Origin of the sequence: Pseudonocardia sp. DSM 110487, from assembly GCF_019468565.1 — a bacterium.
GTDB lineage: Bacteria > Actinomycetota > Actinomycetes > Mycobacteriales > Pseudonocardiaceae > Pseudonocardia.
Window position 1 is genome coordinate 5045770 of the sequence record NZ_CP080521.1, and the last position, 54869, is coordinate 5100638.

At 72.1% G+C, this 54869-nt stretch carries 60 protein-coding genes (2 of these 60 only partly in view); 32 read left to right on the plus strand and 28 right to left on the minus strand.

Features of this window, described 5'->3' with window-relative positions; translation table 11 throughout:
• The 4 genes from K1T35_RS23545 to K1T35_RS23560 form a co-directional block, all read left to right on the plus strand.
• Nucleotides 1-552, plus strand: the 3' portion of a protein-coding gene (locus K1T35_RS23545) for a dienelactone hydrolase family protein (protein WP_220262257.1). It extends 180 nt beyond the left edge of the window; 552 of the gene's 732 nt are visible here — the last part of the coding sequence; its start codon lies off the left edge, out of view; its stop codon occupies nt 550-552.
• A gap of 124 nt (nt 553-676) precedes the next feature.
• Nucleotides 677-910, plus strand: a complete 234-nt coding sequence (locus K1T35_RS23550; RefSeq protein WP_220262258.1) for a hypothetical protein — start codon at nt 677-679, stop codon at nt 908-910.
• A complete protein-coding gene (locus tag K1T35_RS23555; protein ID WP_220262260.1) occupies nt 907-1287 on the plus strand; it encodes a hypothetical protein in 381 nt (126 codons plus the stop codon). The genes K1T35_RS23550 and K1T35_RS23555 overlap by 4 nt, the downstream gene beginning before the upstream one ends.
• A 78-nt stretch (nt 1288-1365) precedes the next feature.
• Entirely contained in the window at nt 1366-1932 is a 567-nt protein-coding gene (locus K1T35_RS23560; protein ID WP_220262261.1) for a dihydrofolate reductase family protein, read from the plus strand.
• A gap of 15 nt (nt 1933-1947) precedes the next feature.
• Here K1T35_RS23560 and K1T35_RS23565 read toward each other — a convergent pair whose 3' ends face one another.
• From K1T35_RS23565 to K1T35_RS23575, 3 genes are all read right to left on the minus strand, one after another.
• Nucleotides 1948-2955 (minus strand): RNA polymerase subunit sigma-70, encoded by a 1008-nt coding sequence (locus K1T35_RS23565; protein WP_220262262.1) that lies wholly within the window; start codon nt 2953-2955, stop codon nt 1948-1950.
• A gap of 88 nt (nt 2956-3043) precedes the next feature.
• The gene (locus K1T35_RS23570) at nt 3044-5191 is read right to left on the minus strand and encodes a 2Fe-2S iron-sulfur cluster-binding protein (RefSeq protein WP_255622507.1); all 2148 of its coding nucleotides are present in this window, start codon (nt 5189-5191) and stop codon (nt 3044-3046) included.
• Between the two features lie 35 nt (nt 5192-5226).
• On the minus strand, nt 5227-6030 hold the full coding sequence (locus K1T35_RS23575) for a siderophore-interacting protein (RefSeq protein WP_220262265.1): 804 nt from the start codon (nt 6028-6030) through the stop codon (nt 5227-5229).
• 101 nt (nt 6031-6131) lie between these two features.
• Here K1T35_RS23575 and K1T35_RS23580 point away from each other — a divergent pair, with 101 nt between their 5' ends.
• Nucleotides 6132-6752, plus strand: coding sequence for a TetR/AcrR family transcriptional regulator (locus tag K1T35_RS23580; RefSeq protein WP_220262266.1), 621 nt, complete (start codon nt 6132-6134; stop codon nt 6750-6752).
• Between the two features lie 39 nt (nt 6753-6791).
• Here K1T35_RS23580 and K1T35_RS23585 read toward each other — a convergent pair whose 3' ends face one another.
• Nucleotides 6792-7964, minus strand: coding sequence for an epoxide hydrolase family protein (locus tag K1T35_RS23585; protein WP_220262267.1), 1173 nt, complete (start codon nt 7962-7964; stop codon nt 6792-6794).
• A 176-nt stretch (nt 7965-8140) separates the two neighbouring features.
• Here K1T35_RS23585 and K1T35_RS23590 point away from each other — a divergent pair, with 176 nt between their 5' ends.
• Nucleotides 8141-8737, plus strand: coding sequence for an ABATE domain-containing protein (locus K1T35_RS23590; protein ID WP_220262268.1), 597 nt, complete (start codon nt 8141-8143; stop codon nt 8735-8737).
• A 66-nt stretch (nt 8738-8803) separates the two neighbouring features.
• Here K1T35_RS23590 and K1T35_RS23595 read toward each other — a convergent pair whose 3' ends face one another.
• Nucleotides 8804-9430, minus strand: a complete 627-nt coding sequence (locus K1T35_RS23595) for a TetR/AcrR family transcriptional regulator (protein ID WP_220262269.1) — start codon at nt 9428-9430, stop codon at nt 8804-8806.
• Nucleotides 9431-9643: 213 nt separating this feature from the next.
• On the opposite strand from K1T35_RS23595, the gene K1T35_RS23600 reads away from it, so the two are divergent.
• Nucleotides 9644-10504 (plus strand): zinc-binding dehydrogenase, encoded by an 861-nt coding sequence (locus K1T35_RS23600; protein WP_255622652.1) that lies wholly within the window; start codon nt 9644-9646, stop codon nt 10502-10504.
• 106 nt (nt 10505-10610) lie between these two features.
• Here the strand turns inward: K1T35_RS23600 and K1T35_RS23605 are convergent, their stop codons facing one another.
• From K1T35_RS23605 to K1T35_RS23625, 5 genes are all read right to left on the minus strand, one after another.
• Nucleotides 10611-10823, minus strand: coding sequence for a helix-turn-helix domain-containing protein (locus K1T35_RS23605; RefSeq protein WP_220262270.1), 213 nt, complete (start codon nt 10821-10823; stop codon nt 10611-10613).
• Nucleotides 10820-11980: a serine hydrolase domain-containing protein gene (locus K1T35_RS23610; protein ID WP_220262271.1), complete on the minus strand. Its 1161-nt coding sequence runs from the start codon at nt 11978-11980 to the stop codon at nt 10820-10822. The genes K1T35_RS23605 and K1T35_RS23610 overlap by 4 nt, the downstream gene beginning before the upstream one ends.
• Nucleotides 11973-12602: a TetR/AcrR family transcriptional regulator gene (locus tag K1T35_RS23615; RefSeq protein ID WP_220262272.1), complete on the minus strand. Its 630-nt coding sequence runs from the start codon at nt 12600-12602 to the stop codon at nt 11973-11975. The genes K1T35_RS23610 and K1T35_RS23615 overlap by 8 nt, the downstream gene beginning before the upstream one ends.
• Before the next feature lie 111 nt (nt 12603-12713).
• Nucleotides 12714-13127 carry a nuclear transport factor 2 family protein gene (locus tag K1T35_RS23620; RefSeq protein WP_220262273.1) on the minus strand — a complete coding sequence of 138 codons (414 nt, stop codon included), beginning with the start codon at nt 13125-13127 and terminating at the stop codon, nt 12714-12716.
• Between the two features lie 125 nt (nt 13128-13252).
• Nucleotides 13253-13447, minus strand: coding sequence for a hypothetical protein (locus tag K1T35_RS23625; RefSeq protein ID WP_220262274.1), 195 nt, complete (start codon nt 13445-13447; stop codon nt 13253-13255).
• 339 nt (nt 13448-13786) lie between these two features.
• On the opposite strand from K1T35_RS23625, the gene K1T35_RS23630 reads away from it, so the two are divergent.
• Nucleotides 13787-14839, plus strand: coding sequence for a response regulator receiver protein (locus tag K1T35_RS23630; RefSeq protein WP_220262275.1), 1053 nt, complete (start codon nt 13787-13789; stop codon nt 14837-14839).
• A gap of 5 nt (nt 14840-14844) precedes the next feature.
• Here K1T35_RS23630 and K1T35_RS23635 read toward each other — a convergent pair whose 3' ends face one another.
• Genes K1T35_RS23635 through K1T35_RS23645 form a run of 3 tightly spaced genes read right to left on the minus strand, consistent with a single transcriptional unit; the run spans nt 14845 to nt 16742 of the window.
• On the minus strand, nt 14845-15081 hold the full coding sequence (locus K1T35_RS23635) for a hypothetical protein (RefSeq protein WP_220262276.1): 237 nt from the start codon (nt 15079-15081) through the stop codon (nt 14845-14847).
• Nucleotides 15082-15085: 4 nt separating this feature from the next.
• Nucleotides 15086-15778 carry an SDR family NAD(P)-dependent oxidoreductase gene (locus K1T35_RS23640; RefSeq protein WP_220262277.1) on the minus strand — a complete coding sequence of 231 codons (693 nt, stop codon included), beginning with the start codon at nt 15776-15778 and terminating at the stop codon, nt 15086-15088.
• On the minus strand, nt 15768-16742 hold the full coding sequence (locus K1T35_RS23645) for a LysR family transcriptional regulator (RefSeq protein WP_255622509.1): 975 nt from the start codon (nt 16740-16742) through the stop codon (nt 15768-15770). The genes K1T35_RS23640 and K1T35_RS23645 overlap by 11 nt, the downstream gene beginning before the upstream one ends.
• Nucleotides 16743-16782: 40 nt before the next feature.
• On the opposite strand from K1T35_RS23645, the gene K1T35_RS23650 reads away from it, so the two are divergent.
• From K1T35_RS23650 to K1T35_RS23665, 4 genes are all read left to right on the plus strand, one after another.
• A complete protein-coding gene (locus K1T35_RS23650; RefSeq protein WP_220262278.1) occupies nt 16783-17592 on the plus strand; it encodes an SDR family oxidoreductase in 810 nt (269 codons plus the stop codon).
• 36 nt (nt 17593-17628) lie between these two features.
• Nucleotides 17629-18117, plus strand: a complete 489-nt coding sequence (locus K1T35_RS23655) for a GyrI-like domain-containing protein (protein WP_220262279.1) — start codon at nt 17629-17631, stop codon at nt 18115-18117.
• Between the two features lie 79 nt (nt 18118-18196).
• Complete coding sequence (locus K1T35_RS23660; protein WP_255622510.1) at nt 18197-19498, plus strand: MFS transporter; 1302 nt, start codon at nt 18197-18199, stop codon at nt 19496-19498.
• Entirely contained in the window at nt 19495-20622 is a 1128-nt protein-coding gene (locus K1T35_RS23665) for a M20 family metallopeptidase (RefSeq protein WP_220262280.1), read from the plus strand. Before K1T35_RS23660 ends, K1T35_RS23665 begins: the two co-directional genes overlap by 4 nt.
• A 683-nt stretch (nt 20623-21305) precedes the next feature.
• Here the strand turns inward: K1T35_RS23665 and K1T35_RS23670 are convergent.
• The gene (locus K1T35_RS23670; protein ID WP_220253899.1) at nt 21306-22127 is read right to left on the minus strand and encodes a hypothetical protein; all 822 of its coding nucleotides are present in this window, start codon (nt 22125-22127) and stop codon (nt 21306-21308) included.
• Between the two features lie 140 nt (nt 22128-22267).
• On the opposite strand from K1T35_RS23670, the gene K1T35_RS23675 reads away from it, so the two are divergent.
• From K1T35_RS23675 to K1T35_RS23685, 3 genes are read left to right on the plus strand one after another with little or no spacing between them, the layout of a single operon-like run.
• Nucleotides 22268-23080, plus strand: a complete 813-nt coding sequence (locus tag K1T35_RS23675) for a DUF3097 domain-containing protein (protein WP_220253900.1) — start codon at nt 22268-22270, stop codon at nt 23078-23080.
• 46 nt (nt 23081-23126) lie between these two features.
• Complete coding sequence (locus K1T35_RS23680; RefSeq protein ID WP_220253901.1) at nt 23127-23561, plus strand: NfeD family protein; 435 nt, start codon at nt 23127-23129, stop codon at nt 23559-23561.
• A gap of 46 nt (nt 23562-23607) precedes the next feature.
• Nucleotides 23608-24954, plus strand: coding sequence for an SPFH domain-containing protein (locus K1T35_RS23685; RefSeq protein WP_220262796.1), 1347 nt, complete (start codon nt 23608-23610; stop codon nt 24952-24954).
• Between the two features lie 127 nt (nt 24955-25081).
• On the opposite strand, the gene K1T35_RS23690 is transcribed toward K1T35_RS23685, so the two are convergent.
• The 3 genes from K1T35_RS23690 to K1T35_RS23700 all read right to left on the minus strand — a co-directional run bounded on the left by K1T35_RS23690 (nt 25082) and on the right by K1T35_RS23700 (nt 27740).
• Nucleotides 25082-25897, minus strand: coding sequence for a transporter substrate-binding domain-containing protein (locus tag K1T35_RS23690; RefSeq protein WP_220253902.1), 816 nt, complete (start codon nt 25895-25897; stop codon nt 25082-25084).
• Nucleotides 25898-25937: 40 nt separating this feature from the next.
• Nucleotides 25938-26615, minus strand: a complete 678-nt coding sequence (locus K1T35_RS23695; RefSeq protein WP_220253903.1) for a hypothetical protein — start codon at nt 26613-26615, stop codon at nt 25938-25940.
• 159 nt (nt 26616-26774) lie between these two features.
• Nucleotides 26775-27740 carry a sigma-70 family RNA polymerase sigma factor gene (locus K1T35_RS23700; protein WP_220262797.1) on the minus strand — a complete coding sequence of 322 codons (966 nt, stop codon included), beginning with the start codon at nt 27738-27740 and terminating at the stop codon, nt 26775-26777.
• A 136-nt stretch (nt 27741-27876) separates the two neighbouring features.
• On the opposite strand from K1T35_RS23700, the gene K1T35_RS23705 reads away from it, so the two are divergent.
• Together K1T35_RS23705 and K1T35_RS23710 are read left to right on the plus strand one after the other, a co-directional pair.
• Complete coding sequence (locus tag K1T35_RS23705) at nt 27877-28458, plus strand: dihydrofolate reductase family protein (RefSeq protein WP_220253904.1); 582 nt, start codon at nt 27877-27879, stop codon at nt 28456-28458.
• A 10-nt stretch (nt 28459-28468) separates the two neighbouring features.
• Entirely contained in the window at nt 28469-28963 is a 495-nt protein-coding gene (locus K1T35_RS23710; protein ID WP_220253905.1) for a GNAT family N-acetyltransferase, read from the plus strand.
• Here the strand turns inward: K1T35_RS23710 and K1T35_RS23715 are convergent.
• The 5 genes from K1T35_RS23715 to K1T35_RS23735 all read right to left on the minus strand — a co-directional run bounded on the left by K1T35_RS23715 (nt 28953) and on the right by K1T35_RS23735 (nt 32539).
• On the minus strand, nt 28953-29726 hold the full coding sequence (locus K1T35_RS23715; protein ID WP_220253906.1) for an energy-coupling factor ABC transporter ATP-binding protein: 774 nt from the start codon (nt 29724-29726) through the stop codon (nt 28953-28955). The genes K1T35_RS23710 and K1T35_RS23715 overlap by 11 nt on opposite strands.
• Nucleotides 29723-30487 (minus strand): cobalt ECF transporter T component CbiQ, encoded by a 765-nt coding sequence (cbiQ, locus tag K1T35_RS23720; protein ID WP_220253907.1) that lies wholly within the window; start codon nt 30485-30487, stop codon nt 29723-29725. Before cbiQ ends, K1T35_RS23715 begins: the two co-directional genes overlap by 4 nt.
• Complete coding sequence (locus K1T35_RS23725) at nt 30487-30846, minus strand: PDGLE domain-containing protein (protein ID WP_220253908.1); 360 nt, start codon at nt 30844-30846, stop codon at nt 30487-30489. The genes cbiQ and K1T35_RS23725 overlap by 1 nt, the downstream gene beginning before the upstream one ends.
• Nucleotides 30843-31523 (minus strand): energy-coupling factor ABC transporter permease, encoded by a 681-nt coding sequence (locus tag K1T35_RS23730; protein WP_255620626.1) that lies wholly within the window; start codon nt 31521-31523, stop codon nt 30843-30845. The genes K1T35_RS23725 and K1T35_RS23730 overlap by 4 nt, the downstream gene beginning before the upstream one ends.
• A gap of 170 nt (nt 31524-31693) precedes the next feature.
• Nucleotides 31694-32539 (minus strand): glycosyltransferase, encoded by an 846-nt coding sequence (locus K1T35_RS23735; protein WP_255620627.1) that lies wholly within the window; start codon nt 32537-32539, stop codon nt 31694-31696.
• 293 nt (nt 32540-32832) lie between these two features.
• Between K1T35_RS23735 and K1T35_RS23740 the strand changes: the two genes are divergently transcribed.
• From K1T35_RS23740 to K1T35_RS23760, 5 genes are all read left to right on the plus strand, one after another.
• Nucleotides 32833-33906: a glycosyltransferase family 2 protein gene (locus tag K1T35_RS23740; protein WP_255620628.1), complete on the plus strand. Its 1074-nt coding sequence runs from the start codon at nt 32833-32835 to the stop codon at nt 33904-33906.
• A gap of 176 nt (nt 33907-34082) precedes the next feature.
• On the plus strand, nt 34083-34439 hold the full coding sequence (locus tag K1T35_RS23745) for a hypothetical protein (protein WP_220253910.1): 357 nt from the start codon (nt 34083-34085) through the stop codon (nt 34437-34439).
• A 79-nt stretch (nt 34440-34518) separates the two neighbouring features.
• Nucleotides 34519-35997: a lipopolysaccharide biosynthesis protein gene (locus tag K1T35_RS23750; RefSeq protein WP_220253911.1), complete on the plus strand. Its 1479-nt coding sequence runs from the start codon at nt 34519-34521 to the stop codon at nt 35995-35997.
• The gene (locus K1T35_RS23755) at nt 35994-38183 is read left to right on the plus strand and encodes a hypothetical protein (protein WP_220253912.1); all 2190 of its coding nucleotides are present in this window, start codon (nt 35994-35996) and stop codon (nt 38181-38183) included. The genes K1T35_RS23750 and K1T35_RS23755 overlap by 4 nt, the downstream gene beginning before the upstream one ends.
• A complete protein-coding gene (locus K1T35_RS23760) occupies nt 38180-38623 on the plus strand; it encodes a hypothetical protein (protein WP_220253913.1) in 444 nt (147 codons plus the stop codon). Before K1T35_RS23755 ends, K1T35_RS23760 begins: the two co-directional genes overlap by 4 nt.
• Nucleotides 38624-38630: 7 nt before the next feature.
• Here the strand turns inward: K1T35_RS23760 and K1T35_RS23765 are convergent, their stop codons facing one another.
• Complete coding sequence (locus K1T35_RS23765; protein ID WP_220262799.1) at nt 38631-40127, minus strand: NAD-dependent succinate-semialdehyde dehydrogenase; 1497 nt, start codon at nt 40125-40127, stop codon at nt 38631-38633.
• 90 nt (nt 40128-40217) lie between these two features.
• Between K1T35_RS23765 and K1T35_RS23770 the strand changes: the two genes are divergently transcribed.
• Nucleotides 40218-41387 (plus strand): acyl-CoA dehydrogenase family protein, encoded by a 1170-nt coding sequence (locus K1T35_RS23770; protein ID WP_255620629.1) that lies wholly within the window; start codon nt 40218-40220, stop codon nt 41385-41387.
• A complete protein-coding gene (locus K1T35_RS23775; protein WP_220253915.1) occupies nt 41384-42427 on the plus strand; it encodes an acyl-CoA dehydrogenase family protein in 1044 nt (347 codons plus the stop codon). The genes K1T35_RS23770 and K1T35_RS23775 overlap by 4 nt, the downstream gene beginning before the upstream one ends.
• A 131-nt stretch (nt 42428-42558) precedes the next feature.
• On the opposite strand, the gene K1T35_RS23780 is transcribed toward K1T35_RS23775, so the two are convergent.
• Nucleotides 42559-45288, minus strand: coding sequence for a nitrate- and nitrite sensing domain-containing protein (locus K1T35_RS23780; RefSeq protein WP_220253916.1), 2730 nt, complete (start codon nt 45286-45288; stop codon nt 42559-42561).
• A 410-nt stretch (nt 45289-45698) separates the two neighbouring features.
• On the opposite strand from K1T35_RS23780, the gene K1T35_RS23785 reads away from it, so the two are divergent.
• Nucleotides 45699-46964, plus strand: a complete 1266-nt coding sequence (locus K1T35_RS23785; RefSeq protein WP_220253917.1) for an ABC transporter substrate-binding protein — start codon at nt 45699-45701, stop codon at nt 46962-46964.
• 23 nt (nt 46965-46987) lie between these two features.
• Here the strand turns inward: K1T35_RS23785 and K1T35_RS23790 are convergent, their stop codons facing one another.
• A complete protein-coding gene (locus K1T35_RS23790; protein WP_220253918.1) occupies nt 46988-47443 on the minus strand; it encodes a pyridoxamine 5'-phosphate oxidase family protein in 456 nt (151 codons plus the stop codon).
• A 62-nt stretch (nt 47444-47505) separates the two neighbouring features.
• Between K1T35_RS23790 and K1T35_RS23795 the strand changes: the two genes are divergently transcribed.
• The 3 genes from K1T35_RS23795 to K1T35_RS23805 are packed head-to-tail and all read left to right on the plus strand — an operon-like array spanning nt 47506 to nt 50828.
• Nucleotides 47506-48633 (plus strand): NAD(P)/FAD-dependent oxidoreductase, encoded by a 1128-nt coding sequence (locus tag K1T35_RS23795; RefSeq protein ID WP_220253919.1) that lies wholly within the window; start codon nt 47506-47508, stop codon nt 48631-48633.
• 22 nt (nt 48634-48655) lie between these two features.
• A complete protein-coding gene (locus K1T35_RS23800; RefSeq protein WP_220253920.1) occupies nt 48656-49870 on the plus strand; it encodes an RNA polymerase sigma factor in 1215 nt (404 codons plus the stop codon).
• A 52-nt stretch (nt 49871-49922) separates the two neighbouring features.
• Nucleotides 49923-50828 carry an SGNH/GDSL hydrolase family protein gene (locus K1T35_RS23805; protein ID WP_220253921.1) on the plus strand — a complete coding sequence of 302 codons (906 nt, stop codon included), beginning with the start codon at nt 49923-49925 and terminating at the stop codon, nt 50826-50828.
• A 56-nt stretch (nt 50829-50884) separates the two neighbouring features.
• Here K1T35_RS23805 and K1T35_RS23810 read toward each other — a convergent pair whose 3' ends face one another.
• The gene (locus K1T35_RS23810) at nt 50885-51331 is read right to left on the minus strand and encodes an SRPBCC domain-containing protein (RefSeq protein ID WP_220253922.1); all 447 of its coding nucleotides are present in this window, start codon (nt 51329-51331) and stop codon (nt 50885-50887) included.
• Nucleotides 51328-51657 carry a helix-turn-helix transcriptional regulator gene (locus K1T35_RS23815; RefSeq protein ID WP_255620630.1) on the minus strand — a complete coding sequence of 110 codons (330 nt, stop codon included), beginning with the start codon at nt 51655-51657 and terminating at the stop codon, nt 51328-51330. Before K1T35_RS23815 ends, K1T35_RS23810 begins: the two co-directional genes overlap by 4 nt.
• 105 nt (nt 51658-51762) lie before the next feature.
• On the opposite strand from K1T35_RS23815, the gene K1T35_RS23820 reads away from it, so the two are divergent.
• From K1T35_RS23820 to K1T35_RS23835, 4 genes are read left to right on the plus strand one after another with little or no spacing between them, the layout of a single operon-like run.
• The gene (locus K1T35_RS23820; RefSeq protein WP_220253923.1) at nt 51763-52098 is read left to right on the plus strand and encodes a helix-turn-helix transcriptional regulator; all 336 of its coding nucleotides are present in this window, start codon (nt 51763-51765) and stop codon (nt 52096-52098) included.
• Complete coding sequence (locus tag K1T35_RS23825; protein WP_220253924.1) at nt 52095-52556, plus strand: SRPBCC domain-containing protein; 462 nt, start codon at nt 52095-52097, stop codon at nt 52554-52556. Before K1T35_RS23820 ends, K1T35_RS23825 begins: the two co-directional genes overlap by 4 nt.
• Nucleotides 52553-53224 (plus strand): DUF899 family protein, encoded by a 672-nt coding sequence (locus K1T35_RS23830; RefSeq protein ID WP_220253925.1) that lies wholly within the window; start codon nt 52553-52555, stop codon nt 53222-53224. The genes K1T35_RS23825 and K1T35_RS23830 overlap by 4 nt, the downstream gene beginning before the upstream one ends.
• Nucleotides 53224-53634: a hypothetical protein gene (locus tag K1T35_RS23835; protein WP_220253926.1), complete on the plus strand. Its 411-nt coding sequence runs from the start codon at nt 53224-53226 to the stop codon at nt 53632-53634. The genes K1T35_RS23830 and K1T35_RS23835 overlap by 1 nt, the downstream gene beginning before the upstream one ends.
• A gap of 39 nt (nt 53635-53673) precedes the next feature.
• Here the strand turns inward: K1T35_RS23835 and K1T35_RS23840 are convergent, their stop codons facing one another.
• On the minus strand, nt 53674-54869 hold the 3' portion of the coding sequence (locus K1T35_RS23840; RefSeq protein WP_220253927.1) for a bifunctional 3'-5' exonuclease/DNA polymerase. Its footprint extends 394 nt past the window's final position; only the last 1196 of its 1590 coding nucleotides appear in the window; the start codon falls outside the window, past its right edge — the gene reads right to left on this strand; the stop codon is at nt 53674-53676.

Sequence of the window (54869 nt, forward strand, 5' to 3'; positions counted from 1 at the left end):
CACTCCGCGGCGGAGGGCTACGCCGCGGCCACCATCGAGCTCCCCGGCAGCGGTGACCGGCCCCGTTCCGCCGCCGCCGAGGAGGCCCGCGCCGACCTGCGCCGCGCGCTGGAGGCCGGCGAGCCGGTCGACGACGAGATCATCGACCGGCTCGTCCTCCCGCTGGTCGACAAGGCGGTCCCGGAATGGCGGGCCGCCCTGGACGCCCTCCTTTCGCTGCCCGAGATCGGCGGGCCGGTCGGGTACGCGGGAGGGGTGATCTCCATCGGCGTCCGGCTGGCGGTGGTCGAGCCGCGCATCTCGGCCGCCGTTCTGTTCGCCGGGAGTTTCGTGCCGCGCACGATGTTCGAGGAGGCCCGGCAGGTCACCATTCCGCTGCAGGTCCTGCTGCAGTGGGACGACGAATGGAACGACCGGCAGATGTCCCTGGACCTGTTCGACGCCTTCGGCACCAAGGAGAAGACGCTGCACGCCAATATGGGCGGGCACACCGGCGTACCGCAGTTCGAGGGGGACGACGGGAACCGGTTCTTCGCCCGGCACCTGAAGTGAGGCCGGGCCGTCCGGCCGGCAGCAGACGATAGGAGCTGTCGACGAAGGCGCTGGGCTTCCGACACGGTGGGCGGAACCGGGGGTCCGCTGGCGGCGGGCAGTATGACGGTTCTACCCTTTCGGTGTGACTGCTGAGCGTGTGACCGTCAGCCTCGATCCGGAGCTGCTCGGGGATGCCCGCGCTGCTGTCGCGGCCGGTGAGGCGGAGAGCCTGAGCGCGTACGTCGCGGGCGCCCTGCGCCTCAGGCGCGACCGGGCCCGCGCCCTCGCCGAGCTCGAGCGGGTTCTCCCCGGAGGGCGGCCGCCGCAGGAGGAGCTCGACCGGGTTCGACGTGACCTCGGGCTCGCTCGCAGGTGATCGGCGGCCGGGTCCTCGACGCCTCCGCCCTCGTCGGGTTCGCCAGCGGCGAGTCGATCTACGCTGCCGCGCTGGTCTGGACCGCGGTCGAGGAGGCGATCGTGCTGGTCGTGCCCTCCACCGCGATCGCCGCCGCGTGGGCGCAGCTGCCCGACAAGGACCACCTGGTGCTCCTGGTGCTGCTCAGCCTGCCGATCACCGTCGTGGACGACCTCGACGCCACCCGCGCTCGCGCCGTCGGCGCATTCGGTGGTGACCAGCCCGAGGCGCACGCCCTGCTCTGCGCCCACGATCGCGGCTACGCGCTGGTCACAGCCGACGCCTCCCGCTACACCGGCCTCCGGGCAGCCGGAGTGGACATCGATCAGCTCCCCTGAACGATCAGGGGGCACCGATTAGGTTTCCGCGCCCCGCCCGTCTGTATGTGTGAGATCGACTCACGGGAGGTTGGCACGATGCGGAAACTGATCTTCGGCATGAACGTGACCCTGGACGGCTACATCGCCGCGCCCGGCGACGACATCGGCTGGAGCGGGCCGCCGAGCGACGAGCTGTTCCAGTGGTGGCTCGACCACGAGCGGGCGTGCGATCTGACGCTGTACGGGCGCAAGCTGTGGGAGACGATGAGCTCCTACTGGCCGACCGGCGACGAGCAGCCCAACGCCACCCCGGCCGAGATCGAGTTCGCGCGGAACTGGCGGGACACGCCGAAGGTGGTGTTCTCCTCGACGATCGACAAGGTGGACTGGAACACCCGTCTTGTCACCGGCGACGCGGTCGCCGAGATCACCCGGCTCAAGGCAGAGGACGGCGGCCCGATGAGCATCGGTGGCGCCACGCTCGCCGGGGCGGCCATGCGGGCCGGGCTGATCGACGAGTACGAGCTGGCCACCTACCCGGTCCTGTTGGGCGGCGGTACACCGTTCTTCGCGGCGCTGGACAGCTGGGTGAACCTGAACCTGGTGGAGACGCGGACGTTTCCCGGCGGCGTGGTGCTGACCCGGTACGAGACGAGGCGCTGAGCACGGCTTGTGCCATCACAGCGTCGGGGGCAGGCCCAGCCATGGTTTGTCGGTTGCGTCGAATCCGGTGAGCTCGGCGATCTTCCCGTCGACGATGTGCAGGACCGCGATGGCGAACAACCGGTAGTCCGGGTCGTCGGGGGTGCGGAGGTACAGCGCGGCGGCCGGCAATCGGTTGACCGTCGTGCTGATACCGCGCCAGTCGTCGTGGCCGCGCTGGAAGAGCCCGCCGGAGACCCAGCCGTCCACCGCGTCCTCGGCCGTCATGAGCACGGTGCCCATGTCGGGCAGCATCGCGAAGCGCAGCTCGTCGCGCAGCAGGGACATCAGCCCGTCGAGGTCGTTGCGCTCATGGGCGTCGATGTACGACTTCACGACGCCGCGTTCGTCGTCCGACAGCGCGTGGGTGGCGGGGCCCCGCCAGTCGATGCGGCGGTCGGGCAGCTGCTCGCGCATCGTCACGCGCGCCCGCTGCAGTGCGCTGGTCGCCGATGCGACGGTCAGCTCGAGGGCGCCGGCGACCTTCGACGCCGGCCAGCCGAGGACGTCGCGCAGGATGAACACCGCCCGCTGCCGCGGCGGCAGGTGCTGGACGGCGACGATGAACGCCAGCTCGATCGTCTCCCGCGCCACCACCGATTCCTGCGGGTCCTCGGGGAGCATCCGGTCGGGGTACGGCTGCAGGTACAGCATCTCGGATCCGGGGTCCGGTAGCTCGGACGGCACAGGTGTGCGGTCGTTGCGCTTCTCCAGGAAGTCGAGGCAGGCGTTCGTCGCGATCCGGTACAGCCAGGTCCGCAGCGCGGCGTGGCCCTTGAACGACTCCCGCTTGTTCCACGCTCGCAGGAACGTCTCCTGCGTCATGTCCTGGGCGTCGTCGTAGTTCGCGAGCATCCGGTAGCAGTGCACCTGCAGCTCACGCCGGTGGCGCTCGGTGACGTGTGCGAACCGCGCCGTGTCATCCGAGCGGACTGCCGCGATGAACGCGGCCTCGTCGGCGCCCAGCTCTCTGGCGTCGGTCATGGTCATCAATCCTTCCACCGGTGCGAGGGCTACCAGAACTGACGGCGTGGCGAAGGATTTCTGATCGGTGAAGCCGCGGCTCCGGCCGTCACGGCTCTGCGATGTCCAGGCTGACCTTGGACAGCGGGCAGCCGACGCACGTCAGGACGTAGCCGTCGGCCTTCTGCTGCGGCGTGAGGCAGTTCGGCCCGTTCATCGCGACCTCCCCGCCCCGGAGCTTCACCATGCAGTCCCCGCAGTTGCCGACCGTGCACGAGTACGGCATCGGCAGCCCCGCCGCGAGCCCGGCGTCGAGAAGCGTCTGGCCGGGCTCGACCACCACGGAGCCGACCTCGTGCACCCCGTCCTCGACGATCATCTGCTGCGGCGCGACGATCGTGGTGGTCGTGTCCGCCCCGCTGGTGTAGCGCTCGTGGTGCACGTGGTCGTCCGGCACACCGAGCTCGGTCAGGACGCCCTGGACCGTGTCCGTCAGCGCCACGGGACCGCACATGTAGTACCGGGCGTCTTCTGACGGCCGCAGCTCGGTGATCCAGCGGCGCACGCCCGCAGCGTCGAGCCGCCCGCGCTCCTGCGTCAGGACGTGCGTGACCGACAACCGCTCCGGGTGTTCCTTCTCCAGCCGGAGGAGCTCGTCGGCGAAGATGACCTCCTCCTTCGTGCGGCTGCTGTAGAGCAGCGCGATCCGGACAGTCATCCGAGCTGCCGGCAGCAGGGTGCGGATCATGCTCATCATCGGCGTGACACCACTGCCCGCGGCGACCAGGACGACCTCGTGCCCCGCCGCCGGGTCGGCGTGGAACGCCCCGGACGGACCGCGCACCGAGAGCCGGTCGCCGGGTCGCATGTTCCGGTGGACGTGGGTCGAGAACCGGCCGCCTTCGACGTGCTTGACCGTGACCTCCAGCCGCGATGCCCCTGGCGCCGACGACGCCGAGTAGGCGCGCCGCACCGGTCGGCCGTCGACGTCCGCGACCAGCGTGAAGAACTGCCCGGCCCGGAAGTCGAAGGAACCCGGGTGCTCGGCGTCTTCCAGCACGAGGGTCACCGCGCTGGCCGTCTCTCGGCGCACCTCGGCGATCCGCACCTCCCGCAACGAGTTCCCCGCCGCGGGCTCGACGGCGGGAACCTTCAGTCGCCCGCCACGCCGCGAGCCGACCTCGATGTCCTCGTAGCCCTCCTTCCGCAGCCCGGACCGGTAGGCGCGGTCCGTCACCAGCCGCAACACCCGGGTGATCCCGGGGATCCCCGCAACGACCTGGAGCACGCGACCGAGCAGGCCGTTCCCGGCTTCGGCCGTGTTCGCCGCGAGGTGGTCCCCGGCCAGCGCGAGCAGGTCCGGCGCCGCGCCCGTCTCGAGATGTGCGGCCACGGTCCACACCCGCGATCGCGTCACGGCGTCGCTGGCGGTGACCTCGGCGTGTTCGACGTCGATGAGCAGCGCCGCGTGCGGGGGCGTCCCGCGCAACGCCATCGTCTCCAGCAACGCGGGGTCGTCGGTGATCGAGCCCCGCCCCCTGACGTGCAGCACCCCAGTCCGCCCCGGTACGAGTGCGGCGAACGAGAGCCGGTCGTCCTGGAGGAGGTTGCGGAGGCTGTCCGCGCGCTTGTTGCCCTTCCGGTCCGGGACGGCGAGCGTCCGGCCGTCGAGGATCCGCGCAACGGTCTGCCGGTCTCCCCGCGGACTGGTGTCACTGCCACCCGACCCGTCCCAGGTGGACAGGGCGAGGAACGGGGCGGCGGCGAGGAACTCGGCGACGCCGGGTCCGCACAGCGGGCCCCCGCCCCCAGCCACGTCGCCCTCGACCTCGGGCGCAGGCTCGGCGGGAGCGGGTGGCTGCCACAGGCGCGAGCGGATGACGGCCTGCGCGCAGTGCACGTACGCCTCGTCGACGTCTACGAACGTCTCGGCACCCTTCTGCTTTGCCACGGAACCGTTGACGCGCAACGTCTCCCCGACGCCCGGCAGGAGGAACAGGAACGACACCGGGCCGTGCGCATCGCCATCGGGCAGGGTGAACGACATCCGCGTGGGCGAGTGGACGCGCACGAATCCGGGTCTGCCGCCGATGAATGTCGTGCGGCTGACGCCGTCGGCGTCGCGGTAGCCGAAACCGGCGAGTGGGCTGTGCGCCAGTACCGTCCGGCAGCCTTCGTCGAGGGCGCTGATCTGTTTCAGCATGATCATCGACGGTGGTCGTCCCAGTGCTGCCTCGACCTGGTCGACCGTCGTCATACGGTGGAGTGCGCTCGACTGCATCGGAATCCCCCTCAGCCCGGTGCCGACCAGCCGTGCCGCCAGTAACCCGCGAACGAGATGTCCGCCTTCGGTACGCCGCGGTCGTTGACCAGGTGCCGCCGCACCGACGTGGCCAGCCGGGACTCGCCCGCGACCCACGCGTAGACGCGGCCGGGCGGCATCGCCGCACGGCGAACCGCTTCCGGCACGACGGCTCCCGGTCGTTGGTCCGCGAGGTCGTCGCGGCTGAACCAGTGGATTCGCACCCCGGGCGGCGCCACCACGTCACGGACATCGGCAGCGGTCGGCACTTCCAGGTAGACCTCCGCGGCCAGCGACGGCGGCGCCTGGTCGAGGATCGCAAGGATGGCCGGCAGCGCGGTCTCGTCGCCGACGAGCAGTTGCGACTGCCCGTGATCCGGCGGCCGGTACGTGGTGCCCATGTCGAAGATGCCTGCCGGGTCCCCGGGCCGCACCCGGCGCACCCACGACGTCATGGGGGAGTCGCCGTGCAGGGCGAACTCGATGTCGACCTCGTCCTCGGCGGGGCGGGCGCGGCGGACCGTCATGTTCCGGACCTGCGGGCGGACCGACTTCGGCATCAGCAGCACCTGGGCCATCCACGCCTCGTTCGACGCGGTGGGCATCCGCAGCGCGGTCTGGCCCTCGCGCGGGAAGAACAGCCGGATGGTCTGGTCGCCGCCGGCCACGATCAGGTCCTGCAGCGCCGGGCCGCCGAGGGTGATGCTCGCGAAGCTCGGCGACAGCGACTCGCGGCGGCGCACCTCGAGCGTGATCATCGTGCGGGCACGGGGCAGCCGCAGCTTCGGGATCACGAGACGGCACCGGGAGACTTGTTTTCGCAGCTCATAGCACTATTGTGAGCATTAGCTCAGGTATTTGCTACTCGCTTTTGGCGCCCTCGAGGAGGACCAGGATGCCGTCGGCAGACCGCCGCTTGGAGCCACGTCGGAAGCCCCGCCAGGTGCGCGCCGAGCTCACGCGCGAGCGCATCCTCACCGCGGCTGCTCACGTTTTCGCCGAGCACGGCTACGCCGCCGGCACCACCAACCGCATCGCCGAGCGGGCCCGCATCTCCATCGGCTCGCTGTACCAGTACTTCCCGAACAAGGACGCCATCCTCGCCGAGCTCCTGATCCAGCACATCGACCGCGGCACCTGGACCGCCGCCGACGCGCTCGACCTCTCGCCCGGCACGCTGGAGGCGACGGTCCAGGCGCTCGTCCGCGACGCGATCGACAACCACCGCGACGATCCCCGGCTGCTCCGGGTGATGATCGAGGAGGCGCCGGTCTCCCAGGAGCTGCTCGACACGATCAGCCGGCACGGGAAGTTGCGCACGGCCCAGGTCCGCGACGTGATCGTCGGGCACCCCGACGTCCGCGTGGGGGATCCCGACGTCGCCGCGGAGATCATCCTGTTCACCGTGGAGATGAACACGCACAAGTTCATGGCCGCTCCGCGGACCGTCCCCGTCGAGACGTTCGAGAACGAGCTGGTCGCCATGGTGACCCGCTACCTGCGCGGGGATCAGTAGCCGCAGCTCCACCGGGCACGCCTCGGCCGCCGGCCGCGTTCACCGAGTCGCGGCCAGCACTGCCGCGAGGCCCTCTTGCAGGTCCTTGACGAAATACCCGGGAACCTCCAGCGACGGGAAATGTCCCCCGGTTTCGGCCAACCTCCATCGGACGATCTGGCGGTACCGCTCCTGCGCCCAGGGCCGCGGACACTTCTCGACGTCGCGGGGATACCCAGTGATTGCTGACGGGACGTCGACCCGGAGTTCGGGGTCGAGCGAGTTGTGGCTCTCGTAGTAGATGCGGGCCGCCGATGCGCCGGTCCGCGTCAGCCAGTACAGGGTGACGTCGTCGAGGACGCGGTCTCGGGAAATCGTCTCGAACGGGCTGTCTTCGGTGTCCGACCACTCGGCGAACTTGTCGAGGATCCAGGCAAGAAGCCCGACCGGTGAGTCGACGAGCGAGTAGCCGATGGTCTGCGGCCGGGTCGCCTGCTGCTTCGCGTACGCCGCGCGGTGGCGCCAGAAATCGCGGGTTTCCTCGGCCCATTTGCGCTCGACCGCCGTCAGCCCGTCCGTCGTCAACCCGGGCGGCCCCTCCGCGAACGTGGTGTGGATGCCGAGAACGTGCGCCGGGAACCTGCCGCCGAGGACCGTGGTGATATTGCCTCCCCAGTCGCCGCCGTGGGCTGCGAACTTGCTGTAGCCGAGCCTTCCCATCAGTTCCACCCATGCGGCCGCGATCTTTTCGGTTCCCCACCCGGTCGTGGCCGGTCTGTCGCTGTAACCAAAGCCGGGAAGCGACGGGACCACGACGTGGAACGCCGGCGCGTCTGCATCCTCCGGATCTGCCAGCTCGTCTACCACATCGATGAACCGAACAACGCTGTCCGGCCAGCCGTGCGTCAAGATCAGAGGAGTGGCATCGGCGCGCGCGGATCGGCGGTGCAGGAAGTGGATTCCCAGATCATCGATGGTCGTGCGGAACTGGCCGATCCGGTTGAGGCGTTCTTCGAACGATCGCCAGTCGTACCCGGTGCGCCAGTAGTTCACGACGTCGACGAGGTCGGCGAGAGGCACGCCCTGTTTCCATCGGCGAGGGTGGGGTGCGGCGCGATGGACCGTCTCTGCCTCCGGTAGCCGCGCCGCGGCCAGTCGCGCACGCAGATCGTCGAGGTCAGCGTCGGTTGCGTGGGCTTCGAACGCTTGCACGTCGCTGGTTGGACGGGGCATGAGACCTCCTGCCATCGCGAGACCGGCTACAACCTGTTGCGAACCGGCTAAGCCGGTTCTAGCATGCCTTCATGCCGGCGTGCAACCAGCCGGTGCTGCCGGGCTACGGGTCTCTGGCTGGTCAGGCGGGTTGCGGTGTCAGCGGAGATCGCGACGGTCGAGGCTAAGGTGGTTCCATGCGTGCTGAGTTCCCTGACTTTCGCCTCGGTAGCGTGCTCGCGACCAGCTTCACGGGGACTCTGTCGGAGCGTCATGGCAACGCTGTGGAGCGCATCCCCACGCCGCAGCGACTCGTCGACTGGCTGACGGTGAACGGCCTGGCCGTGGACTCCTGCACCACCGCCCAGCTCGAGCTCGCCCGGGAACTGAGGGAAGCAATTCACGCCGCCGCGACGGCGACCGCGATCCAAGACGCGCTCCCTGCGTCTGCTGTCCAAATCATCAATGACTGCAGCATTCGAGGTCGGGCCGCGGCCGTCCTGACGCCCGAGGGCAATCGTCAATGGCGCCTCGGCTCGGCTTCCAGCGTAGAGGATGCCCTCAGCGTGATCGCCGCCGACGCGATCAGCATCATCGCAGGTGAACGAGACGGAAAATTGGCCTTGTGCGCGTCGCCGACCTGCCGAGCCGCCTTCTTCGACACCAGTCAAAGTCGCACTCGCAAATGGTGTGACATGAACACGTGCGGGAATCGTCAGAAGAAGGCGCGCTTCAATGCCAACCATCGCAAGAACGGGGCTATCGCATTCGCCCGTTCGTCGAACGTGAGTTGACGCGCGGGCGGCACGAAGCCCAGGCGTTTCTGATCAATCGCTTGCGGGTGGCCGCTGTACGAGTCGTCAGAGCACAGGCATGAGAATGGCGTCGACGATCGCTGCGATGTCGTCGTCGCTGATCTGCTGGCCGCGAACAAGCTGCCAGTGGAGCAGGAGAGCGAGGGCGGCGGAGACCGCGATCGGGTGATCACCTGACGGATCGGTCCGGCCTGGGGGCCGATCGCCGCGCTCCACCGCGTGCGCCAGCACGCCCTCGACGGCTTGGTGCAGGGAGTCGATATAGCGCTGGCGGACGAGGCTGCACAGTTCCGGTTCGTGGCGAGCTGTGTCGAGCAGGGCTGAGAGCAGGTCGACGCGCGAGTAGTCCGTGCTCCGAGTGGCGCGGGTCATGGTCGCGATGAGTTCCGCGCGGAGTTGGCCGCGACCGATCGTGACCGGGACGAGGTCGTCGGTGAGACCAGCGTGGTCCAGCGCCTCGGCGGCAAGCTCTGCGCGGGACCTCCAGCGCCGGTACACGGTCGCCTTGCCCACCCCTGCTCGTGCCGCGGCCTTGTCCATGGTCAGCGCCGGATACCCGCCCTCAGCGAGCAGCTCGCAGGCCGCACGCAGGATCTGGGCATCCCGGGCGGGGTCACGTGGAGGGCCCGAGACGCCGGGGGGACGGCGCAGTCGCGCACTGGAGTCGGGCATGCCAGCTCTCTTCTCACACTAGGACCACTTTGTATCGAGCCTATCGGGGCTGTTAGCGTCCTCCATGAACCCGGAACATGCTTGTCTCGGGTTCTGGCGTGATCAACTTGGTCGTTTGGTGGCGTAGTGAAAGCTGTGGGTTTCACCGAGTTCGGCGGTCCGGAGGTCGTGCGGGTTCTGGATCTGCCGGAGCCGCATGCCGGGCCCGGGCAGGTGCGGATCAAGGTGGCCGCCGCCGCTGTACACCCGTCCGACGTCAACGCGCGGCTCGGGGTCATCGCCGACTACAGCCCCGAATTGTTCCCGCCCGCCGAGAAGTACGTGGTGGGGTGGGACGCGGCCGGGGTGATCGATGAGGTCGGCGAGGGAGTGCGCGCCGAATTGGCGGTCGGCGCCGAGGTGATCGCTCTGCTGGAGCCGAAACTGGCGCTGGGTGCGCAGGCGGAGTACGTGGTGGCGCCGGCGGAATCGGTGGTCCGCGCACCGAAGGGGGCCGACCTGGCGGCGGCGTCGACCCTGCTGATGAACGCGCTGACCGCGCGGATGGCGTTGGAGGCCCTCGAGCTGCCGCCAGGAGCAACCGTCGCGGTGACCGGAGCGGCCGGTGCGGTCGGCGGTTATGCGGTGCAACTGGCCAAGGCCGCCGGGCTGACGGTGATCGCCGACGCGGCCCAGACGGACCGGGACCTCGTCATCGGCTTCGGCGCCGATCACGTGCTCGCACGCGGGGACGGATTCGCCGAACGGGTCCGTGATCTGTGCCCCAGCGGCACGGACGGGATCATCGACGGCGCGGTGATGAACGACACGGTGACCGCAGCGGTACGCGACGGCGGAAGCATCGCGACTGTTCAGGGGTTCACCGGCACTGCGGACCGTGGTGTGCGCTGGTGCCCCGTGTTCGTGTACGACCGGCGCCGGGACACGGCGGCCCTGACGGAACTACGCGACCAGGCCGAGGCCGGCATCCTCACGCTCCGCGTCGCGGCGACATTTCCAGTCGACCAGGCGGAATCGGCGCACCGGCTCGTCGAAGCCGGCGGCGTACGGGGCCGTCCCGTTCTGCTGTTCTGAGCAAGGACGAGGACTGACCGCCCCGCCCCGCTCGACTCGGGCCCCACCCTGGATCCTGGCTCGGTGTTGCCGGCCGTGGACGTCGGAGGCCACACCCTCTCGAGGCTCAGGCCTCGAACCCGAGCGCCCGCATGTATACGGCGAACTGGTCCCGGGCGGGGATGACCTGGGCCGCTTCGAACTCGAGGACGTCCGCGGTGCGCACGCCGGTGCGGCGGGCCAGCTCCGCCGCCGATACCCCCTGCATCTCGCGGGCCTCGCGGAGCACGATGGCCAGGTCCTCGGCGTCCTCCTGCGGGGTGAAACCGTTCGTCGTCATCGCTGCTCCTCGACGCTCTCGACGGCCGCCGTGATCAACCGAACGGCCCGCGGGTCGGGGCCCATCGGGCTGCCCATCCGGTTCATCACGTAGCCGAACGCCAGCCCGCTTGCCGGGTCGGCGAACCCGATCGAGCCGCCCATCCCGCCCATCCCGAACCCGCCCGGCGGCAGCCCCGGCGTCTCCGGCGTCGCCAGCGAGAAGCCGTGGCTCCAACGCACCGGGGCGCGCATGATGCGGTCCTTGCCCGCGGCCTGCTCGGTGGTGGCCAGGGCCAGCGTGTCCGGCTCGAGGAAGCCACCGATCAGCGCCGCGTAGAAGCCGGCGAGTGCGCTGGCGGTGCCCACCCCGTTGCTTGCCGGGATCTCCGCGGACAGCACGTCCGGGTCGTTGTTGTCCATGGGCGGCACCACCATGGACATGACGCGCGCGCTCAGCGACGTCGGGTCGCTGTAGGCGGCGATCATGTCGCGCATCTCCTCGGGCAACGCGTCGATGTCGAACGCCGCCGCCGAGTCGGGATCGGGCGGCTCGGGCGCGATGATCCGGCTCAGCCGGTGGTGCTCGGACTTCGGCAGTCCGATCCAGAAGTCGAGGCCGAGGGGTTCGGCGATCTCTTCCCGGAAGAAGGTGCCGAGGCTGCGCCCGGTCACCCGCCGCACCACCTCGCCGACCAGCCACCCGAAGGTCAGCCCGTGGTAGCCGTGCTCGGTACCCGGTGTCCAGAACGGCTGCTGGACGGCCAGCGCCGCCACCACCGGCTCCCATGCCAGCGCGTCGGCGAGCGGCACCGGCTGGTCCACGATGGGCAGGCCGGCCTGATGGGTCAGCAGCCAGCGGACCTTGGCCGGGGCGGTGAACTCCGGCCAGTACTCCTGCACCGGGGCGTCCAGGTCCAGCTCACCGCGCTGGACGAGCAGCAGCGCGCAGGCCGCCGTCATGGCCTTGGTGGTGGAGAAGACGGCCTGCAGGGTGTCCCGCCGCCATGGCCGGCCCTCCTGCTGGTCGGCGACCCCACCCCACAGGTCGACGACCTGCTCGCCGTGCCGGTACACGCTGACCGCGGCCCCGACCTCGGCGCCCTCGGCGAAGTTGGCCGCGAACGCGTCGCGGACCGCCTCGAACCCCGGGGCGATCTCGCCCTCGATCTCAGTCACCGGTCTTCCCTTCGGGTGCGGCCAGGGCGTGCTCGCACATGGCCACCAGTTCGTGGGTGTAGCCGGTCAGGTCCACGTCCGGCTGGGTCAGCAGGTGCTGCAGCGCTCCGGACAGCATCTGCCGGATGATCAATGCGACGGTTCGGGTGTGGAACTCGCGGAACTCGCCCGCCCGCTGCCCGCGGACCAGCAGTTCCTCGACCGCGTCGAGTTCGGCGACGTTGTTGGCGCCGACCCAGCGCCCCAAGGCCTCCGGGTGGCCCTGGAGGATGTGCACCAGTGCGCCCATGTACGTGCGGTGGCTGTCGTAGAAGGCGACGCTGCCCTCCAGGTACCCGCGCAGGGCCTGCCAGGCCGACGTTGCGCCGTCGCTGTGCGGGCGCACCACGGCGCCACCGGTGGCGTAGATCTCGGCCACCACCTGCCCGATCAGGTCGTCCTTGTTGGCGAAGTGGTACGAGATCAACCCCGGGCTGCTCAGCCCCGCCCGCCGCGCGATCTGCGCGAACGAGGCCTTGGCGTAGCCGAGCTCGGCGATGGTCTCGATCGCGGCGGCGACGATCTGCTTCCGGCGTGCGGCCTCGGTGAACGTTTGTTCGCTCGACCCAGGATTAGGTTGCACGACCTAAAACTAGTGCACTCGTCCTACGCGCCTACGGCTGGGGGCCACTCCCCGCCACCTCGTACCGCGCGCAGCAACAGGCCGCCCGCGCCGCCCGGCGCCCTCGTGGGCTCACACTTCGGCGGGAGCCATCGCCGCGCTGAGCGCGGCCAGCTCGTCCGGCTCCAGTCCGGCCCAGGGGTGGTCGATGACGTAGAGCCAGCCGCCCTCCGACTGACGCGCGGCGACCTCGGCGGTCACGGCGGACGTCGTCTGGTCCCCGGTCCTCAGCGTCCACTCGTTGCTGAGGATCGCCAGGTCACCTGCTTCGATCGCGTAGCGGCTGCGTATGGCGAGGTGCCCACCCATCTCGAGCAGCCCCGACCATTGCTCGCGGATCGCGTCCGAACCCGTCGCGGTCGAGCCGTCGAGCAGGATCATCCTGGCATCTGGCGCGTATAGCCGCATCAGCCCATCGAGGTCTTGATCATTGAACCCGGCCTCGACAGCGGGATGGATAGCCTCGAGATCGACGCCCTGCGCCATGGGTCCGCCTCCAACACCGGTGGGGAGTACGTGAGCTGCGACCGTAGCGCCGCGGTCCATCTGGGTCGATGCAGTGAGCGGAGGAGAGCAGGACGCACGAGAGGCGGAGCGCGCGGTTATGACAGTCAGGGTCGGTAGCCCTCGTAGTCGCCCCAGCCGCCGCTCTCCATGAGCTCCCGCCACGTGGGCCACGGCTGCCCGGTCGCCTGCCGCACCAGCTCGCCGGGCACGGTGAACGGCGGGGCCTTCTGCGGCCTGTCGACGGCCTGGGCAACGAGCGTGTCGTGCAGCACCGCGGCGGCGTGCAGGCGGGGCAGCACGGCGTGGACGCGCTCGGCGAAGCCGCAGTGATCGTTGCGAGATGCGCCTGAGCACCCCCGGCAGGGCGCTCAGGCTGATCTCGGACGGATCACACGGTGCTGATCGATCCGAGAACCGGCTCAGCGCCCTCCTCAGGGCGATCGCACGCGCCTCGGATGGATCTTGCTCCAGGCTGCCCGCATGCCCTCCAGGGCTCGATCGCGGGGGTCCTTCTCCAGGACGCCGCCTTGGTCGACGCACACCAACGAAACAGTCGTTTCGTTGGCTCCTGGTTTGCTAGATGAAACGCAAACCAGGTTCCTCAGTTCGCGAACTACAAACGTGTAACCTGCGGAACCATGATCGACGAGGCCGTACGCTGCGGCTACAGCAAGTGCAGGACCGAGCTGCCCCCTCCCGGACCCCAGGGCGGCAGGCGCCGCTCCTTCTGCCGCGACACCCGCTGGCCGGGTGGTCGCACGTGCGCGCAGATGGCGCGCGCGGAACGCGACGCCCTCGACGCGCTCGGCCTCGACGCGGGGCGCGCGACGTTCCAGCTCGACGCCGACCGGCTGCGGGAGCACGTTGACGCCCTGCACGGCCCGGTCGCGGACCTCGCCGAAGCCCTCGCCGCCGTCCGGGCCCGGCTCGACGAGGTGGAGGGCGGCGCGCTCGCCGCGGTGGAGACGGCCAACCGCACAGCCGCGGACGCCGAGGCGGCCCGCGTCGAGGCGCAGCAGGCACAGGAACGCGCGGAGCGCGACGCGCGCGGAGCGCGGGAGCAGGCCGCGCAGGCGGGGGAGGAGCGGGCCGCCGCCGTGGAACGAGCCGCCGCGGCGGCGCGGCAGGCCCTCGACGCCACCGAGGCGCTGGGCGCCGCCCGTCAGCAGGCGCAGGACGCGGTGACGGCGCGGGGACAGGCCGAGGAGCGGGCCCGGGACGCGGACCGCCGGGCCGCCGAGGCCGACGTGGCGGCCCGGGAAGCGATGGTGCGTGCCGAGCGGGCGGTCACCGAGCGGGACGCGGCGCACGCTCGTGCCGAGGAACGCAGGGTCGAGGCGGACGGCCTGCGTGCCGAGCTGGGCGAGGCGCGGGCGGCGGTGGCGACAGCTCGCGCCGAGGACGAGCGGCTCCGGGCCGAGCTGGCAGACGTTCGGGCACGGCTGACGTCGGTCGGAGCTGCCCGTGACGAGGCGGCGGCGGCGCTCGCCGTCGAGCGCGAGGCTCGGCACCGCAGTGATCAGGAGCTGGCCGGGGCGCGGGAACGCGCCGACGCGGAGTCGGCCCTGCGCGCCCGTGTGGAGGCCGACCTGGAGCGCGCCCACGCCGAGGCGAGGCAGGCTCGCGGACGCGACACAGCCGAGCTCCGAGCCCTGGTGACGGCGGCGATCCGCGACGCCGCCGCCCCCTGACCCCTTCAGAGCCTCCAGGTCAGCGGTTCGGCGGGGTCGTATCGGCAGGTGGTGCCCGTGATCACCGAGCGGTCGAGGTGCGCGCCCAGCTCCGGCAGGACCGCGCCGATCCGCTGAATCGCCTCCCTCAGCCGCCCGCCGACGGCCTTGCGGGCGCGCTCCGTGGTGCTGCTACCCAGGGTGCGGGGGCGTCCGGCGATCCCGGCGGTCCGGCCGAGCTGCTCGTCGTATGGGGGTACCAAATGATCACCAGGGCACCGGGCGCCCGTCGCGCGTGAACGTGCTCGTGGGGCCGCCGTCGGGCAGGTCGACGGCGTACATGATGCTGGCGGCGCCCTCGGTCACCGGGCGCCCGCCGGGGCCGCCCATGTCGGTGGCCACCCATCCCGGGCAGACGGCGTTGACGAGGACGCGTTCGTGCCTGAGGTCGCCTGCCAGTGTGCGGGTGAGGGCGTTGAGGGCGGCCTTGCTGACGTTGTAGGCGGGGGTGCCGCCGCCCATCGAGGCGAGGGAGCCGCCTTCGCTGCTCACCATGACGATCCGCGGGTGCGCGCTGCGGCGCAGCAGCGGGAGGAAGGCGAGCGTGGTCTGCCATGCGCCGAGCACGTTGGTCTCGAGTGCCTCGCGCACGACGGCCAGATCGGCGGTGACGCTCGTCTGCCGGGTGTCGTAGTGGATGGCCGCGTTGTTGACCAGCACGTCCACCCGGCCCTCGGTGTCCGCGACGTCCTTGGCGAGCGCGGCGAGACCGTCGGCGTCGGTGACGTCGAGCCGGACCGCGCGCACCCGGCCGGGCAGCTCCCGGGCCACCCGCTCGCCCGCCGCGAGGTCACGGGCACCCAGTAGGACGGTGTCCCCGCAAGCGGCGCAGTGGCGGGCCACCTCGCGGCCCAGCCCGCGGTTGCCGCCCGTCACGACGACGACCCGATCACTGTTCATGGCCGGGATCTTCGCCCGTATCGCCGGACTCGGGGAGGTCCGTTCCTGCCATCCAGCCGGCGAGGAAGCCCCGGCACGCCTCGGCGGCGGCGCCGAGCGTGGCGTCGGTGCGGTGCAGCAACCCGACCGGGCGCAGCTGCGGTCCCGGGACGACGCTGTGCACGGCGACCGGCGGCCCTGGCGCCTCGGCCACCGACCGCGCGACGAGTGCGACGCCGAGCCCGTGGGCGGCGAGGTCACGCAGCCTCGGCAGGTGAGAGCTCTCGAACGGCACGCGCGGGGTGAAGCCGGCCTCGGCCGCGAGCCGGTCGAGGATCGCGCGCAGGCCGCTGTCGGCGGGCAGGCACACGAACGGCTCGTCGCGCAGGGCGGCCAGCGGGAGGGGATCGGTGCCGGCGAGGGGGTGGGCCGGGGAGGTGACGAGCACCAGCTCGTCGGTGAAGAGCGGGGTGCATGCGTACCGGGCGGGGAGACCGGGCGGCATGGGGCCGATGGCGAGGTCCAGCTCGCCGTGGTCGAGCCCGTCGAGCAGGCGGCGCAGCGCGCCGGAGGACAGCGCGAGCTCGACGCCCGGGTGCCGCCGGTGGAACGCGGCGAGCGCGGCCGGCAGGTCGAACGGGTCGAGCGCCTGTATCGCGCCGATCCGCACGCGCCCCAGCAGGCCGCCTGCGAGTCCGGCGAGCTCGTCGCGCACGGCGTCGAGCTCGGCGATGGCCCGCCGCGCTCGGCGGAGTACGAGCTCACCGGCCTGGGTCAGCTCGACGCTGCGGGTGGTGCGGTGCAGCAGCCGCGCGCCCACCTCGGCCTCCAGCCTGCGGATCTGCACCGAGACGGCGGGCTGTGCCACCCGCAGGTGTTCCGCGGCGCGGGTGAACCCACCGTGCCGGACGACCGCGTCGAAGTAGACGAGCTGGCGAAGCTCCACCCATTCATAGTGCACGGCAATGAGTGTCAGCACGAACATGTCTTGGACGTATGAGTAGCACGGAGCCCACGATGAGGGCATGCGCTGGTTCATCACCGGTTCCTCGGCCGGCTTCGGCCGGGTCATGGCCGAGACCTTGCTCGCCCGAGGCGAGACCGTCGTCGCGACAGCCCGGGATCCGCTCGCCCTCGCCGACCTCGTCGACAAGTACCCGGACGCTGTGCTCGCGCTCCCGCTGGACGTCACCGATCCCGACCAGGTGCGGGCGGCGGTCGACGCCGCGGGGCCGATCGACGTACTGGTCAACAACGCGGGCCACGGGCTGCTCGGCGCGCTGGAGGAGCTCTCGGACGAGCAGATCCACGAGGTGCTGGCGGTCAACCTGCTGGGCGCGCTCGCCGTCACCCGCGCCGTGCTCCCGCAGATGCGGGCCCGGCGCGGCGGGCACATCGTGCAGATGTCGTCGGTCGGTGGGGTGATCGGCAACCCGGGCCACGCGATCTACGCCACCAGCAAGTTCGCGCTGGAAGGGGCATCGGAGGCCCTCTCCGGTGAGGTGGCGCCGTTCGGGATCCGGGTGACGATCGTCGAGCCTGGCCCGTTCCGAACCGAGTTCCTCGGCCGCTCCATGCGCCGCGCCACCCCCATCCCGGACTACGAGGACGGTCCCGCCGGTGTGTTGCGTGCCCTCTTCGCCACGCAGCACGGGCAGCAGCCGGGCGACCCGGTCCGCGCGGTGGAGGCGATCATCGACGCCGTCCACTCGCCGTCGGCGCCGCTGCGGCTGCCGCTCGGCCGCGCGGCCGTCGAGCGGATCCGCGCGAAGTTGCGGGCACAGCTCGCCGACCTGGAGGCCTGCGCGGAGGTGGCGATCGCCGCGGACCGATGAGTTCGCGTCCTCCCGCCGGTCTCCACGGTCATGAGCATGAACCTGGACATCGTCGACCGCCCCGCACAGCCGTACGTGGCGGTCCGGCGCACGGTCACGATGCAGACCTTCCCCGAGATCGCCGACCGTCTTCCCGGGCTGTTCGGGTGGCTCGCGGAGCGCGGGATCGCCCCGGCGGGCCCGCCGTTCTTCCGGTACCTCGTGATCGACATGGAGCGTGAGCTCGACGTCGAGGCGGGCGTGCCGGTCGCGACGCCCATCGACGGCGACGGCGAGGTGCTCGCGGGTGAGCTGCCGGCGGGGCGCTACGCCGCGACCACGCACGTCGGGCACCCCGACGAGCTGATCGCCGTGACCGGGGCGTTCCTGGACGAGGCCGCGGCGCAGGGCCTGAGCTTCGACGCCACCGAGACCGAGCGGGGCACCCGGTGGGGGTGCCGGCTGGAGCTGCTGCTCACCAACCCCGCCGAGCAGCCGGACATGAACAAGTGGGAGACGACGCTCGCGTTCCGCCTGGTGGACTGATCAGATCTCTCGGGTGACGGCGGCGACCAGGTGGCCTAATGTCGCCTCACCGTCCGTCACGAAGCCCCGGGAGCGACCAGTGTCCGACCGATCGACGCCGTCCATCGACAAGGAAGCGCCGGTACACCGGCTACCCGTCCGGACGCTGGTCGCGGCGTCGGTCGGGAACGCCATCGAGTGGTACGACTGGACGATCTACGCGACGTTCAGCATCTTCTTCGCGACGCAGATCTTCTCGCAGGAGAACCCGACGCTCGCCCTGATCAACACGTTCGCCACGTACGCGCTGGCGTTCTTCTTCCGCCCGCTGGGCGGCTGGCTGCTGGGCCGGTTCGCGGACCTGCGGGGGCGGCGCACCGCGATGCTGCTGACGATCACCCTGATGGCGGGCGGGTCGTTCATCATCGGCATCCTGCCGACGTGGGAGCAGGTGGGCTGGCTCGCGCCGATCCTGCTGCTGCTCGCGCGCATCGGGCAGGGCATGTCGCTCGGCGGGGAGGTCTCCAATGCCTCGGCCTACCTCGGTGAGATCGCGCCGCCGGAGCGGCGGGGCCGCTACTCGTCGTTCTTCTACATCTCCACGGGGTCCGCGGTGCTGACCGCGTCGCTGCTCGGGGCGCTGCTCACCGCGGTGCTGAGTCGCGAGGAGCTGGCCGCGTACGGATGGCGCATCCCGTTCATCATCGGCGGCGTGCTCGGGCTCATCGGGTTGTGGCTGCGGCGGGCCATGCCGGAGACCGAGCAGTTCGAGGAGAACAAGGCCAAGGCCCAGCAGGTGAAGCACCCGCTGTTGCTGACGCTGACCGAGCACCCGAAGGCGGTCGGGCAGCTCGTCGCTTTCACGCTGCTCTCGACGCTGTGCTACTACACGTTCTTCTCCGCGCTCACGCCGTTCGCGGTGAGCTCCCGCGGCGCCGACCCCGGCCAGGTGTTCACGGCGCTGTCGATCGCGACCGCGATGTTCGTGCTGCTGCAGTACCCGATGGGCGCGCTGTCCGACCGGTTCGGCCGCAAGCCGCAGCTCTTGGCCTGGTCGGCCGCCACGGCCGTGCTGATCGTGCCGCTGTCGTTCCTGATCGGGCCCGGGTTCTGGAACATGCTCGTGGTCTTCGTCGTCGGGCTCGGGCTCTACACGGCGATGACGTCCGTGGCGCCCGCGATCATGAGCGAGCTGTTCCCGACCGAGCTGCGCGGCCTCGGCATCGGCGCCTGGTACAACCTCACGGTCGCCACGTTCGGCGGCACCGCTCCGCTGGTGATCCAGACGCTGTCCGCTGCCGGGTACTCGCAGGCCTTCTTCTGGTACGTCGCCGGAGGCGCCGTCATCGCCTTCCTCGTGATCCTCACGCTGCCCGAGACGAAGGGCCAGGTGCTGAAGTGACCGACGCCCTCGACCTGCTGAGCGAGCTGATCCGGTTCCGGACGATCGGCGGCGGCGAGGGGGCCGCGGCCCGGCACTGCGCGGCCACCGCCGAGAAGGCGGGCCTTGCCACCCAGTTGCTCGCGTGGGAGCCGGGGCGGGAGCAGCTCGTCGCGCGCACGGCGGGCGGCGACGGGCCGCCGCTCACGTTCACCGGACACCTCGACACCGTCCCCGTCCAGCCCGACGACTGGTCGGTCGACCCGTGGGCGGCCGAGCGCGACGGGGACAAGGTGGTGGGGCGCGGCGCGAGCGACATGAAGTCAGGGGTCGCCGCAGCGGTCGTCGCCACGGTCGAGCACGCCGCCCGGCCACACGCGTGCCGGGGCGTTCAGCTCGTGCTCACCGCCGGGGAGGAGACCGGCTGCACGGGCCTGGTGAACCTCGACGCGTCCGGTCGGGCCGCGATCGCCGGCGGCGGCCCGGTCGTCGTGGCGGAGCCGACCGCCAACGCGCTGGTGATCGCGCACAAGGGCGCGCACTGGATGCGGCTGACCGCCACCGGGCGCGCCGCCCACGGCTCGGCGCCCGAGCTGGGCGACAACGCGGTCGTCCGGCTCGCGCGGGCCGCGGTGGCGCTGCACGACCACGCGGGCTGGCCCCGTGACGACCGGTTCGGGCCGGTCACCGCGAACGTGGGCGTGCTGCGCGGCGGCGTGGCCCCGAACGTCGTGCCGGACGCCGCGGAGTTGATGCTGGACATCCGCACCGTGCCGGGCGTCGACGCCGGGCAGCTGCGTGCTCAGATCGGCCTGCTCGCGGGGGAGCGGGTGAACGTGACCGACCACGTCGTGCTGCCGCCGCTGGACACCGGCGCCGACGAGCCGTTCGTCGGCATGGTGCGGGCAGCCCTGCAGGCCACCGGCGCGTCGGACGAGGTGGCGCCGCCCGCGCGGTTCTTCACCGACGCCTCCGTACTGGCGGGCCTCGTCGGTGGGGAGGCGGGCCCTGCACCCACCGTCGTGCTCGGGCCCGGCGAGCCCGCCCAGTGCCACGTCGTGGACGAGTACTGCCTCGCCAGCCGGGTGGAGCAGGCGGTCGTGGTGTACCGGGAGCTGCTCGAGCGCTGGTGCGCCCAGGCCTGACCGCGTCGCACCCGTCTCCGCTGCACACCCCTTGTCAGCCCACGCGGCCCGTCGACCGGCAGCGTGAACTGAGAACGGGTGCGTGCTCTCGGGAGATCACCCACCGCAAGATCGCCGATTCGCTGCGCTGGCTGCGGATCGGACAGCTGTGGGTGCACCGAATCGCCGATCTTGAGGGCGCGGCGGCCTCATCGTCGGTGTGATCATCGGATCGGTGCGTGGCCGGCCATATACGGCCGTGGGCGTACCCATCTGGTGATCTTCGCGGTTGCTACGGGCCGGCCGGCGCCCATGATCATCGCTTGGGTGCATGACCGGCCGTATTTGACCGTTTTCGCGCCGACGCCTTGATCATGGCTGTGGGATCGCCTTCGGTGGCGCCGCGCGCCCAGAGGGCAGGCCTTGGCCTGCCCGCTCTGCTTGCCCGGAGGGGTCGCAGAGGCTCGGAGGTCAAGGGTCGCGCAGCGATCGCGAAGCGACGCGCAGCGCCCTTGAGCTCTGAGGGGCGGCCCCGCACAATGCGCGGCGCCACCGAAGGCCCTGCCCAGAGGCGCCACCGAAGGCCCTGCGCGATAGCCCTGCGCGAAGGCCCCGCATCCCGAGGCCCAGAACCAGGAGACCAACACCCTGGAGCCCGGAGCTCACGCCCCCACACCCGCGAGTCGCGGTGAGGTCTGAGTGCGTCAGACGAGGGGGCTGCTCGCCAGCACGCGGACGGCCTCGGCCACCGCGGCGCGGCGGGCCACCCGCACCGCCGTCTCGATCGGGCGCAGCGCCTCCCGGCGCGCGGTGGCGGCGGACGCGGAGAGGGCGCCACCGGGCTCGTCGATCTTCGCCGCCGCCAGGATCGCCTCCACCTCGTCGGCGTGCTGCAGGACCCGCAGGGCCTGCTGCGGCATGCCCGCGGGCCACAGTGACGCCGGTCGGGCACGCAGGGCGGCGGCGATCTCCTCCCGGACCCCCGGGCGGTGCCGCGCCACCCCGAGCGAGGTGAGGACCGATGCCGACTGGCGCACCTGGTCGCGCAGGTCGCGCTCCGCGTGGCTCAGAGCGACGAACTCGGGCGGCGGTCCCGGCTCCGGCACCCGGTAGACGGTCCAGCGCAGCACGCCGTCGGCCACCGTGGTGGGCACGATCCCGAGCCCGCCCCCTGGCCCGGTGTCCGGGAAGAGCACTCCCTCGCCCGCCTCGGTCGCCGCGGTGCTGAAGGCGCCCGGGCCGGGCAGCCCGCGCACGTCGCCGGGCGCCGCCAGTACCAGCCGTGCCGGGCCCGCGGCAGCGCGTCCGGCCGCGGCGCGGCGCAGCGCAGCGAGCAGGAACGTCACCGAGCTCACCGGCGCCCCCGGCGCCGGCAGGCTGGTGAGTTGCGCGGTGTCCGAATCGGCGGCTTGGACATCGTGCGCGTCCGCCCACGGCGCGAGCGCGTCGAGGACGTCGTCGGGCGCGGCGGCGCCCACCAGCCAGGCCGAGGCCCACACGGTGAAGGTGGCGGAGGGGCAGGGCACAACGTCAGGCTATCCACGTCCGAGTGCGAGAGCACTGCCGCCTCGGAGTGAACGTGGGCACGCTCCGTTGCCGCAGCTCACGCGCGGTGACCCGCGTGTCGCGCTCGGGCCGGGTCCGCGGGCCGGGTAGAACGGGGTACGTGACCCGGGCACACGACTACCAAGGGGCGTTCGCCTCCGACGGCACCCGCATCCGGACGCGCAAGCAGATCCCGGAGGTCCCGGCCGAGCTGGGGCTCGTGGTGGAGGACCCGGCGAGCGGCTTCTGCGGCGCCGTGGTCGCGGTGGACGCGCGCGGCGTCACCCTCGAGGACCGCCACGGCGGGCGGCGGGAGTTCCCGCTGCGGCCGGCGGCGTTCCTGTACGAGGGCGCGCCTGCCACCCTCGTCGTGCCGCCGCGGGCCCCGGCGGCGCCCACCCGTTCCGCGTCCGGGTCGGTGCGCGTGCAGGGCCACACCGCCCGCACCGCTCGGGCTGCCCGGATCTGGGTGGAGGGCCTGCACGACGCCGAGCTCGTCGAGCGCGTGTGGGGCCACGACCTGCGCGTCGAGGGCGTCGTGGTGGAGCCGATGCACGGCATGGACGACCTCGCCGCCGCCGTGGCCGAGTTCGAGCCGGGGCCGCAGCGGCGCCTCGGGGTGCTCGTCGATCACCTGGTGGAGGGCTCGAAGGAGACTCGCGCCGCCGCCGCGGTCGCCGGCCCGCACGTGCTGGTCACGGGCCACCCGTACGTCGACGTGTGGCAGGCGGTGAAACCGTCCGTCGTGGGGATCAGGGAGTGGCCGCAGGTGCCGCGGGGCACCGACTGGAAGACCGGGGTCTGTCGGTCACTGCGCTGGGGTGAGCCCGCCGACGGCGCCCGCCGCGTGCTCGGGGCGGTGCGCAGCTACCGGGACCTGGAAACGCCGCTGATCGGCGCGGTCGAGCAGCTCATCGACTTTGTGACGACCTGATCTCAGGTGATCACGCGCCGGAGAGGATCTGGCAGGATCTGCGGGCATGACGGCCGCCGTGATCTGGCTCATCGTCGGTGTGCTGCTGGTCGTGGCGGAACTGCTGTCGGGCGAGTTCGTGCTGCTGATGCTCGGGGGCGGCGCGCTGGCCGCCGGCGGGGTGTCGTTGCTCGTGGGAGGGCCGTTGGTCGGCGGCGTGGTATTCGCCGTTGTGTCGGTGCTGCTGCTGTTCGCGGTGCGCCCGGCGCTGCGCAGGCGCCTCGACCGCGGCATCGACCCCGCCGTGATGCACCACAAGGCGCTGCTGGGGACCACCGCGGTCGTGGTGGCGCGGGTGGACGAGCACGGTGGCCGGGTGAAGATCGGCGGCGATCTGTGGTCGGCGCGGACGAGCGACGGGCACCACGCGATCGAGCCCGGCGCCCGGGTCACGGTGCTGAGTATTTCCGGCGCCACCGCGGTCGTCGTCGCACAGGACTGAATTTCCGAACCTGCTCCGAGAGGGGGCTGCCGTGACCGAAGGCACCTTGGTGCTGATCGTCGTGGTGCTGTTGGTGTTGCTCGTGGTCGTGTCGCTCGTGAAGGCGGTACAGATCATCCCGCAGGCCACGGCCGCCGTGATCGAACGGCTCGGACGGTACAAGGGCACCGCCGACCCGGGACTCGCGTTCCTGGTGCCGTTCATCGACAAGGTGCGCGAGCGGATCGACCTGCGCGAGCAGGTCGTCTCGTTCCCGCCGCAGCCGGTGATCACCCAGGACAACCTGACGGTGAACATCGACACCGTCGTCTACTACCAGGTCACCGACCCCAAGGCGGCCGTCTACGAGATCTCCGACTACATCACCGGCGTCGAGCAGATCACCACCACCACGCTGCGCAACGTCGTCGGCGGGATGAGCTTGGAGGGCACCCTCACCTCCCGCGATCAGATCAACACGGTGCTGCGCGGTGAGCTGGACGAGGCCACCGGGCGCTGGGGCATCCGAGTGGCGCGGGTGGAGATCAAGGCCATCGACCCGCCGCCGTCCATCCAGGAGTCGATGGAGCGGCAGATGAAGGCCGACCGCGAGAAGCGCGCGATGATCCTCACCGCCGAGGGTCAGCGGGAGTCGGCGATCCGCAGCGCCGAGGGCAACAAGCAGAGCCAGATCCTCACCGCGGAGGGTGCCAAGCAGGCGGCCATCCTCAACGCGGAGGCCGAACGTCAGTCCCAGATCCTGCGCGCACAGGGTGAGCGCGCTGCCCGCTACCTGGAGGCCCAGGGCGAGGCCAAGGCCATCGAGAAGGTGTTCTCGGCGATCAAGGCCGGCCGTCCCACTCCGGAGCTGCTCGCCTACCAGTACCTGCAGACCCTGCCGCAGATGGCGCAGGGCGAGGCCAACAAGGTCTGGCTCGTGCCGTCGGACTTCGGCAAGGCCCTCGAAGGCTTCACGCGCATGCTCGGCGCGCCCGGCGAGGACGGCGTCTTCCGCTTCGAACCCTCGCCGGTGGACGAGCCGCTCGCCAAGCCGGAGGAGGACGACGAGTCGATCAAGGACTGGTTCGACACGGCGACCGATCCCGAGATCGCGAAGGTCGTCGCCGACGCCGAGGCGCAGGCCCGCAAGGAGGTGCCGCCGATCGGTGCGCCCATCCCCGAGACCCCGGTGCCCACCTCGTCCCCGGCGCCCGCCTTCGCGAAGGAGGCGAACGGCCCCACCCCGGCCCCGGCTCGGGAGGGCCGGCCTCAGCAGGCCGCCCCGGCTCCCGCGCCGGTACGCCAGCCGGAGAGCGCCGTGCCCACCCCGCCGCGAGGCATCCCGCAGGTCCCCGGTGACCGCGGCAACGGCGGTCCGCGCCCCGGCTACCCCGCCCCACCGCCCCAGCAGTAGTCCTGGATCGGCGGACGCTTCTACCGCGCAGTGTCGGTGGAGGGCTGATCGATTCGAGCAGCGCACCACGGCAACAGCGATTGCACTGGTGCGCTGCCGGATGGCGGCAACCAGACGCCTGGCGACGTCACTCGGTGCTCTCGCGTTTCGGGCACTCGTTGAGATGCCGGAAGTCTGGTCGGTGCGGGTCCCGGTCGAATTCACCGAGTCGCAGCATCATGAACCTGTCCCACTCGCCGACCTCGATGAACTGACTGATCGCGGCCGTGACCTGCCGGCACGTTTCGTAGTTACCTTTCGGCAACCCGACGCCGTATTCTTGGCGTTGACCGAACGTGAGATGGGGAATTACCGTCAGGTCGGACGAGGCGTATCCATAGAGCAAGATCTGGTCTGTCGCGACGGCGTCGACGTTGCGGCTGCGCAACCGATCGACGCACTGCTTGAGCCCATCGTCGTCGGTGACGCTCGCGCCGCGGCTCTTGAGTTCCTCCACGGCTGTGCTGCCTCGTGGAGTACATGCGGTGCGTCCTGGCAGAGCGCTCGGGTCGGGCCACAAGCCCTCCTCGCCGCGGCGCACGAGGACGCCCAAATAGGAGTAGAGATACGGCCCGGCCATATCGATCTTCTCGAGCCGTTCGTCGGTGATGGAGAACGACTGCACAACCATCTGTACGCTGCCGTTCTCCAGAGCCGTGATTCGGTCGTCGACCGACACTGGCGTCCCTACGATGTTGAACTTGGGCTCCATCGTGCGGGACAGCCAGTTCGCCAGGTCGACATCGAACCCGTTGAACTGATTGCGACCGATGTCCAGCGAGCCGAAGCCGGGCTGATCGGTGGCGAACCCGACGGCAACGCGGTCGGTCAGGATGCTCTCCGGCTCGGAGGGCCCGGTGCACGCCTGTGTCACGAGCATCCCCGACAGCAGTGTTGCGAGCATCAATCGGCCGTGAGCCCTCATCGCGACCCTCCGTCGCCCCTCAGGGTGGAAATTCGTTGTACAGGTACGCATCGGCCACCGACAGGTCGACCCTGCACTCTGGGGTCGGCGCGTCGTACGTTACGTCGACCGAGAGGCGAGCAGCGTTCTCGACCGGTAGTCGAACCTCTTCCAGGCTGGAGACTTCGGTCGCCGTCCCTGATACGTGCCCGTCTGCGATCGCATCGATCGTGAGGCGGCTCGGATTGACACAGTTTCCGCTCTTCGACACCGTTTCGGGAGCGGTGAGTACGAACTGCAGAAAGATGCGCTCCCGGGGCTCGAACGGCGGTGCCAAGGTAAGGCGGGCCGTCGACTCATCCGACATGCTCTCGCCTTGGCCGGCATCGAACACCAATCGATCCGCGACGCGAACGTCAGGCTCGCGGAAGCCGCTCACGAGAACGAGCAGCATGAGCGGTGCGAGTATCCAGGCCGCGACAACGATGAATCGGCGCCGCCCCGGCGGCCCGGGCCGCCGCGGCGGCGAGTTGCCGGCTTGCCGAGCCTGCCTGTCCCACGCTATTGGTATCGCGATCGCAACGATCCCGAGGAACACGCCGACGACATCGACGATCTCGACACCCTTGCTCCTCAGGAGCATCAGGATCACGCAAATGACGACCGCGCCGCCCGCGACGACAAGGAGCCAGCGCTGGTGTCTGAAGAAGTTGATCATGGCGGGATGCGGCGCCTGTCTTGACAACGGGGGAGCGATGGCGCAATGACCAAAGCGCCCGCAGTCTACATCGGATTGGCGGCGGCCGCGATCAAATTTCGAGCAGCGGGCGTCGGGCGGAGCCAGATGCGTGCGCCAGCGGCGTCGCAGCAGCGGTGGTCATCGGCTCGGGAGTGATCGCGGTAGCCCGAACGACGGGAGCACGGTGTTCTCGAAGCGGGTCATCGCGCGGATCCGGTCGCCGGCGAGTGTGAGGACGTAGAGGCCGGTCCCGTGGCTGACGCCGTCGCGGGTGCGCAGGTAGGCCCCGAACGCGGGCTGCCCGTTGGCGCGGGCCGGCACGAGGTCGAACCTGCGGCCCGCGCGGAAGATGCCGGCGCAGAACCGGGCCGCGACGTCGCGGCCCTCGTACTCGAAGGGCATCGGCGGCATCGACAGGAAGACGTCGTCCGTCAGGAGGCCCACCAGGGCGTCGAGATCGGCGCACTCCCACGCGCGGACGAAACTCGTCACCACCGCGTCCTCGGCCGGTGAGCCGGGGGCCGGTGGCGCCTCCTGATCGGGAGGCGGGAGCCTGCGCGCCACGCCGGCGCGGGCTCGCTTCAGGGCACTGGTGACCGACTCGACCGTCGTGCCCAGCATCGCGGCCACCTCGCCGGCGTGGAACCCGAGCACGTCGCGCAGGACGAGCACGGCGACCTGACGGGGCGGCAGTACCTGCAGGGCGGTCACGAAGGCCAGTGAGATGGACTCGGTCCGCTCGTAGCGGGACTCCGGGCCCGGCAGCGCGTCGGGCCATGGCTCGAGCCACACGATCTCGCCGATGCGGGTCGGCTCCGGCGGTTCGACGTCGGGCACGTTCCACTCCACGGCCGGGCGCCTGCTCGCGGCACGGCGCGCGTTCAGGCACCGATTGGTGGCAATCCGGTAGAGCCACGTGCGGATCGAAGCACGTTCCTCGAACCCGTCGAGGCCTCGCCACGCGTCCAGCAGCGTGTCCTGCAGGGCGTCCTCGGCGTCCTGGAACGACCCGAGCATCCGGTAGCAGTGCAGCAGCAGCTCCCGCCGGTGCGGTTCGGTCAGCTCCCGGAACGCGTCGCCGTCGCCGGTGCGCGCTCGCGTCATCAGATCCACGTCATGACCTCCTCCGCGTATCGACACCGGTCGCGGCGGGAACTGGGCGGCGCGGGACCGCCCAGTTCCGGTGATGCCGCGGTTTCTACCCCGGTGGCAGCCGACACACGAGCGAAGGAGAGCCGCCGTGGGAACGATCGTCGTCAGCGAGAACGTCACGCTCGACGGAGTCATGCAGGACCCGAGGGGCGAGGAGGGCCTCGGCCGCGGCGACTGGTTCGCCTGGCTCGGGGAGGGGGACCGGCACGCGTGGGCCGAGGCGCTCCTCGCCGAGGCGCTCGGCGCAGAGGCCCTCCTGCTGGGGCGGCGCAGCTACGAGTACTTCGCCGCGCGGTTCCCGTCCCGCGCCGGCGCGTGGGCGGACAGGTTGAACAGCATCCCCAAGTACGTCGTGTCCTCCACGCTCACCGACACAGGTGCCTGGAGCAACTCCACGGTCCTGACGGGCGACGTGGTGAGCGGGGTGTCGACGCTGAAGGAGAAGGTGGACGGTGAGGTCGTCGTCTATGCCAGCGGCCGGCTCGTTCGCGCGCTGATCGAGCACGATCTGGTCGACGAGATGCGGCTGATGATCTACCCGTTCGTGGCAGGCGCGGGCGAGCGCCTCTTCGGCGAGACCAGCGGCGTGCGGCTGATGCGGCTCGCCGCTACGCAGGTCGTCGGTGACGGCCTCGCCCTGCTCACCTATCGGCCCGCGCCGCGACCATAAGCTCGGCCTCGTGGACATCGAGATCACCCCGGGCGGTATCACCGACGTCGACTCCCTCGCCCCGCTCTGGATGGCGATGGTGGAGCACCACCGCGCCGTCGTCGCGGGGCGGGTGCCGGTGCGGCCGGCGCCCGACGCATGGGAACGGCGCCGCCGCGAGTACGTGTCGTGGCTCCAGGACGGCAGCGGCCTGCTCTTCCTCGCCCGGCGCGAGGGTGCCGACGAGGTGATCGGCTACGCGATGTGCCGGCTGCTGCCGTCGGGTCCGACGTTCGACCTCGGGCCCGTCCGGGGTGATGTCGAGTCGCTTGCCGTCTCGCCGCGGGCTCGCGGCGCGGGCGTCGGGACGGCGCTGCTGGGCGCGGTGCGGGCGGAGCTGGAGAGGCGGGGCTGCCGGCACTGGTCGATCAGCGTGGCGGCGGACAACGCCGACGCCGTGCGCCTCTACGAGCGCGTCGGGTTCCGCCCGCTGGTCCACATGATGCACGCGCCGCTCACGGGCTGAAGCCGTACGGGAGCTCGAGTCGGTGGCGGTGCAGCAGCTCGGTGTCGGCGAGCAACTCGCGGGTGGGGCCGTCGGCCACCACCACACCGTCGTCCAGCACCACGCTGCGCGGGCACAGCTGCAGGGCGTAGGGCAGGTCGTGCGTGACCATGAGCATCGTCGTGTCCAGTCCGAGCAGCACCTCGGCGAGCTCGCGGCGCGCCACCGGGTCCAGGTTGGTGGACGGCTCGTCCAGCACGAGGATCTCCGGCTCGCAGGCCAGCACTGTGGCCAGCGCGACGCGCCTGCGCTGCCCTCCGGACAGGTGCAGCGGCGAGCGGTCGCGGTGCTCGCGCATCCCGACGGCGTCGAGCGCCGCGTCCACGTGTGCGTCGAGGTCGGCGCCGGTGACCCCGAAGTTCGCCGGGCCGAACGCGACGTCCTCGCCGACGGTGGGCAGGAACAGCTGGTCGTCGGGGTCCTGGAAGACGATGCCGACCCGCCTGCGGATCTCGCGCAGGTGCTGCTTCTCCACCGGGAGCCCGCCGACTGCCACCGACCCCCGGCCGGCCGTGAGGATGCCGTTGAGGTGCAGCACCAGCGTGGTCTTGCCGGCGCCGTTCGGGCCGAGCAGGGCCACCCGCTCGCCCCGGCGGACGGTCAGGTCGATGCCGAAGAGGGCCTGGTGCCCGTCCGGGTAGGCGAAGGCGAGCCCGCGCACCTCGAGCGACGGCGGGGGAGTGGGCGCCACGGCGGTGGCGGACGGATCGGGTGCGGCGCTCACGACAGCACCCAGCCGGCGGTCGCGAGCGCGAGCGCGACGGCGACCGGGGCCAGCCCGGCGAGCCAGTCCCGCCGGCTCGTGCGGTGCTGCGACAGCGGCGGCATCCGGCCGTTCCAGCCACGCGACAGCATCGCGAGGTGCACCCGCTCGCCGCGCTCGTACGAGCGGACGAAGAGCGACCCCACGCCGCGGGCCGTGGCACCTGCCTGCCAGAGGAATCGCGGGTCGTGCCCGCGCGAGATGCGGGCCACGCGCATCCGGCGGGCCTCGGCGACGATGACGTCGACGTAGCGCAGCATGAGCGTGGCGATCGTGACGACGAGCGCGGGTGCCTGCAGCCGTTGCAGCCCGAGGAGCAGGTCGCGCAGGGGCGTGGTGGCGGCCAGCGTGAGCGAGGTGAGCACGCCGAGCGTGCCCTTCACCAGTATGTTCCAGGCGCCGAGCAGGCCCGGCTCGGAGAGACTCAGGCCGAACCATTCGACGTGCGGCACTCCTCCGGTGATCGGCAGCAGCACCGCGAGCACGACGAACGGGGCCTCGATGAGCGCGCGCCGCGCCATCCAGCCGGGTGGGATCCGCGCCATCGCCCATACCGCCGCGAGCAGCAGCAGGTAGCCGCCGAACACCCCGAACGCCTCGCGCGGCGTGGCGACCACGCACAGGACCACGAGAAACGCCGCCACGATCTTCACCTCGGCGGGGAGCCGGTGGACCGGCGAGCTCCTGGGGAGGTAGAGCGGATGGGCGTGCCCCGCGCCCACTACCGCTTCCCCGGCGACCGTCGGCGCAGCAGCCAGAACAGCCCGCCCGCGACGATCAGGGTGACGATCACGCCGATGACGCCCGCCAGCCCGACCGTGCCGTCACCACCGCCGACGGAGTAGTCGGCGAGCGGGCTGCCCGCCATGGCGTGGTCGCCCGCGTGCTGCGCGATGCAGGTGCCTTCCAGCTGCTCGCCCGCGTCGGTCTCGACGACATCGCAGCCGTTCAGCGTGACGGTGTCGAGCCCGTCGGGGTCGGGGCTCGCCAAGTACGACAGCCCGCCTGCGACGAGGAGGGCGACGGCGAGGAAGCCGAGGAAGAACGCCAAGGCCCTGCGGTTACCGGCCGGGGCGCTCACGACGGGGTCCCGCGCACCTCGAGCGGGGCCGGGGCACCGCGCAGCAGGTACACGAGGTCGGGCCGCACCGCCGCCACCGCCCCGACCGTGGCCGCCGTGATGACACCCTCGCCGATACCGATCAGGACGTGCAGGCCGAGCATCAGCGCGGCCACCGTGCCCACCGACGCCCCGCCCGCGCCGCCGATCGCGTACTCCAGCACGAACGCCAGCGCCGCGACCACCGTGTTGACGAGCGCGGCGACGAACGCCGTCGTGACCAGCCCCGCGCGGCCGCGGCGCGCGAGTGGCCGCAGCGCCGTGGCCACCGCGTGGCCGACGAACACACCGACCAGCGCCATGTTGACGATGTTGGTGCCGAGCGCGGTGAGCCCGCCGTCGGCGAAGAGGAGGGCCTGCACGACGAGCACGATCGCGATGCAGAGCGATCCGACCCACGGGCCGACGAGGATCGCGACCAGCGCCCCGCCCAGCAGGTGGCCGCTCGCGCCGGGCAGGATCGGAAAGTTGATCATCTGGACGGCGAAGACGAACGCGGTGACGAGGCCTGCCATCGGCGCGGTTCGGTCGTCGAGGTCGACGCGGGCCCGGTGTAGCGCGATCGCGAGTCCCACCAACGCGACGAGGCCGAAGCCCACCGCGGTGGGCGCGTTGACGAGCCCGTCGCTCATGTGCATGGCCAGTGATACCTGGGAGGCGGAGACCATACGACCTCCTTCGCGCAGACGTGGGCACCCGGTTCGGGTGGCCGATCCAGGCTAGACGCAGACGCGGGAAAGCGGCAGTCGCAAGTGATGTGCGACAACACTCCGCAGGTCGAGTAGCGCCGGTCCTACTCGACCACCGGTCAGGAGGCGCCGCCGCGGGAGGAGACCTTCGAGAGCGTGAAGAGCGCGCGCCTGCGCGCCCGTCCGGCGGGGGCGAGCATCCGCCCGACCGCGAGGTCGATGCCCCGTACCTGGAAATACGGAGAGTCACCGATCTCCTCGATCAGCATCTTCTGCTGCGCGTAGAGCTTCTCGTCGTCGCGCGAGGAGATGCTGTCTCTCGCGATGCGGAACGCCGCGAGCGTCTCCGGCAGGCCGAGGAAGTCGCCCAGCTGCAGCAACCGCAGCCACAGGTCGATGTCCATGACGTTGGCGCGGTCGGTCTTCCAGCCCCCGACGGTGAAGAAGTCGTCGCGCCGGAACAGCACGTTGTTGGACTCGCCGATCGGGTTGGAGCCGCTGCGCACCACGCGCCGGGCCACCTCCACACCGGTGTGCACGCCGACGAGCCCGTTCAGGCCCCTCCGCGGCACGATCACGCGGCTCTGCTCGTCGATCATGTGCCGGCGCGCGGCGACCACGGCGAGGCCCGGGTCGGCGTCCATCGGCCCGACCTGCAGCTCGAGGCAGCGGGGATGCAGCAGGTCGTCGGCGCAGACGATCTTCACCAGCGGCCCGCGGGCCAGCTCCACGACCCGGTTCCAGTTGTCGGCCTGGGGCAACGTCTCGCGGTTGCGCTCGATCCGGATGCGCGGGTCGCCGAAGGACCGCGCGATGCTGCCGCTCTGGTCGGTGCTGCCGTTGTCGAGCACGACGAGCTCGAAGTCGCGATAGGTCTGGTCGAGGACGCTGCGCATCGTCTCGGCGAGGAAGCGCTCACCGTTGTAAACCGGCACGCAGACGGAGACGCTGGGAATCGGCAGCACGGGCGCGACGGTACCGCTCCCCGCTGCACCGGCCGTCCGGCGCCTCCGCCACCCCAGGGCGCGCAGACTGGTCGACATCCGTAGAGTGCCCCCACGCACGAGACCGACCCGGCCGAATGCAGTAGCGGAGAGTCGCCGAAATGGAGGCCTCCCCGTCGCAAGAACGTAACGTAACGCGACGGGGCCGCCTGGAGATAAGCCCAGTGATGACGAACGTCTCCGGCGGTGGCTACGGGCAGCAACGGTCTGAACGGCGCGAGCACGCCGCTGACGCGGTGGGGGGGAGAAAGGCGATGCAGCGGAACGGCAACCCGCGGGTCTCCGTGGTGGTGCCGACCCGGAACGAGGCGAGGAACCTGGAGGTCGTGCTGCCGGCGATCGCGGCGGTGCGGCCGGCGGTGCACGAGATCATCGTCGTCGACGGCAATTCGGTCGACGGCACGATCGAGACCGCTCAGCGGGTTCTGCCATGGGTCAGGGTCATCACGCAGACGCGCAAGGGCAAGGGCAACGCGATGGCGTGCGGCTTCGCGGCCGCGACAGGGGACGTCATCGTGATGTTCGACGCCGACGGGTCGGCCGATCCGGCCGAGATCCCGGCGTTCGTCAGGGCGCTGATCGACGGCGCCGACTTCGCGAAGGGGAGCCGGTTCGTTCGCGGCGGGGGCAGCGACGACATCACCCTCCTGCGCAAGTCGGGCAACGCGGGGCTCAACGGCGTGGCCAACGCGCTGTTCGGTACCTCGTACACCGACCTCTGCTACGGCTACAACGCCTTCTGGCGCGACATCCTCCCGGTGCTCGACCTGCCGTCGATCGACACGCCCGCGCCTGCCGACGGCAGCATGATCTGGGGCGACGGGTTCGAGATCGAGACCGTGCTGAACTGCCGGGTCGCCGCGGCCGGTCTGAAGATCACCGAAGTTCCGTCGATGGAGCGGGAGCGGATCTTCGGGCAGACGAACCTCCGCACGTTCGCCGACGGCACCCGCGTACTGCGCACGCTCGCCGCCGAGCGGCGGCGCGCGTCGCGGCGCAAGGCCGAGCTGGTGCAGGTCGAGGAGCAGTCCCGCGCGCTCACGCCGGCCGGGGGCATCCCGGTCGTGCCGCCCGCGCCGCAGCCGGTGCTCACCCAGCCTGCGCCCGGGTCCACCCCGCCGGTCAACGGCACGCGGCCGGACAACGGTCAGATCAACGGTCAGAGCAACGGCAAGACCCCCGGTGAGGTGCACGGGCCGGTCGAGCCCGCGGAGCGCCGCCCGCTGCCGCAGGCACGGGTCGAGAGCCAGCCACGGGTCGAGGGCCCGGCGCGGGAGACCCGCGACGGGGTGAGCCTGCGCCTCGCCCTCGAGGAAGAGGCTTCCTGACCTCGTCGAGCCCGCCGGGGGCGCCGGGCATTTTCTCAGGTTCACCCGACTAGACTTGTCATTTGGTCGGGTGAACCTGCGCCTCCGGTGGGACACGTGCGGTTGTGCCGCGCCGTGAGGGGGCGTGGCGAGGTGACGAACGGAGCAGGACTGTGACCATGCCACCCTCGAACGCGGTGCTGACACGTGCGCGTGTCGCACGGCGCTACGTGGCACTGGTCCTGGTCGTCTCGGGCATCGCGGCCTGCATCTTCAACGCGATGGGCACCACCGGTGGCATCCTCGGCGACCTGCGCTTCGTCGTCACCACCGCCTTCCTCGTTCTCGGCCCGGGCTGGGCGGCCGCGGGATTCCTGCGGCGCGCACCCGCAGCGCACGTCTGGCTGCTCACCATCGGCGTCGGCGTGGCCGTCACGCTGCTGGTCGCGCAGATCATGGTCAGCGCGGCCTTCTGGCGTCCCGAGCTCGCGCTGTATGCGATCACGGTCGTCAGCGTTCCGTTCCTCCTCCGACACGCGGTGGTGGCGCAGTGAGACCGGGCGCAGGGAAACCGGGCGCGGTGAGACCGGGAGCTGCGGCAAGGGGCGGCGGACCGCGGCGGATCGCGGTGTCGTGAGCCGTCGGCAGTCGACACCGACCGCATCGGGGAACGCCGTCCCGAACCCGGCGATCGTGCGACCCGACTTCTTCGGTCGCACCCACCCCGACCCCAGGGCAGACCCGCCCACCGTCGTTCTCGACCCCTCGGGCGCGCGGACCGAGGAGCTCCAGCTGATCGCGCCGGAGACCCATCGCATGCCGTCGACGGGCGGCGATCGGGGTGCCGATCCGGACGCCGACACCGACGGCATCCCGGTCGTCATGCCCGAGGCCGTTGGCGGGGCCCCCGGCGGACACGCCATGGCGCTGAGCGCCCTGCTCGGCTCGGCAGGCGGCTTGATCGGCTGGCTCGTCGCGGCGCACCTCCTGCCGGTGAGGGCCCTCGGCGACGCGCAGCTCGTGGTGTCGCTGTTCCTGCTCGTCGGCGGGCTCGCCCCACTGACGATCCTGCCGGTGCGCCGGTGGCGGCCCGTCCGCCTCGCGTGGGCCGCGCTGCTGGTCCTGCCGCTGTGCGCGCTCGTGGGGCTGGCCTGTGGCCTGCTGGTGCCGGGGCTCGGGGCGATCCCGACGGGCCCCGGTGTCGCGCCGGCCATGGGCCCGCTGCTCGTGGCGCTGGCCTGCGCGGCTTGGGGTGTCGTGGCGGCACACGACGTCGTGCTGGCCGCGGCGGGGAAGTCGCGGTGGGCGGTCTGGCGGAGTGTGCTTCTCGCGATCCTGCAGATCGGCGCGCTCGTCGCGCTCAGCGGCGTCGCCGGGCTCGGCGCGTACGGAGTCGTGCTGTCCTGGCTCGCCCCGATCGTTCTGTGGGCGGTGTTCGGCGTCGCGCTCGTACCGGTGCTGGTCCGCCGGACGCCAGTGGGCGGGCCGTCACCGACCCCCGCGGCGATCTCGCTGGTCGGCACCGCGCTGCTCTACCACCTGGTCCCGGTCGTGGTCACTGTGCGATTCGGGCCGGAGACCGGCGCCGCGTTCTTCGTGGCGTGGCAGGTCTTCGTGGTCGTCGACCTCGCGGCCGCCTACACCGTGCACGCGCTGTCCGGCGCCGTGGCCCGCGAGCCGGGGCGCACCGCGGAGCTCGTCGCGCGGGCCCGCAGGCGGCTGCTCATCGTGTTCCTCCCGGTGATCGCGCTCGGTGCCGCGCTCGCCGGCCCGCTCCTGACCGCATTCGGCACGACATACGCCGAGGCGGGCGACCTGCTCCGGCTCCTGCTGCTCGGGCTCGCGTTCCGGCTCGTCGTCACGCACGAGCTCGGCGTCCGGCAGGCCCTCGGCCACGGGGTGGGATTCGACCGGCTCCAGTTGTTCAGCGCCGTGCTCGTGCTGGTCGTCGCGATCGCACTGCCCGTCACCGCACTGTCCTTCACCGCGGTGGGCGTCACCGAGCTGCGGCTCGTGGCGATCGGCTACATCATCGTTCAGGTGGCCTGCGCGGCCGCTGTGCTTGTCATCCCGGCGGCGCGCCGGACCGACCTGGAGGTGCGTGCACCGTGACATCGACCGACCGTGGCGGAGGGGATCCGGGCCGCGGCCGCACGCCTCCCGCGCCGCCGGGCCGCCGGCCGCCTGCGCCCCGGCCCGACCTCCCGCCCGTGGCCCGGCCACAGGTGCGCCCCGAACCCCGCCCGGCCCCCGGCGCGCAGCCCGGGCGGCCCGCCCCGGCCCCGCAGCCGGGCCGCCGCCCCGCGCCGACCGGCACCCCGTCTCCCGGGCCGGCTGCTGGCCCGTCGCCCGCGCGGCCGGGCGGCCCGCCTCCGCGACCGGCGCCCGGACCGTCCGCCGCCCGCCCGGCCCAGGTAGGGGATCCCGCCGCGGCCAGTGCCATCAGCCCGGAGCGCACCACCGCGTTGCCCGTGCAGCGGCAGCGGCCGCGGCCACCCGCCCCGCCACCCGCGCCGACCACCAGCGGCATCTACCGCTGGCTCTCGCCCGCCTTCGCGCTCGCCGCGGTGGCGCTGCTGCCGATCGCGGCGGCCACCACCGACCTCTCCGCACTCGACGGCTGGGGCCTGGCCAAGGTCCTCGGCCCGGCAGCGTGGCTGTCCATGCTGTGCGCGGTCGCGGCCTGTGCTACCGAGCTGTGGTCACCGCGGCCCCGGATCCCGATGCTCGGCACGGCCACGGCGACGCTGATCCTCTGCTCCTACGGCATCCCGTCGGTGGTCGAGCCCGCCGCTCGGTTCTCCACCGCGTGGCTGATCTCGGGGTTCGTCGACGCGATGGCAGGCGACGGGCGACCCGTCGAGGGGTACGACGCCCGCTTCTACTGGCCTGCTTTCTTCGCGCAGTGGGCGTGGTTCCGCGACGCCGCGGGCGCCACGCAGCTGGACGAGGTGCTGCGTTGGTTCCCGCCCGTCATCGTCGGGGTCTGGGCGATCGGGATCTATGCGCTCGCCCGCTCCATGCTCGGGGGCCACCGCGCCCCGTGGGCGGCGGCATGGCTGTTCCTCGGGCTGAACTGGATCGAGCAGGACTACTTCTCCCCCCAGGCCACCGGCATCGTGCTGATGCTGACGCCGCTGGTGTTCGCGCTCGGCCCGCTCGCCACCCGGCGCACCGACGCTGCGGGCGTGCCCGGCTGGCCCAAGCCGCACGCCGACGCGAAGCGGCTGGCGCTGCCCCGCCGCTGGCTGGTGGCCGCACTGACCCCGCCGAACCGGCCGACGCTGCCGCCGCGGCAGTTGCTACTGATCTACTTCTGCGCGGCGCTGTGCCTCATCGCGGTGGCCCCGGAACACCAGCTCACCCCGTTCGCGATCATCGGCCAGCTGGTGGTGCTCGCGATCGTGGGCCGGTTCCGCGGGCGTGGCCTGGTGCTGGTCGGGATCATCGCCGTCGCCGTGTACATCCTCATCGCGGGCCGCGACTTCTGGCTCAACCAGCTCGACATGATCATCGGCTCCGGCAACGCCGAGGAGGCGATCCAGGCCGGTGTGTCGGACCGGTTCGCCGGCGACCAGGGACAGATCTTCGTCAAGCTGCTGCGCATCCTCGTGCCCGGCTTGACCTGGCTGCTCGCGATCGTCGGGGCATGGGTGTACTGGCGCCGCAGGCGCGACCTCACCCCGATCGCGCTGGCCGCGGTGCCCATGGCGTTCGCCGCACAGGGCTACGGCAGCGAGGTGTTCCTGCGGATCGTGCTGTTCGGCCTGCCGGTCCTGTCGATCCTCGGTGCCGACGCGCTGCGCTGGGTGGCGCGCTGGAAGCGCGGCATGGAGAAGGTGCTCGCGGTCGGCATGGCGCTGCTGTTCGGGTCGCTCATCCTGATCCGGGGCGGCAACGAGTCGTACATGGTCGTCTATCCCGAGGAGGTGGCGATGATGCGCGAGGTGTACGCCACGACACCGCCGGGCCTCGAGGTGGTGCCGCTGGTCAGCGGCGTCGGCCCCTACGCCGTCGACGGGATCGACACCCATAGCCGCGGCAACTCGATCGAGGGCTGCTCCGACCTGATCGACGACCCCGTGCGGTGCGTCGACCTGCAGGATCCGGACGTGATCGTCTCGTTCGAGTCCACGGAGGCGTACGGGCGCGACCTCAAACTCATGCCGGCGGGGTGGTCGCTCGAGGCAGTGCGGCAGATCGTCGCCACGGGTGAGTACGTGATCACCTACCAGAACGGGTTCGACGTGGTGCTGCGCAAGGTCGAACCCACCGGGCTCCCGGGAGCGCCACGATGATCGACCCGCGGCTGGACATCCTCGTCTGGGCGGCGGTGCTGCTGCTCCTCATCGTGATGGGCGCGCGGGCGTGGGCCGTGGAGACCACGCTGGCGCGGAACTACCGCAAGTCGGCCCGCGTGCGAATGCTGACCATGGCCACCGGCGTGGCCATGGCGGCGCTCGCCGGGCTGATGGCGATGCAGGGCGGGATCCTGTTCGTCCAGGCCGTCGTCACCCGAACCGATCCCGAGACGTTCGTGACGGTGATCGGCCAGGAGGACAACACCGACCAGGCCGTGCCGGACCCGGACGACCGCCCCGACCAGCCTGCGGCCCCCGCCGACCCGAACGCCCCGGCCGCCGGTGCTGCCGACCCGAACACGCCGGCCGCACCTGGGGCCGGGGCGAACCCCGGCGGCGCGCCGGCCGGGCAGCAGCCGGTTCAGCCCGGCGGCTAGTGCTGGCTCAGCCGCTGAACCCGATCGCCACGTACTTGGTCTCGAGGAACTCGTCGATGCCGACGGTGCCGCCCTCGCGGCCGAGGCCGGACTGCTTGATGCCGCCGAACGGGGCCGCCGGGTTGGAGACCAGCCCGGTGTTGAGGCCGACCATGCCGGACTCCAGGCGCTCCGACACCCGAAGGGCGCGGCTGATGTTCTCCGTGAACAGGTAGCTGACCAGGCCGAACTCCGTGTCGTTCGCGGCGGTCACGGCCTCGTCCTCGTCGTCGAACACGCTGATCGCGGCCACCGGGCCGAAGATCTCCTCGGACGTCAGCCGGGCCTCCAACGGCACGTCGGACAACACGGTCGGGCGGTAGAAGTACCCCGGCCCGTCGCCCGATTCGCCGCCGACGTGCACGCGGGCGCCCCGGTCGACCGCGTCGCGCACGAGCTCCACGACCTTGTCGCGGCCCTTCGCGTCGACGAGCGGGCCCACCTGCACACCCTCCTCCGTGCCGCGGCCGACGACGAGCGCGCCCATCCGGTCGCTGATCCGCCGGGCGAACTCCTCGGCCACCCCGCGCTGCACCAGGAACCGGTTGGCCGCCGTGCAGGCCTCGCCCATGTTGCGCATCTTGGCGAGCATCGCGCCCTCGACCGCCTTGTCGAGGTCGGCGTCGTCGAAGACGAGGAACGGCGCGTTGCCGCCCAGCTCCATCGACGTTCGCAGCACCTTCTCCGAGCACTGCTCCAGGAGCTTCCTCCCGACCGCGGTGGACCCGGTGAAGGACAGCTTGGGCGCGCGCCCGTCGCGGATCAGCGGCTCCATCACGCCGCCCGCGTCGGAGGTGGTGACGAGGTTCAGCACGCCGTCGGGCAGCCCGACCTCGGCGAGGATGGCGGCAAGCGCGTGCATCGAGAGCGGGGTCTGGTGCGCGGGCTTCATCACCATCGCGCAGCCGGCCGCGATCGCCGGACCGATCTTGCGGGTGCCCATCGCCATCGGGAAGTTCCAGGGCGTGATGAGCAGCGACACCCCGACGGGCTGCTTCTGCACGAGGAAGCGGCTCGCGCCGTTGGGAGCCACGGCGTAGCCGCCGTCGATGCGCACCGCCTCCTCGGCGAACCACCGGAAGAACTCGGCGGCGTAGGCGATCTCGGTGCGGCTCTCCGCGAGCGGCTTGCCCATCTCCAGCGTCATGAGCAGGGAGAGGTCGTCGATCCGTTCCATGATCACTTCGAAGGCGCGACGCAGGATCTCCCCGCGGTCCCGCGGCGGCATCGCGGCGAACGACTGCTGCGCGGCGACGGCCGCGGCGAGCGCCTCCATCCCGTCCTCGCGGCCCGCGTCGGCCACCTCGCACAGCGCCTTGCCGGTGGCCGGGTCGTCGACGGTGAGGGTGCGGCCCGACGCGGCCGGACGCCACTGCCCGCCGATGAACAGGCCGGTGGGGACCGCGTCGACCACCCTGGCCTCGTCGGTGCTGCTGGCGGCGGAGTTCGTCGCGGAGTTCGTCATGGCCGCGATGCTGCCACCGCCCGCCGGGCGGCGCAGCCTTGTGTGGTGTGCCACGCGGTCTCCTGCGCCGCGATGACAGAGGATGGGCTGGTGACCGCGACGCTGCATCGGCTACCCGACCTCGTGCCGCCCCCCATCGAGCTGCCGCCGCGGACATCGGCGCTGCGCGCCGAGGTACGGGCGTTCCTCGCGGAGGAACAGGCGGCAGGGCTGTGGACGCCGCGTGCGGACGTCTGGCTGTCGGGATGGGACGAGCGTTTCTCCCGCGAGCTCGGGCAACGCGGCTGGCTGGGCATGACGATCCCGAAGGAGTACGGCGGACACGGCGCGTCGGCGCTGGACCGCTACGTCGTCACCGAGGAGCTGCTCGCCGCGGGCGCGCCCGTTGCGGCGCACTGGATCGCCGACCGGCAGATCGGGCCCACGCTCCTGCGGTTCGGCACCGAGGAGCAGCGGCAGCGGTTCCTGCCGGGAATCGCCAGGGGTGAGGTGTACTTCGGCATCGGGATGAGCGAACCCGACGCCGGGTCGGACCTGGCCGCGGTGCGCACCCGGGCCGAGCGCGTGGACGGCGGGTGGGAGCTCACGGGCACGAAGGTGTGGACGTCCGGCGCGCACCACGCGCACGCGTTCTTCGCGCTCGCCCGGTCGGCCCCGCGCGACGAGCAGCACCGGCATGCTGGGCTGTCGCAGTTCATCGTGCTGCTCGACGCACCCGGCGTGCAGATCCGCCCGATCCCGCTGCTCACCGGCGCCCACCACTTCAACGAGGTCGTCTTCGACCGGGTCTTCGTGCCGGACGGCATGGTGCTCGGCGAGGTCGGCGCCGGCTGGAAGCAGGTCACGAGCGAGCTGGCGTTCGAGCGCAGCGGCCCGGAGCGGTTCCTGTCGACGTTCCCGCTGCTCGTGGCGCTGGTCGGGGAGCTGGCGGGCACGACCGGAGCCGAACGGGAGATCGGCGGGCTGGTGGCGCGGCTGTGGACGCTGCGGCGGATGTCGCTCGCCGTGGCCGGCTCACTGGAGTCGGGGGAGGCCCCCGAGCTGGCCGCGGCCGTGGTCAAGGAGCTCGGCACCCGGTACGAGAACGAGGTGATCGACGTGGCGCGGCTACTGGTCGCTGTTCCGCCGGACCCCGGCGCGGAGTCGGGGTTCGCGCGCCTGCTCGCCGACGCGGTGCTGCACGCCCCGGGGTTCACGCTCCGCGGCGGCACGAACGAGGTGCTGCGCGGGATCGTCGCGAGGGGGCTGGGGCTGCGATGACCGGGGCAGGGATGACCGGGTCGGGGATGACCACGTCGGTGAACACGGAGCTGCAGGAGCTGGCCGAGTCCGTGTTCGGGGATGCCGCGTCGAGTGACACGGGGTTCGACGCCGGGCTGTGGCGCACGCTGGAGGAGACCGGGCTCGCCCGGTTGACGCTGCCCGCCGATGCGGGCGGCAGCGAGGGCACCTTCGAGGACGCCGCCGTGGTGCTCGCGGCGGCCGGTGCGCACGCCGCGAGGGTGCCGCTGGTGGAGACCGACCTGCTCGGCGGCTGGCTGCTGCACGCCGCGGGCGTGCCGCTGCCGGACGGGCCGCTCACCGCGGTCGCGGGCCGGCTGGAGGTGGACGGCACGACCGTCCGTGGCGAGCTGCCCCGGGTGCCGTGGGCTCGGGACTCGGCCGGCGTCGCGGTGCTGACGGGCGCCCACGTGGTGCTGCTCGACCCGCGCGCCGCCGGGATCACCGAGGGGACCAACCTGGCGGAGGAACCGCGTGACACGGTGGCGGTCGCCGGACCCGCCGTCGCGGTCGTCGCGGCACCCGACAGCGTGGCGGCCGAGCTGCGCCTCCGCGCGGCGCTGGGGCGCGCCCTGCTGCTCGCGGGCGCCGCGCGCGGGGCGCTGGCCGCCGGCGTCCGCTACGCGGGTGAGCGGGTGCAGTTCGGCCGCCCGATCGGCCGGTTTCAGGCGGTGCAGCAGCAGCTGGCACTCGCAGCGGGCGAGGTGGCCGCGGCATCGGCCGCCGCATCCGCGGCGGCGCGGGTGGCCGCTGACGTCGGCTTCGCGGCACCCGCCACCCGGCTCGCCGTGGCCGCGGCCAAGTCCCGCGCCGGGGAGGCCGCGGGCGCCGTTGCCCGGATCGTCCACCAGGTGCACGGCGCGATCGGCTTCACCCGCGAGCACGACCTGCGCCTGTGGACCACCCGGCTGTGGGCATGGCGGGAGGAGGACGGCTCCGACGCGGAATGGAACACGGACCTCGGCGCGACCGTCCTCGCGGCGGGCCCGGCGGGCCTGTGGCCGCTCATCACGGGCTAGGCGACCCGGTGGTCGAGTAGCGCCGGCCCCCAGGGCCGGCGCGTATCGAGACCACGAGACGGATGCCTCGCTCTGGTGGTCTCGATACGGCACGGCGCTGGGGCGCCATCCCTACTCGACCACCGGGAGCCTCAGGAGCCCTCCTCCTCGGCGCGCATGTGCCGCCCATTGCGGACCCCGCGCTGGAAGGTGCTGAGCCGCCCGCGGACGGCGTCCGGGTCACGTCCCGAGATCGACGGCGGCGGTTCGCCCGGCATCGCGCTGCCCGGCATCAGCCGGCCGCGCGGCACCCGCTTCGGCAGGCCGGCCGTGGTGTAGCCGGCGGTCTGGCTCTCGGTGGCGGCGCGGGCGGCCTGCCACACCGCGTCGGCGGACGTGACGAACGCGGACGGGTCCTGGCGGGCGCGGGCGCCGACGCCGGCGGGCACGGGCTCGGCGTCGTGGGAGCGGGGCGCCGGCACGTGGAACCAGCCCGATGTGACCTCCGCGAAGATCGGCGTGGCCTCGAACTCCTCGACCTCGGAGGCCAGTGGGTCGGGCGGGCGCGGCTCACCGGGGTCGGGCAGGGATGGGGGCGGCACGATCGGCTCGAACAGGTTGGGCGGTTCCAGGCGCGCCTCCGCGCCGGCATCGACCGGCGGCGGCGCGGGCTCCGGCTCGCCATGGGGCTCGGGCTCCGCGGAGACCACCGGCAGCCGCATGGTGGTCTCGCCGCTCGTGGGGTCGTAGCGCGGGCGGGGCGCCGGGCGTGAGTGGTCGTCCGACGGCAGCGCGGCACCGTCGGAGCCCGCGGCGCCCGCGCCCAGCGGCTCGCCGCCGGCGGGGGTGCGGGGCGCCGGGCCGGGCGGGAGGACGATGCGGGACGGCACAGCGGGGGCCGGGTCGATGCGCGACCAGACGACCTGGTCCGGCTCGTCGACGCGCTCGCCCACCAGCTCGGCCGGGATCGTCACCCGGGCGGTGACGCCCCGCTTGGCGGCGGCTGCCGACGCGCCCAGCGAGTCGGTGAACAGGCCCACCGAGATGCCGTGCCGGTTGGCCAGCCTGCCCACCACGAACAGGCCCATGCGCCGCGACGCCGCCACCGACGCCGTGGACTCGACCGGGTTGCGCAGCCGCTCGTTGAGGGTGCCGAGCTCGCCGGGGGAGAGCCCGATGCCCTCGTCGAAGATCTCCACGAGGATCGAGTCGTCGCGGGCCTGGCTGCAGCTCATCACCACCTGGCTGTCACTCGGCGAGAAGTTGGTGGCGTTGTCGAGCAGCTCCGCGAGCAGGTGCTGGATGTCATTGGCCGCCGTGGCGGCGAACGTGGCGTCCGGCGGGTTCTGCACGACCACCCGCTGGTAGTGCTCGATCTCCGAGACCGCGGCCCGCAGCACGTCGAGCACCGGGGTGCTCTCGGCCGCCGGGCGGGGGATGTCGGCGCCCGCGAGGACGAGCAGGTTCTCGCAGTTGCGCCGCATTCGCGTGGCGAGGTGGTCGAGCCGGAAGAGGTCCGACAACTGCTCGGGATCGACCTCACCCTCCTCCAGCTGTTCGATCAGCACGAGCTGCCGGTCGACCAGCGCCTGGCTGCGGCGGGAGAGGTTGACGTACATGGCGTTGATGTTGTTCTGCAGGGTGGCCTGCTCGGCGGCGAGCCGGACGGCCTGCTCGTGCACCGCGTCGAACGCGCGGGCGACCTCGCCCACCTCCTCGCGGGTGGTGACCGGCACCGTGGCGATGTTGACGTTCGGCGCGGTGCCCTGGCGCATCCGCTGCACGGCCTCCGGGAGGCGGTCCTGCGCCACGGTGATGGCGCTGCGGCGCAGCGTGCGCAGCGAGGCGATCATCGAGCGGGCCACGAAGCCGACGATCACCCCGGCCAGTACGAGCGCCAGCAGCAGGACGACGGCGTTGGCCCACGCCTCGACGAGCGCGCTCTGCCGCCGCTCCACGACCGCGGTGCGCAGCTCCGAACGCAGCCCCTCTGCCGCGGCGTCGACCTCGCCGAGGAATCGGCTGTAGACGTCGGCGACGGTGGCGACGCCGTCACCCTCCGGCGGTGAGCCGGTCAGCACGGCCTGCACGAGGCCGTTGCGGGCGCTGTTGCCGGGACCCGGGATCAGCCCGGCGTACCGCACGCGTTGCGGGGCGTTCAGCGACACCCGGAAGTCGGCGAGCGCGCTCTCCAGCCGCGCATTGCTGAACTGCAGGTCGGTGCCGAGCGTGGGGGACAGGCCGCTACGCACGGCGATGGCCATCTGGGCCTGCTGGAGGGTGGCCTCGTTGCGCGCGGCACCGAGGCCGGCGAGTGCGTTTGCGAGCCCGGTGACCTCGGACGTGTTGATGTTGCGCAGCAACGCGGTGTCGAGCTGCACGAGCTGCTCGATGAGCTCGGAGTACCGCGCGACGACGGCCTCGGGCGGGGCATTGGACCGGGTGACCACCTCGCGCAGCGGCGGGAGCCGGGAGATGGCCTGGTCGGCCTGCTGCTGGACGAGCACGATCGCCGGGACGTCGTCGGCGAGCCTCGCCACGGCGTCGCGGCTCCTCGCGGCGCGCTGGTCGACGGCGTCGACCACGCCCTGCAGCGCGCGCGGGTCCGCCCGGCCGTTGGCGACGAACTCCGTGGCGCGATAACGCTCGCGCTCCACGTCGACGACGAGGGAGGTGACCATGCCCTGGGCCGAGACGAACCTGGCGACGAGGCCCCGTTCGGCCGCCTCGGCGACCTCGTCGAGGATCCGGATCGTGCCGAGCGCGACGGCGAGCACGAGCGGTACGACGACCACGACCGAGAACTTGACCCGCACGCTCCAGTGCCGCGGGGACGGCCACGCGGACCGCCGGCGGGCGGCCGGCCGGTCGTCCGTTGTCACGTCGGTCTTCTCCACTCGGACGCTTGGGGGAGCAAGGCGGCCCGCCCTGGCCACCGGACAACATGATCACCTGCTGTCGCAGTGTAACCAGAGTCACCCGGGCTTGTCGGTAGTGCGAGCACCAGGATGCGCCGAACGGGTGGCCACCTGCTGCGCTGCGTCATGATATGGGTACCCCCGGTGGTCCGTCGCGGCGCCATGGTGCTCCGCGTGTCGCAACCCCGAGTTTGACACCTCTGATGTCCGCCGATGATGCTTCGCACCGATCAAACAACTGACGATTCGACGATCCAGAATAATCCAGACGGCGATCCAGCGAGCACGAGGACGGTATGCAGGACGGCACAACAAGCCGCTCGCGGCCGAATCGTCGACAGTTCCTCCGCACCGTCCGCACCGCAGGGGTCGGCGTGCTCGCCGGGGGGATGGCCGCGGCGTGCGGCTCCGAGCCACAGGCGACGATCCCCGCCGCAGGCGCTCCCGGCGACGTGATCCGGATCGGGTACGTCAGCGCCGAGACCGGGGCACTCGCCCCGTTCGGCGAGGCCGACGGGTTCGTCGCCACCGCGCTGGGGCAGTTCTTCACCGCGAACCCGATCGCTGTCGGCGGCCGCCCCCATCGGGTGGAGATCCTGACGCGCGACAGCCAGTCCGACGCCAACCGGGCGGCCGACGTCGCCGCGGGCCTCGCCCTCGACGACGGCGTGCACCTGATGCTCGTCTCGGGCACGTCCGACACCGTAAACGCGGTCAGCGACCAGTGCGAGGCCGCTGGCCTGCCGTGCGTGGCCACCGCGAGCCCGTGGCAGTCGTGGTTCTACAGCAGGGGCGGGCGACCGCAGACCCCGTTCGCGTGGACGTACCTGTTCTCGTGGGGCCTGGAGGACACGCAGGCCGTGTACGCCGACATGTGGGACCAGGTGGCGACCAACAGGGCGGCTGGCGTGCTGTGGCCCAACGACACCGACGGCCTTGCCTGGGGAAATCCGGACACCGGCATCCCGCTCTCCGTCGCGCAGCGCGGCTACACGATCGTCGACCCTGGCAACTTCGCCGGCGGCAGCCATGACTTCTCCGCGCAGATCGCCGCGTTCCGCGCCGCCTCGGCCGAGGTTCTGCTCGGCGTGGCGAACCCGGCGGACTTCGCCACGTTCTGGCGGCAGGCCGCCCAGCAGGGCTACCAGCCGCGGATCGCGACGATCGGCAAGGGCATCCAGTTCCCGGCCACCGTGGAGGGGATCGGCCCGGCCGCGGTGAACCTCGCAACCGAGGTCGGGTGGTCGCCGAGCCACCCGTTCAGGTCCTCGCTCACCGGGCAGAGCGCCGCCGACCTCGCCGCCGAGTACACAGCGGCGACGGGGCGGCAGTGGACGCAGCCGCTCGGGTTCGCGCACGCGCTGTTCGAGGTCGCCGCCGCGGCGCTCACGGCCGTCGGGTCCGTGCAGGACCGCAGGGGGATCGCCGACGCGATGGCCCGGATGCGGCTCGACACCGTCGTCGGGCCCCTCGACTTCAGCGCCGGGCCCGTACCGGGAGTCGCCAAGACGCCGCTCGTCGGCGGCCAGTGGCGCGCGGGCACGACCACCCCGTACGAGCTGGTGATCGTCAGCAACACCCAGCACCCGCAGATCCCGGCGGGCGGCACCGTCGCACCACTGCCCGCCCCGGCCCGGTGAGGCAGCGGCGGCCAGCACGCTGCTCAGCCGCTGAACTTGCGGAAGTCCCAGCTCGTGATCTTGTCCGGCACTATGCGGAGCCAGGCGTGCCGGCCATCGTGGACGAACGTCCCACCCATGTAGCGGTCGGCCATGAGCTGCTCGGGGCCCTCCAGCTCCGGCACCGGCTCGCCGGTGCGGGGGACCTCGCCGACGACCTCGACCCGCCCGCGCAGCTCGACACCGCGCAGCTCGTCGTAGGAGGTGCCGGCGTCCACGACGACGGCGACGCGCGGGTCGCGCTGCAGATCCGTCCAGCGCTGGCTGCGCACCACCGACGTCAGCCACAGCGCGCCGCCGTGCCACGCGTACCACAGCGGGGTGGCGTGCGGCCCGCTCGGGCCGAGGGTGGCCACGCGGCACGTGCGTTCCTCGGCGAGGAACGCATCCACTTCCTCGGGGGTCATCGCGATCCGCCGTCCCCGGCGCTGCTCCAGCATGACCACGGACGGTAGCCGACCCGGTGCGCAGGCCGCCGCCGGCAGCGAGTAGAACCAGCACGGTGGACGATGTGGTCGACCTGGCGGTGGTGGGCGCAGGCCCGGCCGGCAGCGCCGCGGCGCTGCGCGCGCTGCAGCTGCGTCCGGACGCCCGTGTGCTGCTGGTCGACGCCGCGGAGTTCCCTCGCGAGAAGACCTGCGGCGACGGGATCGCCGCCCACGCCCTCGACCTCGTCGAGGCGCTGGGCGTGCCCGGTGTGTCCCGCCTCGGCCCGCCGGTGCCGCGGATGCGGCTGCGTAGTCCCGGCGGCCGGGTGGTGGAGCGCGCCTGCGCCCGCCCCAACCGGGTGGTGCCGCGTACCGTCTTCGACGCCGAGCTGGTGGCCGCCGCCGTCGCGCGCGGGGCCCGGCTGCTGCGGCACCGCGTCCGGCACCTGGAGATGGGCCCGGACCGCGTCGTCCTAGACGGTGCGGTCGCGGCGCGCGTCGTGATCGGCGCGGACGGTGCGAACTCCACCGTCCGCCGGCTGCTCGGCGCCCCGGCAGCACCACCGTCCGCCACCGCCGTGGCCGTACGCGGCTACGCGCCCACCGCGGTGGACCCGGACACGCTCGTGATCGAGTTCGCGCGCGGGCCGTACCCGGCGTACGCATGGTCGTTCCCGCTGCCAGGGGGCGGTGCCAACGTCGGGTTCGGGGTGTTCGACAAGCGCGGGAGCGGCTCCCGCACCGAGCTCGTGGCGGCCCTGCGGGCGCTCCTGCCGGGTCACGAGCCTGACCCTGCCTCCGTCCGCGGCCACCACCTGCCGCTCTTCACCACCCCACGCCACCACCCCGACGGGCGGGTGCTGCTGGCGGGAGACGCAGCGGCTCTGGTCAACCCGCTGACCGGGGAGGGAATCTTCGACGCGCTCGCCTCCGGCGTGCTGGCCGGGCGCGCCGCGCTGCTCGGCGCCGCGGCGGGGGCGGCGCACCGGGCCGCGATGCGCCAGACGTTCGAACGGCACCACGCCCACGGCGCCGTGCTGGCCCGCCTGCTGCGCCGCCCCCGGTTCCTCGACGCGGCGGTGCACGCGGCGGCGCGGCGCCAGTCCGTCTTCGACGCCGCCGTCGACATCGGCCTCGGCAGGGGAACGGCACCCTTGTCCGCGCTCGCCCACGTTGCGTTGAGCTGCGCGGCCGCGGCGTAGTAGGACTTCGTAGGCTTGCGGCGTGGTCGGTGCGGCGCTCGAGGACGTGCTGCGGCCGCTCGCTCCGCAGGTACTCGGCGTGCTGGTGCGCCGCCACGGTCAGTTCGAGGCGTGCGAGGACGCGGTGCAGGAGGCGCTGCTCGCCGCGAGCGTCCAGTGGCCGGCAGAAGGCGTGCCGGACAACCCGAGGGCGTGGCTGCTCACGGTCGGCACCAGGCGACTCGCCGACCACTGGCGCAGCGAGCACGCCCGGCGCCGCCGTGAGACCACGGCCGCGCTGCTCGACGGCCTCGACGAGGCCGCGCCCGAACAGCCCACTGGCGAGGACGACGCGCTCACCCTGCTGTTCCTGTGCTGCCACCCCGCGCTGTCGCCGTCATCGCAGGTGGCGCTCACGCTGCGTGCCGTCGGCGGGCTGACCACCGCCGAGATCGCCAGGGCGTTCCTCGCGCCCGAGTCGACGATCGCGCAGCGGATCAGCCGGGCCAAGCGCACGGTGGCCGGCCACGAATTCGCGATGCCGGCCGACGCCGATCGCACGTCCCGGCTCGGCGCGGTGCTGCACGTGCTGTACCTGGTGTTCAACGAGGGCTACACGGCGACATCCGGGCCCGACCTGCACCGGCCCGATCTCACGCGCGAGGCGATCCGGCTGGTCCGGCAGGTGCACCGGCTGCTGCCCGCCGACGGCGAGGTGGCAGGCCTGCTCGCGCTCATGCTGATCACCGAGGCGCGCAGGCCGGCCCGCACCCGGCCCGACGGCGGCCTGGTGCCACTCGCCGAGCAGGACCGGTGCCTCTGGGACCGCACCCTGCTCGGAGAGGGAATCGCGCTGATCGAGACGACCATGGCACGGGCACCGGTGGGGCCCTATCAGCTGCAGGCCGCGATCGCCGCCGTGCACGGCGAGGCGGAGCGCTCCGAGGACACCGACTGGCCGCAGATCGCGCAGCTGTACCGGGTTCTGTCCGCGGTGGCGCCGGGTCCGATGGTCACGCTCAACAGGGCCGTGGCCGTCGGCATGGTCGAGGGGCCGCGAGCAGGACTCGACCTGCTCGCCACCCTGGACGACGGCCCCCTCGTCGGACACCACCGGGTGCTGGCCGTGCGCGCGCACCTGCTGGAGATGGCGGGCGACCGGGCCGGGGCTCGCGCCGAGTACCAGGAAGCGGCGATCCGCACGACGAGCGAGCCCGAGCGGCGCTATCTGGAGGAGCGCGCCGCCCGCCTCGGGTGACACGGCCTGGTACTCGGGAGTATCGAGACGATCACCGCGTCGTTGAGTCGATGTGCGCCGCTCCCCGGCCCGATGGGTCGCCCCGGTTCTGCTCGCAACGGCCATTCCGCTCGCGACGGCCCCGCCCGCCGCTGCGCAGCCCGAGCAGACCCCGGTGCAGCGCTACGTCGCGCTCGGCGACTCCTACGCGGCCGGCCCGCTCGTGCCGATCCCCACGGGCGAGCCGGCCGGGTGCCTGCGCTCCAACCAGAACTACCCGTCGGTGGTGGCGCGGGAGCTGGGTGCGGGCGAGTTCCGCGACGCCAGCTGCAGCGGGGCGACCACGGAGAACGTCACCGGGCCCCAGAGCGTGCCGCTGGGCAAGAACGCACCGCAGCTGGACGCACTGGCGCGCGACACGCAGCTGGTGACGATCTCGATCGGCGGCAACGACATCGGCTTCGGCGACATCATCACCGAGTGCGCCACCCGCTCGCCGCTGCAGCCCACCGGCAGCGCGTGCAAGGACCACTACACGGCGGACGGCACCGACCAGCTCACGCGGCAGATCGACGAGGCCGCGCCGAAGGTGGCCCGCGTGCTCGCGGCGATCGAGGAGCGGTCCCCCGACGCGCGCGTGCTGCTCGTCGGCTACCCCGTGATCCTCCCCGACGAGGGCCCCGGCTGCTTCCCGGTGGTGCCGTTCAGCCCGGGCGACGTCGACTACCTGCGCGGGGTGGAGAAGGCGCTCAACGCGATGCTGGCCGACCAGGCGTCCGCGGCCGGCGTGAACTTCGTGGACACCTACACCCCGTCGATCGGCCACGACGTCTGCCAGCTGCCCGGCACGAAGTGGGTCGAGGGCCTCGTCCCGACCGCGCCCGCGGCGCCCATTCACCCGAACGCGCTGGGTATGAAGGAGATCGGCGGGATGGTCGTCGACGCACTGGCCGACGAGCCCTCCCGCGCCGCCGCCTAGGCAGTCGATCTCCGGTGGTCGAGTAGGGCCGGCGCCCCCTGTCCGGTGGGTCTGTCCTAGAACACCTTCTCCAACCGGTTGATCCACTCCTCCCAGCCCTCGCGCAGCTCGGCGTAGTGGGACGGCTCGAACTCCGGGCCGATCCAGCTGTTCACGAGCGTCAGCTCGGTGCGCCCCGGTTCGATCTCACGGAAGGTGACCTCCACCTTCTCGTCGCTGATCCGGTCCTCGGGGGTCTGGGAGTGGTGGGTGAAGGTGAACGCGATCCGCGTGTTCGGCGTGAGCTCCAGGTACTCGCCGGTGAATCCGTTCACGGTGCCGTCGGCTTCGTGCAGTTCGATGCGGTACCGCCCGCCGACGCGCACGTCGGCGTCGACGACGGTCGCGTACCACTTGCGCATCCTGTCCGGCTCTGTCCACGCCGCGTAGAGCGCCTCGGGGGAGGCGGCGATCGTGCGGACGACGGTGACGCGGTGCGGGACGGTCTTTGCTACGTCGGTCACGGGGACTCCTCCTCGGCTCGGGTGACGAACGCTTCGAGGGCGTCGATGCGCTCGGTCCAGAACTGCTCGTAGAAGTGCAGGTGGCGGCTCGCCGCGGCGAGGGGCTGGGCCTCGAGGCGGCACACGTGCCGCCGTCCGAGCACGGTGCGCCGCACCAGGCCGGCCCGCTCCAGCACTTTGACGTGTTTGGAGGCGGCCGCGAGCGAGATCGGGTGCGGGGCGGCGAGTTCGCCGACGGTCCGCTCGCCGCCGGCGAGCGTGCGCACCATGGCCCGGCGCGTGGGGTCGGCCATCGCGTGGAAGACCGCGTCGAGTTGCTCAACCACTCGGTTGAACGTAGTGCTCGACCAGCAAACCGTCAACCGCTCGGTTGAATGTTGACAGCGGGGTTATGGTAAACCTCGAAGTTAATTAACCGGAGGGTTTGACACGTGGTCAACGATCAGCTGGACGTCGTGTTCGGGGCGCTGGCCGACCCCACCCGGCGCGCGATCCTCACGCGGCTGGCCCGCGGCGAGGCGACCGTCACCGAGCTGGCCGAGCCGTTCGCGATGAGCATGCCGGCGGTCTCCAAGCACCTGAAGGTCCTCGAACGCGCCGGGCTGATCAGCCGGGGCCGCAACGCGCAACAGCGGCCGTGCCGGCTGGAGGCCGCGCCGCTGGCGGGCGTCGCGGAGTGGGTGCAGACGTACCGGCGGTTCTGGGAGGGCAGCTTCGACCGTCTCGACGAGCACCTGCGTGAGCTGCAGCAGGGAGGGCCGGCATGACCACCACCCGGGAGTTCACGATCACCCGGGAGTTCGCCGCTCCGCGGGAGCTCGTGTTCCGGGCCTGGACCGACCCGCGGCACCTCACCCGCTGGTACGGCCCGCGCGGCTTCAGCACACCGCTCGAGTCCATCAGCGCCGACGTCCGTCCCGGCGGCATCTGGCGGGCGACCATGGTCGTCGACGGCACCGGCCAGGAGTTCCCGACGGGCGGCTTCTACCTGGAGGTCCGCGCCCCGGAGCGACTCGTGTTCACGTGGCGCGCGCCCGGTGGGGACGCGGAGTCCGTGATCACCGTCGAGCTCGCCGACCTCGGCGACGGCCGCACCGAGATGACCTTCCACCAGGTGGGCTTCAGCACCGAGGAGGCCCGGGAGAACGTCCACGACGGATGGTCGAGCGCGTTCGACCGCCTCACCGAGCACGTCACCGAACCCGAGAAGGAGAACCGATCATGAGCGCACCGCCCAGTACCGAGCTCGCCCCCGAGGCGCTACCCCCGGTCGTCACGCCCCAGGAGTGGGCCGTGGCGGCGGCCGAGCTGCGGGCCGCCGAGAAGGAGCACATGCGTGCGGGCGACGCGCTCGCCGCGCGGCGGCGCCGGATGCCGATGGTCGAGTTCGGCGGCTACACCTTCGAGGGCGCCGACGGGCCCGCCACGCTGCTGGACCTGTTCGAGGGCCGCCGCCAGCTCGTGGTCTACCAGTTCATGGCCGGGCCGCCCTGGTGCCAGGGCTGCTGCCTGTTCACAGACCAGATCAGCCACCTCGCCCACTTGCACGCCCGCGACACCACGATGGCCAACGTCTCGCTGTCGCGGTACGAGGACCTGGCCGCGCTGCGCGAGCGCATGGGCTGGCAGGTGCCGTTCTATTCGTCCCTCGGGAACGACTTCGCCACCGACTGCGGCACCGCGGAAGGCTTCGGCCTCAGCGTGTTCCTGCGCCACGACGACCGGGTCTTCCGCACCTACTTCACCACCGACCGGGGCGGCGAGGCGATCGGCACCGTCTGGTCGATCCTCGACCGCACCCCGCTCGGGCGCCAGGAGACCTGGGAGGACACCCCCGCCGGCCGACCGCAGACCGCCCCGTACCAGTGGTGGCGCCTGCACGACGAGTACTGATGGCGACGGACATGAGGGCGTGGGAACCGATCATCGGTTCCTGGGCGTCCTCCGGGCAGACCGTCGACGGCGTCGGCATCGAGGGCAGCGACGTCTACGAGTGGCTGCCCGGCCGGCAGTTCGTCGTCCACCGCGTCGACGTGCGGATGGGCGGGGAGCAGGTCGACGTGCTGGAGGTGATCGGCGAGCGGGACGGTGACGCCCTCCTGATGCGCTCGTTCGACCACAGCGGCGGCACCGCGCTGATGCGGGCCACCGTCGACGACGCCGGGATCTGGACGTTCGCCGGACCGGCCGCGCGCGCCACCCTCGTGGTCGCCGGTTCCACGATGTCAGCGAAGTGGGAACGCAACGTGGACGGCGCATGGGAGCACTGGATGGACATGGAGTTCCGCCGGACGTCGGGCTGACGCTCACGTCTCAGCGCTCGTCGTCCCAGCGCTCACGTCTCAGCGCTCGTCGTACCCCTCCACCACGCGGGCCTGCATGGGGAAGTGGACCGGGGTGTCGCCGAAGAGGCGCCGACCGGCCGTTGCGGCAGCGGCGTGGACGGCGTCGGCGGTCTCCTCGGCCACCTCTGCCGGTACGTGCAACAGCACCTCGTCGTGCTGGAAGAACACGAGCTGGGCCGGGCTCCCTGCCGCGCGCAGCTGCCCGCGCAGCTCGGCGAGCAGCACCAACGCCCACTCGGCGGCGGTGGCCTGCACCACGAAGTTGCGGGTGAACCGCCCGCGGGCCCGCGCCGCGGCGGGCTGCTCGTGGCCCGGGCGTGCTGGCGGGCAGGTGCGGCCCAGGTGGGAGCGCACCAGCCGCCCCTCCTCACCGGCGCGGGCGGCGTCCTCGACGAACGCCATCGCGGCCGGGAACCGCTTGCGCAGCGTCGCGAGGAGCACGGCGGCGCCGCCGGAGGTCTGCCCGTACATCGCCGACAGCAGTGCGAGCTTTGCCTTCGCCCGGTCGCCGCCGAACTCGCGCGCCGCGAGCGCGGTGTACAGGTCCTCGTCGCCGGGGGCGAGGGCGTGGTCGCCGGAGAGCGCGGCGAGCATCCGCGGCTCCAGCTGGGCGGCGTCGGCCACCACCAGCCGCCAGCCGGGATCGGCACGCACGGCCGCGCGCACCGCCTTGGGGATCTGCAGCGCGCCGCCACCGCGGGTGGCCCACCGGCCGGATACCACACCGCCGACGATGTACTCCGGCCGGAACCGCCCGTCCCGCACCCAGCTGCGCAGCCACGCCCAGCCGTGCGCGGAGTGCAGCCGGGCGAGCTCCTTGTAGGCGAGCAGCGGCGCGACGGCCGGATGGTCGATCTGCTTGAGTTCCCACGACCGCGTGGTGGCCAGCTCGTGCCCGGCGCGCGCGAAGGCACGCAGTACCTCGGCCGGGGAGTCGGGGTTGACCGGGCGCCCGAACGCCGCGTCGACCGCATCGGCGAGGGCCGCCAGCCTCGGCGGGCGCCCGCCCAGCACGGGCCGCGGTCCCAGCAGTTCGACCAGGAGCCGGTCGTGCACGTCGGCGCGCCACGGCAGCCCGGCGGCCGTCATCTCCTCGGCCACGAGCATCCCGGCCGATTCCGCCGCCGCCAGCAGCCGCATCCCAGGTCCCGCGTCGGCGAGCGTGCGCTGCTGTGCCGCGTGCACCGCCACGA

Excerpts from the sequence above, each read along its gene's own strand:
- K1T35_RS23560 (WP_220262261.1), top strand. The coding sequence starts at position 1,366 with ATGCGGAAACTGATCTTCGGCATGAACGTGACCCTGGACGGCTACATC.
- K1T35_RS23565 (WP_220262262.1), bottom strand. The coding sequence starts at position 2,955 with ATGACCGACGCCAGAGAGCTGGGCGCCGACGAGGCCGCGTTCATCGCG.
- K1T35_RS23570 (WP_255622507.1), bottom strand. The coding sequence starts at position 5,191 with ATGACGACGGTCGACCAGGTCGAGGCAGCACTGGGACGACCACCGTCG.
- K1T35_RS23580 (WP_220262266.1), top strand. The coding sequence starts at position 6,132 with ATGCCGTCGGCAGACCGCCGCTTGGAGCCACGTCGGAAGCCCCGCCAG.
- K1T35_RS23585 (WP_220262267.1), bottom strand. The coding sequence starts at position 7,964 with ATGCCCCGTCCAACCAGCGACGTGCAAGCGTTCGAAGCCCACGCAACC.
- K1T35_RS23590 (WP_220262268.1), top strand. The coding sequence starts at position 8,141 with ATGCGTGCTGAGTTCCCTGACTTTCGCCTCGGTAGCGTGCTCGCGACC.
- K1T35_RS23595 (WP_220262269.1), bottom strand. The coding sequence starts at position 9,430 with ATGCCCGACTCCAGTGCGCGACTGCGCCGTCCCCCCGGCGTCTCGGGC.
- K1T35_RS23605 (WP_220262270.1), bottom strand. The coding sequence starts at position 10,823 with ATGACGACGAACGGTTTCACCCCGCAGGAGGACGCCGAGGACCTGGCC.
- K1T35_RS23620 (WP_220262273.1), bottom strand. The coding sequence starts at position 13,127 with ATGGCGCAGGGCGTCGATCTCGAGGCTATCCATCCCGCTGTCGAGGCC.
- K1T35_RS23630 (WP_220262275.1), top strand. The coding sequence starts at position 13,787 with ATGATCGACGAGGCCGTACGCTGCGGCTACAGCAAGTGCAGGACCGAG.
- K1T35_RS23640 (WP_220262277.1), bottom strand. The coding sequence starts at position 15,778 with ATGAACAGTGATCGGGTCGTCGTCGTGACGGGCGGCAACCGCGGGCTG.
- K1T35_RS23645 (WP_255622509.1), bottom strand. The coding sequence starts at position 16,742 with ATGTTCGTGCTGACACTCATTGCCGTGCACTATGAATGGGTGGAGCTT.
- K1T35_RS23650 (WP_220262278.1), top strand. The coding sequence starts at position 16,783 with ATGCGCTGGTTCATCACCGGTTCCTCGGCCGGCTTCGGCCGGGTCATG.
- K1T35_RS23655 (WP_220262279.1), top strand. The coding sequence starts at position 17,629 with ATGAACCTGGACATCGTCGACCGCCCCGCACAGCCGTACGTGGCGGTC.
- K1T35_RS23680 (WP_220253901.1), top strand. The coding sequence starts at position 23,127 with ATGACGGCCGCCGTGATCTGGCTCATCGTCGGTGTGCTGCTGGTCGTG.
- K1T35_RS23690 (WP_220253902.1), bottom strand. The coding sequence starts at position 25,897 with ATGCTCGCAACACTGCTGTCGGGGATGCTCGTGACACAGGCGTGCACC.
- K1T35_RS23695 (WP_220253903.1), bottom strand. The coding sequence starts at position 26,615 with ATGATCAACTTCTTCAGACACCAGCGCTGGCTCCTTGTCGTCGCGGGC.
- K1T35_RS23700 (WP_220262797.1), bottom strand. The coding sequence starts at position 27,740 with ATGACGCGAGCGCGCACCGGCGACGGCGACGCGTTCCGGGAGCTGACC.
- K1T35_RS23730 (WP_255620626.1), bottom strand. The coding sequence starts at position 31,523 with ATGCACATGAGCGACGGGCTCGTCAACGCGCCCACCGCGGTGGGCTTC.
- K1T35_RS23740 (WP_255620628.1), top strand. The coding sequence starts at position 32,833 with ATGCAGCGGAACGGCAACCCGCGGGTCTCCGTGGTGGTGCCGACCCGG.
- K1T35_RS23760 (WP_220253913.1), top strand. The coding sequence starts at position 38,180 with ATGATCGACCCGCGGCTGGACATCCTCGTCTGGGCGGCGGTGCTGCTG.
- K1T35_RS23765 (WP_220262799.1), bottom strand. The coding sequence starts at position 40,127 with ATGACGAACTCCGCGACGAACTCCGCCGCCAGCAGCACCGACGAGGCC.
- K1T35_RS23775 (WP_220253915.1), top strand. The coding sequence starts at position 41,384 with ATGACCGGGGCAGGGATGACCGGGTCGGGGATGACCACGTCGGTGAAC.
- K1T35_RS23790 (WP_220253918.1), bottom strand. The coding sequence starts at position 47,443 with ATGCTGGAGCAGCGCCGGGGACGGCGGATCGCGATGACCCCCGAGGAA.
- K1T35_RS23825 (WP_220253924.1), top strand. The coding sequence starts at position 52,095 with ATGACCACCACCCGGGAGTTCACGATCACCCGGGAGTTCGCCGCTCCG.
- K1T35_RS23830 (WP_220253925.1), top strand. The coding sequence starts at position 52,553 with ATGAGCGCACCGCCCAGTACCGAGCTCGCCCCCGAGGCGCTACCCCCG.
- K1T35_RS23835 (WP_220253926.1), top strand. The coding sequence starts at position 53,224 with ATGGCGACGGACATGAGGGCGTGGGAACCGATCATCGGTTCCTGGGCG.